The 56010-nt window shown below is 69.9% G+C and carries 53 protein-coding genes (1 of these 53 only partly in view); 26 read left to right on the top strand and 27 right to left on the bottom strand.

Annotated elements, in window-relative coordinates; translation table 11 throughout:
• Window positions 1-410 precede the first annotated feature (410 nt).
• From plsX to MKL09_RS23000, 10 genes are all read left to right on the top strand, one after another.
• Window positions 411-1445, top strand: a complete 1035-nt coding sequence (gene plsX, locus MKL09_RS22955) for a phosphate acyltransferase PlsX (RefSeq protein ID WP_244024040.1) — start codon at window positions 411-413, stop codon at window positions 1443-1445.
• Window positions 1446-1824: 379 nt separating this feature from the next.
• On the top strand, window positions 1825-2817 hold the full coding sequence (locus tag MKL09_RS22960) for a beta-ketoacyl-ACP synthase III (RefSeq protein WP_244024042.1): 993 nt from the start codon (window positions 1825-1827) through the stop codon (window positions 2815-2817).
• A 155-nt stretch (window positions 2818-2972) separates the two neighbouring features.
• The gene (locus MKL09_RS22965) at window positions 2973-3302 is read left to right on the top strand and encodes an integration host factor subunit alpha (RefSeq protein WP_244024044.1); all 330 of its coding nucleotides are present in this window, start codon (window positions 2973-2975) and stop codon (window positions 3300-3302) included.
• A 191-nt stretch (window positions 3303-3493) separates the two neighbouring features.
• Complete coding sequence (locus tag MKL09_RS22970; RefSeq protein WP_244024046.1) at window positions 3494-3973, top strand: MerR family transcriptional regulator; 480 nt, start codon at window positions 3494-3496, stop codon at window positions 3971-3973.
• Between the two features lie 97 nt (window positions 3974-4070).
• Window positions 4071-4490: a hypothetical protein gene (locus tag MKL09_RS22975; protein WP_244024048.1), complete on the top strand. Its 420-nt coding sequence runs from the start codon at window positions 4071-4073 to the stop codon at window positions 4488-4490.
• 159 nt (window positions 4491-4649) lie between these two features.
• Window positions 4650-5105 (top strand): Ig-like domain-containing protein, encoded by a 456-nt coding sequence (locus tag MKL09_RS22980; protein WP_244024049.1) that lies wholly within the window; start codon window positions 4650-4652, stop codon window positions 5103-5105.
• A 228-nt stretch (window positions 5106-5333) separates the two neighbouring features.
• Window positions 5334-7286, top strand: a complete 1953-nt coding sequence (locus tag MKL09_RS22985; RefSeq protein WP_243969891.1) for a PrkA family serine protein kinase — start codon at window positions 5334-5336, stop codon at window positions 7284-7286.
• 255 nt (window positions 7287-7541) lie between these two features.
• Entirely contained in the window at window positions 7542-8843 is a 1302-nt protein-coding gene (locus tag MKL09_RS22990; RefSeq protein WP_244024051.1) for a YeaH/YhbH family protein, read from the top strand.
• Window positions 8844-9078: 235 nt separating this feature from the next.
• Window positions 9079-10650 carry a SpoVR family protein gene (locus tag MKL09_RS22995; RefSeq protein WP_244024053.1) on the top strand — a complete coding sequence of 524 codons (1572 nt, stop codon included), beginning with the start codon at window positions 9079-9081 and terminating at the stop codon, window positions 10648-10650.
• Between the two features lie 124 nt (window positions 10651-10774).
• Window positions 10775-11209 carry a PaaI family thioesterase gene (locus MKL09_RS23000; protein ID WP_244024055.1) on the top strand — a complete coding sequence of 145 codons (435 nt, stop codon included), beginning with the start codon at window positions 10775-10777 and terminating at the stop codon, window positions 11207-11209.
• Here MKL09_RS23000 and MKL09_RS23005 read toward each other — a convergent pair.
• The 5 genes from MKL09_RS23005 to glyA form a co-directional block, all read right to left on the bottom strand.
• The gene (locus tag MKL09_RS23005) at window positions 11206-11832 is read right to left on the bottom strand and encodes a riboflavin synthase (RefSeq protein ID WP_244024057.1); all 627 of its coding nucleotides are present in this window, start codon (window positions 11830-11832) and stop codon (window positions 11206-11208) included. The two genes, MKL09_RS23000 and MKL09_RS23005, sit on opposite strands and share 4 nt — an antisense overlap.
• Window positions 11833-11834: 2 nt before the next feature.
• Entirely contained in the window at window positions 11835-12944 is a 1110-nt protein-coding gene (ribD, locus tag MKL09_RS23010) for a bifunctional diaminohydroxyphosphoribosylaminopyrimidine deaminase/5-amino-6-(5-phosphoribosylamino)uracil reductase RibD (protein WP_244024059.1), read from the bottom strand.
• On the bottom strand, window positions 12941-13471 hold the full coding sequence (gene nrdR, locus MKL09_RS23015) for a transcriptional regulator NrdR (RefSeq protein WP_244024060.1): 531 nt from the start codon (window positions 13469-13471) through the stop codon (window positions 12941-12943). Before nrdR ends, ribD begins: the two co-directional genes overlap by 4 nt.
• 100 nt (window positions 13472-13571) lie before the next feature.
• Complete coding sequence (locus MKL09_RS23020; protein ID WP_244024062.1) at window positions 13572-14267, bottom strand: aspartate/glutamate racemase family protein; 696 nt, start codon at window positions 14265-14267, stop codon at window positions 13572-13574.
• 117 nt (window positions 14268-14384) lie between these two features.
• Entirely contained in the window at window positions 14385-15689 is a 1305-nt protein-coding gene (glyA, locus tag MKL09_RS23025) for a serine hydroxymethyltransferase (RefSeq protein ID WP_243969908.1), read from the bottom strand.
• Between the two features lie 401 nt (window positions 15690-16090).
• Here glyA and MKL09_RS23030 point away from each other — a divergent pair, with 401 nt between their 5' ends.
• The gene (locus MKL09_RS23030) at window positions 16091-16540 is read left to right on the top strand and encodes a hypothetical protein (RefSeq protein WP_244024064.1); all 450 of its coding nucleotides are present in this window, start codon (window positions 16091-16093) and stop codon (window positions 16538-16540) included.
• 28 nt (window positions 16541-16568) lie between these two features.
• Here MKL09_RS23030 and MKL09_RS23035 read toward each other — a convergent pair whose 3' ends face one another.
• From MKL09_RS23035 to MKL09_RS23055, 5 genes are all read right to left on the bottom strand, one after another.
• Window positions 16569-16880: a cupin domain-containing protein gene (locus MKL09_RS23035; protein ID WP_244024066.1), complete on the bottom strand. Its 312-nt coding sequence runs from the start codon at window positions 16878-16880 to the stop codon at window positions 16569-16571.
• Between the two features lie 74 nt (window positions 16881-16954).
• Window positions 16955-17698, bottom strand: a complete 744-nt coding sequence (locus tag MKL09_RS23040; RefSeq protein WP_244024068.1) for a DUF937 domain-containing protein — start codon at window positions 17696-17698, stop codon at window positions 16955-16957.
• Window positions 17699-17844: 146 nt separating this feature from the next.
• Entirely contained in the window at window positions 17845-19281 is a 1437-nt protein-coding gene (locus MKL09_RS23045; protein ID WP_244024070.1) for an MATE family efflux transporter, read from the bottom strand.
• A gap of 8 nt (window positions 19282-19289) precedes the next feature.
• The gene (locus MKL09_RS23050; RefSeq protein WP_244024072.1) at window positions 19290-21266 is read right to left on the bottom strand and encodes a monovalent cation:proton antiporter-2 (CPA2) family protein; all 1977 of its coding nucleotides are present in this window, start codon (window positions 21264-21266) and stop codon (window positions 19290-19292) included.
• Between the two features lie 124 nt (window positions 21267-21390).
• Window positions 21391-23085, bottom strand: a complete 1695-nt coding sequence (locus tag MKL09_RS23055) for a formyl transferase (protein ID WP_409566969.1) — start codon at window positions 23083-23085, stop codon at window positions 21391-21393.
• 291 nt (window positions 23086-23376) lie between these two features.
• Between MKL09_RS23055 and MKL09_RS23060 the strand changes: the two genes are divergently transcribed.
• Window positions 23377-23667 carry a hypothetical protein gene (locus tag MKL09_RS23060; protein WP_058193869.1) on the top strand — a complete coding sequence of 97 codons (291 nt, stop codon included), beginning with the start codon at window positions 23377-23379 and terminating at the stop codon, window positions 23665-23667.
• Between the two features lie 48 nt (window positions 23668-23715).
• Here the strand turns inward: MKL09_RS23060 and MKL09_RS23065 are convergent, their stop codons facing one another.
• Window positions 23716-24204, bottom strand: coding sequence for an RT0821/Lpp0805 family surface protein (locus MKL09_RS23065; RefSeq protein WP_409566970.1), 489 nt, complete (start codon window positions 24202-24204; stop codon window positions 23716-23718).
• A 92-nt stretch (window positions 24205-24296) separates the two neighbouring features.
• On the opposite strand from MKL09_RS23065, the gene pdxH reads away from it, so the two are divergent.
• Window positions 24297-24938, top strand: a complete 642-nt coding sequence (gene pdxH, locus MKL09_RS23070) for a pyridoxamine 5'-phosphate oxidase (RefSeq protein ID WP_244024076.1) — start codon at window positions 24297-24299, stop codon at window positions 24936-24938.
• Window positions 24939-25150: 212 nt separating this feature from the next.
• On the opposite strand, the gene MKL09_RS23075 is transcribed toward pdxH, so the two are convergent.
• Entirely contained in the window at window positions 25151-25837 is a 687-nt protein-coding gene (locus MKL09_RS23075) for a 50S ribosomal protein L25/general stress protein Ctc (protein ID WP_244024078.1), read from the bottom strand.
• Window positions 25838-26237: 400 nt separating this feature from the next.
• Between MKL09_RS23075 and MKL09_RS23080 the strand changes: the two genes are divergently transcribed.
• Window positions 26238-26501: a type II toxin-antitoxin system ParD family antitoxin gene (locus tag MKL09_RS23080; RefSeq protein WP_244024080.1), complete on the top strand. Its 264-nt coding sequence runs from the start codon at window positions 26238-26240 to the stop codon at window positions 26499-26501.
• A gap of 290 nt (window positions 26502-26791) precedes the next feature.
• Here the strand turns inward: MKL09_RS23080 and MKL09_RS23085 are convergent, their stop codons facing one another.
• The 7 genes from MKL09_RS23085 to MKL09_RS23115 form a co-directional block, all read right to left on the bottom strand.
• Complete coding sequence (locus MKL09_RS23085; protein ID WP_244024082.1) at window positions 26792-27685, bottom strand: ABC transporter permease; 894 nt, start codon at window positions 27683-27685, stop codon at window positions 26792-26794.
• A 1-nt stretch (window position 27686) separates the two neighbouring features.
• On the bottom strand, window positions 27687-28619 hold the full coding sequence (locus MKL09_RS23090; RefSeq protein WP_409566971.1) for an ABC transporter permease: 933 nt from the start codon (window positions 28617-28619) through the stop codon (window positions 27687-27689).
• A 250-nt stretch (window positions 28620-28869) separates the two neighbouring features.
• A complete protein-coding gene (locus MKL09_RS23095) occupies window positions 28870-30132 on the bottom strand; it encodes a PotD/PotF family extracellular solute-binding protein (RefSeq protein ID WP_244024084.1) in 1263 nt (420 codons plus the stop codon).
• A gap of 16 nt (window positions 30133-30148) precedes the next feature.
• The gene (locus MKL09_RS23100; RefSeq protein WP_244024086.1) at window positions 30149-31156 is read right to left on the bottom strand and encodes an ABC transporter ATP-binding protein; all 1008 of its coding nucleotides are present in this window, start codon (window positions 31154-31156) and stop codon (window positions 30149-30151) included.
• A 46-nt stretch (window positions 31157-31202) separates the two neighbouring features.
• Complete coding sequence (gene hydA, locus MKL09_RS23105; RefSeq protein ID WP_244024088.1) at window positions 31203-32630, bottom strand: dihydropyrimidinase; 1428 nt, start codon at window positions 32628-32630, stop codon at window positions 31203-31205.
• A gap of 206 nt (window positions 32631-32836) precedes the next feature.
• On the bottom strand, window positions 32837-33844 hold the full coding sequence (locus MKL09_RS23110) for a GlxA family transcriptional regulator (RefSeq protein WP_244024090.1): 1008 nt from the start codon (window positions 33842-33844) through the stop codon (window positions 32837-32839).
• On the bottom strand, window positions 33841-34401 hold the full coding sequence (locus tag MKL09_RS23115; RefSeq protein WP_244024092.1) for an isochorismatase family protein: 561 nt from the start codon (window positions 34399-34401) through the stop codon (window positions 33841-33843). Before MKL09_RS23115 ends, MKL09_RS23110 begins: the two co-directional genes overlap by 4 nt.
• A gap of 122 nt (window positions 34402-34523) precedes the next feature.
• On the opposite strand from MKL09_RS23115, the gene MKL09_RS23120 reads away from it, so the two are divergent.
• Both MKL09_RS23120 and MKL09_RS23125 read left to right on the top strand, forming a co-directional pair.
• Window positions 34524-35234, top strand: coding sequence for a Sir2 family NAD-dependent protein deacetylase (locus MKL09_RS23120; protein WP_244024094.1), 711 nt, complete (start codon window positions 34524-34526; stop codon window positions 35232-35234).
• Window positions 35235-35453: 219 nt separating this feature from the next.
• Complete coding sequence (locus MKL09_RS23125; protein ID WP_243945024.1) at window positions 35454-35678, top strand: hypothetical protein; 225 nt, start codon at window positions 35454-35456, stop codon at window positions 35676-35678.
• Window positions 35679-36121: 443 nt separating this feature from the next.
• Here MKL09_RS23125 and MKL09_RS23130 read toward each other — a convergent pair whose 3' ends face one another.
• The 4 genes from MKL09_RS23130 to MKL09_RS23145 all read right to left on the bottom strand — a co-directional run bounded on the left by MKL09_RS23130 (window position 36122) and on the right by MKL09_RS23145 (window position 40924).
• Window positions 36122-36520 carry a hypothetical protein gene (locus MKL09_RS23130; protein ID WP_244024096.1) on the bottom strand — a complete coding sequence of 133 codons (399 nt, stop codon included), beginning with the start codon at window positions 36518-36520 and terminating at the stop codon, window positions 36122-36124.
• 75 nt (window positions 36521-36595) lie between these two features.
• Window positions 36596-38941: a xanthine dehydrogenase family protein molybdopterin-binding subunit gene (locus MKL09_RS23135; protein ID WP_244024146.1), complete on the bottom strand. Its 2346-nt coding sequence runs from the start codon at window positions 38939-38941 to the stop codon at window positions 36596-36598.
• 11 nt (window positions 38942-38952) lie between these two features.
• Window positions 38953-39432 carry a (2Fe-2S)-binding protein gene (locus tag MKL09_RS23140; RefSeq protein ID WP_092042949.1) on the bottom strand — a complete coding sequence of 160 codons (480 nt, stop codon included), beginning with the start codon at window positions 39430-39432 and terminating at the stop codon, window positions 38953-38955.
• A 262-nt stretch (window positions 39433-39694) separates the two neighbouring features.
• Window positions 39695-40924, bottom strand: coding sequence for an MFS transporter (locus tag MKL09_RS23145; RefSeq protein ID WP_244024097.1), 1230 nt, complete (start codon window positions 40922-40924; stop codon window positions 39695-39697).
• Window positions 40925-41081: 157 nt separating this feature from the next.
• On the opposite strand from MKL09_RS23145, the gene MKL09_RS23150 reads away from it, so the two are divergent.
• A complete protein-coding gene (locus MKL09_RS23150; RefSeq protein ID WP_244024100.1) occupies window positions 41082-41963 on the top strand; it encodes a LysR family transcriptional regulator in 882 nt (293 codons plus the stop codon).
• A 141-nt stretch (window positions 41964-42104) separates the two neighbouring features.
• Here the strand turns inward: MKL09_RS23150 and MKL09_RS23155 are convergent, their stop codons facing one another.
• Together MKL09_RS23155 and ispG are read right to left on the bottom strand one after the other, a co-directional pair.
• Window positions 42105-44123: a potassium transporter Kup gene (locus MKL09_RS23155; protein WP_244024102.1), complete on the bottom strand. Its 2019-nt coding sequence runs from the start codon at window positions 44121-44123 to the stop codon at window positions 42105-42107.
• A gap of 420 nt (window positions 44124-44543) precedes the next feature.
• The gene (gene ispG, locus MKL09_RS23160) at window positions 44544-45878 is read right to left on the bottom strand and encodes a flavodoxin-dependent (E)-4-hydroxy-3-methylbut-2-enyl-diphosphate synthase (RefSeq protein WP_409566972.1); all 1335 of its coding nucleotides are present in this window, start codon (window positions 45876-45878) and stop codon (window positions 44544-44546) included.
• Window positions 45879-46231: 353 nt separating this feature from the next.
• Between ispG and MKL09_RS23165 the strand changes: the two genes are divergently transcribed.
• The 9 genes from MKL09_RS23165 (at window position 46232) to deoA (ending at window position 55349) form a co-directional block, all read left to right on the top strand.
• On the top strand, window positions 46232-47371 hold the full coding sequence (locus tag MKL09_RS23165; protein ID WP_244024106.1) for a patatin-like phospholipase family protein: 1140 nt from the start codon (window positions 46232-46234) through the stop codon (window positions 47369-47371).
• Between the two features lie 236 nt (window positions 47372-47607).
• Complete coding sequence (locus MKL09_RS23170; protein ID WP_244024108.1) at window positions 47608-49299, top strand: methyl-accepting chemotaxis protein; 1692 nt, start codon at window positions 47608-47610, stop codon at window positions 49297-49299.
• 205 nt (window positions 49300-49504) lie between these two features.
• On the top strand, window positions 49505-50059 hold the full coding sequence (locus MKL09_RS23175; protein ID WP_244024110.1) for a glutathione peroxidase: 555 nt from the start codon (window positions 49505-49507) through the stop codon (window positions 50057-50059).
• A 44-nt stretch (window positions 50060-50103) separates the two neighbouring features.
• Window positions 50104-50727 carry a sigma-70 family RNA polymerase sigma factor gene (locus MKL09_RS23180; protein WP_244024112.1) on the top strand — a complete coding sequence of 208 codons (624 nt, stop codon included), beginning with the start codon at window positions 50104-50106 and terminating at the stop codon, window positions 50725-50727.
• 97 nt (window positions 50728-50824) lie between these two features.
• Window positions 50825-51589 (top strand): anti-sigma factor family protein, encoded by a 765-nt coding sequence (locus MKL09_RS23185; RefSeq protein ID WP_244024114.1) that lies wholly within the window; start codon window positions 50825-50827, stop codon window positions 51587-51589.
• A 486-nt stretch (window positions 51590-52075) separates the two neighbouring features.
• The gene (locus MKL09_RS23190; RefSeq protein ID WP_244024116.1) at window positions 52076-52504 is read left to right on the top strand and encodes a cytidine deaminase; all 429 of its coding nucleotides are present in this window, start codon (window positions 52076-52078) and stop codon (window positions 52502-52504) included.
• On the top strand, window positions 52497-53321 hold the full coding sequence (locus tag MKL09_RS23195) for a purine-nucleoside phosphorylase (protein WP_244024118.1): 825 nt from the start codon (window positions 52497-52499) through the stop codon (window positions 53319-53321). The genes MKL09_RS23190 and MKL09_RS23195 overlap by 8 nt, the downstream gene beginning before the upstream one ends.
• Window positions 53314-54045: a deoxyribose-phosphate aldolase gene (gene deoC / locus MKL09_RS23200; protein WP_244024120.1), complete on the top strand. Its 732-nt coding sequence runs from the start codon at window positions 53314-53316 to the stop codon at window positions 54043-54045. Before MKL09_RS23195 ends, deoC begins: the two co-directional genes overlap by 8 nt.
• A 5-nt stretch (window positions 54046-54050) precedes the next feature.
• Entirely contained in the window at window positions 54051-55349 is a 1299-nt protein-coding gene (deoA, locus tag MKL09_RS23205; RefSeq protein WP_244024148.1) for a thymidine phosphorylase, read from the top strand.
• An 18-nt stretch (window positions 55350-55367) separates the two neighbouring features.
• Here deoA and MKL09_RS23210 read toward each other — a convergent pair whose 3' ends face one another.
• Window positions 55368-55679, bottom strand: a complete 312-nt coding sequence (locus MKL09_RS23210) for a hypothetical protein (RefSeq protein ID WP_244024122.1) — start codon at window positions 55677-55679, stop codon at window positions 55368-55370.
• A 288-nt stretch (window positions 55680-55967) separates the two neighbouring features.
• Window positions 55968-56010: the 3' end of a class I SAM-dependent methyltransferase gene (locus MKL09_RS23215; protein ID WP_243969976.1), read on the bottom strand. 596 nt of this gene lie beyond the right edge of the window; only the last 43 of its 639 coding nucleotides appear in the window; its start codon lies off the right edge, out of view; its stop codon occupies window positions 55968-55970.

Raw genomic sequence — 56010 nt, forward strand, 5'->3', positions numbered from 1 at the left:
GCCAAAGATGGTCGCCGTCATCGCCGTCGCCCGAAAGCTCCTCACCATCCTCAACGCCATGATCCGGGATCAGAAACCATGGCAAACCGCTTGACGCCCAACACAGTCGCTGAGGTGCGAGCGCAGCGAGCCTCGAAGGAGCCCTCCAGCCAGCCGCGCGATCCCTGGAGACCTCCTTCGAGGCTCGCTGCGCTCGCACCTCAGGATGAGGGGGTGGATGGGATCGCGCGCATAAGCATAAGCCCCCCGCAGAGCCCCATCCCCGCCCGCCCCGCAACAATTGCCCGCCCCCGCCGGCCCGATTTCATTTGCCCGCCGGGCCGGTATCGCTATGGTCCGCCGCGCTTGGCGGCTGGCCCTCGCCCGTCCCGCCGTCCTCCTGTCCAGATGAGACCGCGGCCCGCAACGATATGTCCCAACGCGTGTGCATCTCGCTCGACGCCATGGGTGGCGACCACGGGCCCACCACCGTCGTGCCCGGCGCCGCGCTGGCTCGTGAGCGCCATCCCGACATGACCTTCCTGCTGTTCGGCGACGAGGCGGTGATCGCCCCGCTCGTCGCCAAGGAGCCGCGCCTGAAAGGCTGCGTCGAGATCCGCCACACCACCATGGCGATCGCCATGGACGACAAGCCCAGCCAGGCGGTGCGCCAGGGACGGGGCAAGTCCTCGATGTGGCAGGCGATCCAGGCGGTGCGCGACGGCCAGGCCCAGGCCTGCGTCTCGGCCGGCAATACCGGCGCCCTGATGGCGATGTCCAAGATCTGCCTGAAGACCATGTCGGGCATCGAGCGCCCGGCCATCGCGTGCCTGTGGCCGACCGTGCGCGGCGAGAGCGTCGTGCTCGATGTCGGCGCCACCATCGGCACCGACGCGGAGCACTTGGTCGAGATGGCCGTGATGGGCTCGGCCATGGCCCGCATCGTGTTCGACCTCGACAAGCCGACCGTCGGCCTGCTCAACGTCGGCACCGAGGAGATGAAGGGCAACGAAGCGGTCAAGGAGGCCGCGCGGCTGCTGCGCGAGATGGAGAGCCCGGGGCTGGCCTATCACGGCTTCGTCGAGGGCACGGATCTCGGGCGCGGCACCGTCGACGTGGTGGTGACCGAAGGTTTCACGGGAAACATCGCGCTCAAGACCGCGGAGGGCACGGCCAAGCAGATCGGCAGCTATCTGCGCTCGGCCATGACCCGGACGCTTTCAGCCAAGATCGGCGCGCTGTTCGCCCGCCAGGCGTTCAAGGCCCTGAAGGACAAGATGAACCCGAGCCGCGCCAATGGCGGCGTGTTCCTCGGCCTGGAGGGCATCGTCATCAAAAGCCACGGCTCGGAGAACGCCCAAGGGTTCGCCGCGGCGATCGACCTGGCCCACGACATGGCCCGCCAGGACATGATCCGCACGATCCGCGAGATGCTCGACCAGACGGCGGTGCTGGCGCCGGCTTGAGAATCCGCAGAAGAACGGGATGGAAACGGGCCACCTTCGAGCGCACCTGACGGAGCTTGTCGTTCAGAAGACGCGCAGCGCCGTCACCGTCATTGCGAGCGCAGCGAAGCGACCCAATGCAGCGCGCGATCTCCGGATGTAGCGTTTCCCTAGGTTGCTTCGCTGCGCTCGCAATGACGGATTGGATCGTCGGTCGGGCGATCCGACCGGAAACCAAACGGTACAGGGGTGGACCCGCCATCCGGTCTGGGGCGTTCAAACGAAACACGACCGCGTGCGCTTCCCCGGTCCGTAAGGGGATGACGATTCGCCCAACAGATCAAAAGCGTTGACGGCCGGCGGGGATGTCCAGGGTCCCCCGCGTCCGGGAAGGAAAGCGATGTCAGCCCTCCGCACAGACTCTCCCCAGGCGCTGCGCTCGGTGGTGGTCGGGACCGGGTCGAGCCTGCCCGCGCAGGTCGTGACCAACGCCGCGCTCACCGAGCGGGTCGACACCTCGGACGCATGGATCGTCCAGCGCACGGGCATCCGCCAGCGTCACATCGCCGATGCGAGCGAGACCACCTCGGTGCTCGGCACCCGGGCCGCCCGGGCCGCCCTCGACGATGCCGGCCTGACCGGGGACGACATCGATCTCGTGATCTGCGCGACCTCGACCCCCGATCACACCTTCCCGGCCACCGCGACCCAGATCCAGGCGGCGCTCGGCATCCATCAGGGCGCGGCCTTCGACCTGCAGGCGGTCTGCGCCGGCTTCGTGTTCGCGGTCTCCACCGCCGACAAGTTCCTCACCACCGGCTCGGCGCGCCGGGCCCTGGTGATCGGCGCGGAGACCTTCTCGCGCATCGTCGACTGGGAGGACCGCACCACCTGCGTGCTGTTCGGCGACGGCGCCGGGGCGGTGGTGCTGGAGGCGCGCGCCGATGCGGGCGACCGAGGCGTCCTCTGCGCCAGCCTGCGCTCGGACGGACGGCACCGCGAGAAACTCTATGTCGATGGCGGTCCGGGCTCCACCGGCACCACCGGGCGGCTGCGCATGGAGGGCCGCGAGGTGTTCCGGTTCGCGGTCGGGCAGGTCACCGACGTGATCGCGGACGCCTTCGCGCAGGCCGGGCTCACGGCGGACGACCTCGACTGGTTCGTGCCGCATCAGGCCAACCGCCGGATCATCGAGGCCTCGGCCGACAAGCTCGGCATCCCCCGCGAAAAAATCGTGCTGACCGTGGACCGCCACGGCAACACCTCGGCGGCCTCGATTCCCCTGGCGCTCGACGTCGCCCGGCGGGACGGCCGGATCCAGCCCGGCCACCTCGTGATGATCGAGGCGATCGGCGGCGGCTTCAGTTGGGGTGCCGCGCTGATCCGCTGGTGAGCGGCTGGAGCGATTCCACGCCTCCCCGCGGTTGACCGGGCGGCGGGCGCCGATTAGCGTGCCGGATCATAGGGATACACCTTCAGATCACGGTGCGGCGGGGTTCGCCGCGCCCGTGGGCTGTCGGATGAGAAGAGTGGGCGAGGGGACACGGCATGGCAGGCAAGACGGTGACGCGCGCCGACTTGAGCGAGGCCGTCTACCATCAGGTGGGCCTGTCCCGGACCGAGTCTTCCGCCCTGGTCGAGACCGTGCTGTCGGAGATCTGCGCCTGTTTGGCGGGGGGCGAGACGGTCAAGCTGTCCTCGTTCGGCTCCTTCGTGGTGCGCAGCAAGGGCAAGCGCGTCGGCCGCAACCCCAAGACCGGCGTCGAGGTCGCGATCGAGCCCCGTCAGGTGATGGTGTTCAAGCCCTCCAACGTGCTCAAGGCCAAGATCAACGGCCAGGCGATCAACGGCCTGGACAGGCACGACGAGGACGAGTGAGCGGCCCGATAGAGGCCTCTTACTTATCGAGGTGACGCGCTCCCTCCCCCGCGGAGAGGGGGAGGAAGAACGCGGATCGGGCTGGTGTCGCGCCAGGACGACAAACAATATTTCTTCCCCCCACGGTATGGCTTGAGCCCGGCCGCGCGGGCCGGCAAGATCGTCCCGTCCCAGCCGATCGTCAGACAGCCATGCCTCCAGCCCTCGCCGCCGAAGACGCGATCGAACCGATCGGGGAGAAGAGCGCGGGCGCGTTCCGGACGATCAGCGAGGTCGCCGACGAACTCGACGTGCCCCAGCACGTTCTGCGGTTCTGGGAGACCCGGTTCGGCCAGATCCGCCCGGTGAAGCGGGCCGGCGGGCGGCGCTATTACCGGCCGCAGGACGTCGAACTCGTGGCCGGCATCCGGCAGCTCCTCTACGTGCAGCGCTACACCATCGCGGGGGCGCAACGGGTGCTGAAGGAGAACGGCATCCGGTTCGTCCAGGCGGTCGGCCGGGGCGAAGCCAGGGCCGCCGAACCCCTGGTCCAGGAGGTTGAGGGCGGTACCGCGGCCGCGCTCCGGGCCGACACGCCCGACCGGGCGGCGCTGATGGGCGTGCTGGAGGATCTGCACGCCTGCCGCGTCCTGCTCGACGCCCTGCGCAGGCCCTACGACCGGGACGTGTGACGGTCGATAGAGATTCGCGCTTTTGGCGAGAGGCGCGGTGAGCACGCAACTTGCGGACCCGGCGAACTTTCCTGCCGGAACCCGCGTTGTCGCCCGCATGGCCGCGTCCAAACCCAAGCTGTCACCCAGCCAGGAACTGATGGCCCGCCTCATGCGGATCGTCCGCTCCTGCCCGGACGCGGCCTCGGAAGTCCTCGAACTGATGTTCCTGGTCAGCCAGATCGAGGCCGCCACCAATGTCGACCGGGAGTACCGGGACGCCAAGCGGGTGATCAGCCGCCTGCGCAATCCCCTGTGGGAGATGGGGCCACCCGACCGGGAGAAGCTGCTCACCGCCGCCGAGACGATCCGCCGAGTCTGCCGCCTGCCCGAGGACCAGATTCCGCCGGTGCCGATCGCCGATGCCGGGGAACGGGCCCGGGTCGAGGCCCGGCTCGCCGCCGCGCTCGCCGGCGAGTTCGACGCCGCGCAGATCGCCCGGGTCACCGGGGTCGTGGCCGCGGTGCTGCAGGAATAGGATCGGTTCCGGAAAAAATTCGGCCAAGCGCCTCTGTCCGGGACGGGACATCGGCCCCGAAAACCCTCGACGGCCGCGCCCGCAATCCCCACATGCGCTCTCGACCGTTGGCAGGGGAGCCGGACATCCGGCCCCGGATCGGTACCGGAGAGACGCCGCATGACCGCCCTTCGTCCGCTCGCCGCGCTGCTCGTCAGCGGCCTGTTCCTCGCGGGGCCGGCCCAGCTTCCGGCCTTTGCCCAGACCACCGTGACCCGCTCCAAGACGGTCGCGCCCGGCAAGACCGTGCGGCTGGAGATCGCCCCGAACCTCAAGAAGGACTGCACCTCCGGCCCGATGCCGGAGTTCAAGGTGTCCGGCGCGCCCAAGAACGGCTCGGTGATCACCAAGGTCGGCAAGCTGAAGACGCCGGCGAGCTACCGCTGCCCCAACAAGGAAGCCGCGGTCCAGGCGCTGTTCTACCAGCCCAACAACGGCTTCACCGGTTCCGATGAGGTCACCTTCGAAGTCAGGGGCGCCGACGGCCAAGTGCAGACCCAGAACATCAAGATCACCGTCGGGGCCGCGGCGGCAAAATCCGGGGACGATGCCAAGAAAGAAGGCACCGATCTCTAAGCAGAGGCAGGAAACCCCGGTGCGTGCATAGTTTTTCATCCTAAATTGCGCGCACAAAGGAGGCCGAAATCAACGTTCGAACGCATCCAGGTCCGGTTTCGGCCCGATAAGTGTTGCAAGCAATCGACAGGCTGGCGGCGCGTTCGCCGCGCTGCGACAAAAGCGGGCCTGTCGGTTGCATCCGAGCCGAGACAGGATGAAGCTGTCAGGGTCTGAGAGGGTTATCGAATGTCGATGCATGCGACGAACGACCTTTTCCAGAGCTTCGCCCGAGGGTACGAGGCCCGCCGCGATACGGAGATGACGCTCTCCGAGTATCTCGAGGCCTGCCGCGACGAGCCGCTGATGTATGCCACGGCTGCCGAGCGCATCCTGGCGGCCATCGGCGAGCCGGAATTCGTGGACACCGCCAAGGATTCCCGCCTCGGCCGGATGTTCATGAACCGGACGATCCGGACTTACCCGGCGTTCCGCGAGTTCTACGGGATGGAGGAGACGATCGAGCGGATCGTTTCGTTCTTCCGCCATGCCGCGCAGGGGTTGGAGGAGCGCAAGCAGATCCTCTACCTGCTGGGCCCGGTCGGCGGCGGCAAGTCGTCGCTGGCCGAGCGGCTCAAGCTGCTGATGGAGGTCCACCCGATCTACGTGCTCAAGGCCGGGGACGAGGTCTCGCCGGTGTTCGAGAGCCCGCTCGGGCTGTTCGACCCCGACACGATGGGCGAGGAGATCCAGAAGCGCTACGGCGTGCCGCGCCGCCGGCTCACCGGGCTGATGAGCCCCTGGGCGCTCAAGCGCCTGGACGAGTTCAACGGCGACATCTCGCGCTTCAAGGTGATTAAGGTCCGTCCGTCGCGGCTGCGGCAGATCGGCATCGCCAAGACCGAGCCGGGCGACGAGAACAACCAGGACATCTCCTCGCTGGTCGGTAAGGTCGACATCCGCCGGCTGGAGACCCTGTCCCAGGCCGATCCCGATGCCTACTCCTACTCGGGCGGCCTGAACCGGGCGAACCAGGGCGTTCTCGAATTCGTCGAGATGTTCAAGGCGCCGATCAAGATGCTCCACCCGCTGCTCACCGCGACGCAGGAGGGCAACTACGTCGGCACCGAGAATATCGGCGCGATCCCGTTCACCGGGGTGATCCTGGCCCACTCGAACGAATCCGAGTGGCAGACCTTCAAGACCAACAAGAACAACGAGGCCTTCATCGATCGCATCTACGTGATCAAGGTCCCGTACTGCCTCCGGGTGACGGAGGAGCAGCACATCTACGAGAAGCTGATCTCCGGCTCCGAACTCTCGGACGCGGCCTGCGCGCCGGGCACGCTTGAGATGCTGGCCCGGTTCTCGGTTCTGTCGCGCCTGCGCGAGCACGCCAATTCCAACGCGTTCTCGAAGATGCGGGTCTATGACGGCGAATCGCTTCGCGAGGTCGATCCGCGCGCCCGCTCGATGCAGGAATACAAGGACGCCGCCGGGGTCGACGAGGGCATGGACGGGATCTCGACCCGCTTCGCCTTCAAGGTGCTGGCCGCGACCTTCAACCACGACACCACCGAGGTCTCGGCCGACCCGGTGCACCTGATGTACGTGCTGGAGCAGTCGCTCCGCCGCGAGCAGCTGCCCCCCGAGACCGAGAAGAAGTACCTGGAATTCATCAAGACCGAGCTGGCCCCGCGCTACGCGGAGTTCATCGGCCACGAGATCCAGAAGGCCTATCTCGAATCGTACCACGATTACGGCCAGAACCTGTTCGACCGCTACATCGACTACGCCGATGCCTGGATCGAGGACCAGGACTTCAAGGATGCCGAGACCGGCCAACTCCTCAACCGCGAATTGCTGAACCAGGAACTGACCAAGATCGAGAAGCCCGCCGGGATCGCCAACCCGAAGGATTTCCGCAACGAGGTGGTCAAGTTCGCCCTGCGGTCGCGGGCGCAGCATGGCGGCCGCAACCCGAGCTGGACCAGCTACGAGAAGCTGCGCGAGGTCATCGAGCGGCGCATGTTCAGCCAGGTCGAGGAATTGCTGCCGGTGATCTCCTTCGGCTCGAAGAAGGACGGCGACACCGAGAAGAAGCACGGCGAGTTCGTCGAGCGCATGGTCGCCCGGGGCTACACCGAGCGGCAGGTCCGCCGTCTGGTGGAATGGTACATGCGGGTGAAGCAGGCCGGCTGAGGGACGAAGACTCCGCCCGGGGCCAGCCCGGGCGGCCAAGTTTCGACCCTCCGCCGCCATAGTTTCGGACGACCGGCCGGCGAGGCTCGCAAGCATGATGTGGGAAAAGGGGATTCCGCTTTTCCGAACACATCATGCGGGAGCGGCGCGTTAAACCAGACTGTGCGAAAGAGGGAAGCCTCTTTCCGAAGGCAGCATGGTATAACGGGAGGCTAGAACCGGCCGGAGCACGCGGGACGAGGGTTTTCGCAGCGTATGCACATCGTCGACCGACGCCTGAATCCAGGGGGCAAGAGCCTCCCCAACCGCCAGCGCTTCCTGCGGCGCGTGAAGGATGTCGCCCAGCGCGCCGTGCGCGAATCCGCCCGCGAGAAGGACATCAAGGATCTCGGCAAGGACGGCCGGGTGACCGTGCCCGCCGACGGCGTGCGCGAGCCCCGGTTCTCCCGCCAGCCCGGCACCGGCCTGCAGGACCACATCCTGCCGGGCAACAAGACCTATGTGGAGGGCGACACGATCGAGCGGCCGCCGGGCGGCGGTGGCGGGCGCGGCTCCGGCGAGGGCGGGGACGGCGGCGAGAACAGCGAGGACGCGTTCCGCTTCGTGCTCACCCGCGAGGAGTTTTTGGAGCTTTTTCTCGAAGATCTCGAACTGCCGGATCTGGCCAAGCGCCGCCTGGCGGTGGTTGAGACCGAGGGGATGCGCCGGGCCGGCTACACGGTCACCGGCTCGCCCGCCAACCTCGCGCTCACCCGGACCCTGCGCAATTCGATGTCGCGGCGCATCGCCCTCAAGCGTCCGAAGCCCGAGGAGGTCGCGGCGCTGGAGGCGCAACTCGCCGAGATGCGCGAATCGGATCCGGGCCGGCCGGACCTCGAGCAGGCGCTCCTGCGCTTGCGCGAGCGCGCCAAGCGCATCCCGTATGTCGACCCGATCGACCTGCGCTTCCGCCGGTTCGAGCCCTATCCGCGCCCGATCGCGCAGGCCGTGATGTTCTGCCTGATGGACGTGTCCGGCTCGATGACCGAGCACATGAAGGACCTCGCCAAGCGGTTCTATATCCTGCTGCACATCTTCCTGACCCGCCGCTACCGGCACGTCGAGATCGTGTTCATCCGCCACACCGACCGGGCCACCGAGGTGGACGAGGAGACCTTCTTCGGCTCCCGGGAGACCGGCGGCACGCTGGTGTCGTCGGCGCTGGTGGAGATGAAGCGGATCATCGCCGAGCGCTACTCGCCCGACGACTGGAACATCTACGCCGCGCAGGCGTCGGACGGCGACAACGTCTCCTCGGACGGCCCGACCTCGACGGAGCTGCTGCGCGCGCACATCCTGCCGGCCTGCCAGCACTTCGCCTATCTGGAGGTCGGCGACGAGAACGGCCCCCGGGCCGGCTTCGTGGAGCACCGCACCACCCTGTGGCGGACCTACGAGGCCATCGCCAAGGCCGGCGGCCCGATCGCCATGCGCAAGGTCAACCACCGCCGGGAGATCTACCCGGTGTTCCGCGAGCTGTTCGGCCGCAAGGATGCGCGGGCCGAGGCGGAGGCGTGAGGATGGCCCGCGCCGCGTCTCCCTCCCCCCTCTGCGGGGGAGGGCGGCCCCCGAAGGGGGGCGGGAGAGGGGCAGCGCGACGGTGCGGATGTCAGCGCCCGGCACGACCTGTCCGGAAGCGTGGCTCCCCTCTCCCGACCCTCGCTGACGCGAGGCCCACCCTCCCCCGCAGAGGGGGGAGGGATTACCCGTCCCGCGCTGGTGCGGAAAAGGTCCGGAAGAAACGGGAGGCGGCATGACTCGCGTCAAGGCACGGACGCCCCAAACAATCTCCGGCGGCCAAAAGCCCCTGTTCACCGGCAACGACTGGGACTTCGACACGATCCGGCGCATCCACGATGCCTGCGAGGCCATCGCCGGGCCGGAGCTGGGGCTGTCCTGGTACCCGAACCAGATCGAGATCATCACGGCCGAGCAGATGCTCGACGCCTACGCGTCGATCGGCATGCCGCTGTTCTACAAGCACTGGTCGTTCGGCAAGCACTTCGCCCAGCACGAGGCCGGCTACCGGCGCGGCCTGATGGGGCTCGCCTACGAGATCGTCATCAACTCGGATCCGTGCATCTCCTATGTGATGGAGGAGAATACGGCGACGATGCAGACGCTGGTGATCGCGCACGCCGCCTTCGGCCACAACCACTTCTTCAAGAACAATTATTTGTTTCGACAGTGGACCGACGCAGAAGGCATTCTGGATTATCTGGATTTTGCGAAAAGCTTCATCGCCCGCTGCGAGGAGCGCTACGGCCACCAGGCGGTGGAGCAGGTGCTCGACGCCGCCCACGCGCTGATGAGCCAGGGCGTCCACCGCTACCCGCGCAAGAAGCGGCCGGACCTCGCCTCCGAGCAGCGGCGCGAGCGCGAGCGGATCGAGCACGGCGAGCAGATCTACAACGACCTGTGGCGGACCCTGCCGCAGAAGGTCGGCGCGGTGCGACCGGACCTGGCCGCCGAGCGGCGCAAGGCCCTGCTCGAACTGCCGCAGGAGAATATCCTCTACTTCCTGGAGAAGGTCGCGCCGCGGCTGCGCCCCTGGCAACGCGAGATCCTGCGGATCGTCCGGCTGGTCGCGCAGTATTTCTACCCGCAGCGCCAGACCAAGGTGATGAACGAGGGCTGCGCGACCTACAGCCACTACCGGATCATGAATTCCCTGTCCGAGAAGGGGCTGATCACGGAGGCCGCCTATCTCGAATTCCTGCAATCGCACACCAACGTCATCCGGCAGCCGAACTACGACGACCGCTCCTATGGCGGCCACAACCCCTACGCGATCGGCTTCGCGATGATGCAGGACATCGCCCGCATCGTGGAGCAGCCGACGCAAGAGGACCGCGCGTGGTTCCCGGACATCGCTGGCACCGGCGACGCCATGGCGGTGCTGCGCGATTGCTGGGAGAACTATCGCGACGAGAGCTTCATCCAGCAGTTCCTGTCGCCCAAGCTGATGCGCGACCTGCGCCTGTTCCACGTGGTCGACGATCCCGAGGAGTCGGAGCTGCGCGTCGAGGCGATCCACGACGAGCGCGGCTACCGCAAGATGCGCCGCTCCTTCGCCCGCCAGTACGACGTCGCCTGGCTCGACCCGGATATCGAGGTGGTGGATGTCGACCTCGAAGGCGACCGCCGGCTGATCCTGCACCACAAGGCGATCAACAAGATCACCCTGCAGAAGGAGGACGCCAAGCGGGTGCTCCAGCACCTCGCCGACCTGTGGGGCTACGACGTGGTGCTCAAGGAAGTGGAGCCCGCCACCGGCACGGTGCTGGGCGAGATCAGCGCCAGCGCGCGGCCGATCTTTTTTTGAGGGTTCTTTCTAGACTGACGCGAGAATCTCGTAAGACCGTTTTCCCGCTCTCCACCTCAGAATGAGGTGGTTGATAGGATCAGCTGCGGATTGCCCCATCCCCCAACCCATGCTGCAACTAGGCATGAGCGCTCCGATTCTCACCCTCGCCGAAACCAAAAACTTCCTCGACCGGGAGTTCCCGCAGATGCAGGCCGGCGGGCGGGCCTTCCATCTCGAGGCGGTGGGGCCGCTCACGGCGCGGATGCGGATGGAGGGGCAGGAGCGGTTCCTGCGGCCGGGAGGCACGGTGTCGGGGCCGGCCATGATGGCGCTGGCGGATTACGTTCTCTACGCCGCGATCCTGGCCCAGATCGGCCCGGTCGCCCTGGCGGTGACCACGAGCCTCACCTTCAACTTCCTGCGCAAGCCCGCCCCGGGTGACCTCCTGGCGGAATGCCGGCTGCTGAAGCTCGGGCGGCGGCTGGCGGTGGGGGAGGTGGGGATCACCGCCCCGGGCAGCGACGACCTCGTCTGCCACGCCACCGGCACCTACGCGATCCCGCCTGAGCGCGGTTAGGCGCCCGGCCGCGCCTCGGTGAGCCGGGCGGCGTAGCGGGCGATCAGGTCGACCTCCAGGTTCAGCCCGTCGCCGGCGCGCCGCTCGCCCCAGGTGGTGACCTGGAGGGTGTGGGGGATCAGCAGCACCGAGAAGACGTCGCCATCGACGGAGTTCACCGTCAGCGAGGTGCCGTCGAGGCAGACCGAGCCCTTCTCGGCGATGAACCGCGAGAGGCCCGCGGGCGCGCGCAGCGTGAAGCGGTCGCTCGGCCCCCAGGCGCCGGATGTGACGCTCTCCCGCTCCAGGATCTCGGCGACGCCGTCGACATGGCCGGTGACGAGATGGCCGCCGAGCTCGTCGCCGATCTTCAGGGACCGCTCCAGGTTGATGCGCGCGCCGGCCACCCAGCGACCCACCGTGGTCCGCGCCAGGGTCTCGGCGGCGGCGTCCACCGCGAAGACGCAGCCGCCCTCTTCCGGCTCCACCGAGACCGCCGTCAGGCACGGGCCCGAGCAGGCGATCGAGGCGCCCAGCGCGATGGTGGCCGGGTCGTAGGAGGCGCGGATCGTGATCCGGCGCAGGTCGCCCTCGCCCTCAATCGAGACGATGGTGCCGACGTCGCTGACCAGACCGGTGAACATCGCTAGGAAACCTTCTCGTAGGTGGCGGCCTCGTCGGGCCAGAGCTGCAGTCGCTCGGCCACCCGGAATCTTTTCGGGTCGGCCAGCGCCCCGGTCAAATCCGGGCCGAGTGCCTTCAGGCCGCCCGCCGCGCCGAGTTCCGCCGGTCCCGTGACCAGCGTGCAGGCCTCGATCAGATCGGCCCGCGCCAGGGCATCGGCAAGGCGCGGGCCGCCCTCGGTGCACAGGCGCGTCAAACCGCGCTCCCCGAGATGGGCGAGCGCCGTCGGCAGCTCGACGCGGCCGGCGACATCCGCCGGCAGGAGGGCGATCTCGACGCCGAGCGCCTCCAGGGCCCGGCGGGCATGCGCCGGGGCGGAGCGGGTGGTCAGGACCAAAGTGGCGGTGTCCCGGGCGGTCCGGGCGAGCACGCTGGCCGGCGAGAGCATCAGGTGCGAATCGAGCACGATCCGCAGGGGCGAGCGGGCGCCGAGGCCCGGCAGCCGCACGGTCAGGGACGGGTCGTCGGCCCGGGCGGTGCCGATGCCGATCAGGATCGCGTCGGCATGCGCCCGCCAGAGATGCACCGCCCCGTCGGCCACCGGGCCGGTGATCCGCAGACGCTCCGGGCCGGCGCCGGCGCAGAAGCCGTCGCGGGTGCGGGCGAGCTTGAGATGCACTGCCGGCCGGCCGCGAGTGACCCGGGTGATGTGGCCAATATGGTCGCGGGACGCCGCCTCCCGCATCAGCCCGGTCTCGACGATGACGCCGCCGGCCCGCAGGCGCGCGTGGCCGCGCCCGGCCACCCGCGAATCCGGATCCTCCACGGCGCTGACCACCCGGGCGATCCCGGCGGCCAGGATCGCGTCGGTGCAGGGCGGCGTGCGGCCATGGTGGGAACATGGTTCCAGGGTGACGTAGAGGGTCGCCCCCCGTGCGGCCGCACCGGCCTCGGCCAGCGCCAAGGGCTCCCCGTGCGGCCGGCCCCCCGGCGCCGTCGCCCCGGTTCCGAGGATCCGGCCGGTGCCGGGCTCGACCACGACCGCGCCCACCGAGGGGTTCGGCCAGGTGGTGCCGAGCCCGCGCCGGCCGAGCGCCAGGGCGAGGCGCATGAAGCTCGCGTCGTCGCTCATGAGCGCGCGGCCCGGCGGCGGGGCGGGGCGTCGGGCTCGTCGGGCGGGGATTCCGGTTCGGCCCCCACGGCGAGCAGGCCGTCGCCCAGGGTGCCGAGCAGGTCCTCGAAATCCTTGGCTTCCCGAAAATTCTTGTAGACCGAGGCGAAGCGCACGTAGGCGACATCGTCGAGGCCTTTCAGCCCGGCCATCACCAATTCGCCGATCGCCTCGGAGGTCACCTCCGGCTCGCCGGCGCTCTCCAGCTGGCGGGTGATGCCGCTGACCAGCCGCTCGATCCGCTCCGGGTCGACGGCGCGCTTGCGCAGGGCCACGTCGATCGAGCGCTGGAGCTTGTCCCGGTCGAACGGCACGCGCTTGCCCGAGCGCTTGAGCACCACGACCTCGCGCAGCTGCACCCGCTCGAAGGTGGTGAAGCGGCCGGCGCAATCCGGGCAGACCCGGCGGCGGCGGATCGCGGCGCCGTCCTCGGAGGGCCGCGAATCCTTCACCTGCGTCTCGGAGCCGCCGCAATAGGGACACCGCATGGGATCTGAGCCGCCTCGTTTCAGGGTCTCGCGGACCCGCAATCGGCTATCTGCCCCAGCCGCCTGCGGATTGCCAGGATACGGGCAAGCACTCCGACTGTCAGGAAGCAACCGCCTGGGCGAGGGCCGCGCGGGCGAGCAGCCGTGTCGAGTCCAGGGTCGGCAGCGACGCGTTGCCGTCATGGATGATCAGGGGGATTTCGGTGCAGCCGAGCACGACGGCGTCGCAGCGCTCGTCGTCTTTCAGGCGTGAAATGACCGTCTGGAACAGGGCGACGCTCGCCGGATCGAAGATCCCGTTGACCAGCTCGGACATGATGATCGTGCTGATCCGGGCTCGCTCGTCCGGTTGCGGGATCACGCAGGCGATGCCGTATCGGCGCAGCGCCGTCGAGTATACGTCGCTCTCAACCAGCCAGCGGGTTCCGGTCAGGCCGACCCGGCGGAAGCCGCGGGCCGAGGCTTGCGCCGCGACCACCTCGGCGATGTGCAGCCAAGGCAACGGCGAGCGCGGGCGGACCAGATCCATCGCCTGATGGATGGTGTTGTCCGGGCAGATCAGGAAATCGGCTCCGGCGGCCTGAAGCTTGGCCGCTGAGGACAGCATCAGGTCGCCGACCCCCGCCAGATCGCCGCGATCGAGGCAATCGACATAGGCCGCCAGCGAATGCGTATGCATCGACACCTCGGGGTGTCCATGCGGGCCCAGATGCGCCGCGCCTTCCGCGCAGATCGTCCGGTAGCAGAGCGCCGCCCCTTCGGCGGAGCATCCCACGATCCCGATATGCTTTGGCACGGCGTTGCCTCTCGGAGAGAACCTTGGCGCCGACAAGACGACGCCCGCGGATCCGAAGACCCGCGGGCGTCTATTCCTCTCTTGGGAACCCGGCGCAATCGGTCGGGCCAGCAGGCCTCAGCCGTAGATCGGGAACCGGTCGGTGAGCGCGTGGACGCGGCTCTTCACCGAGGCCTCGACCTCCGGATCGCCGGCCTCGCCCTTGGCCACCATGCCGTCCAGCACCTCGACGATGAAGCCGCCGATCTGCTTGAACTCGGCGACGCCGAAGCCGCGCGAGGTGCCGGCCGGGGTGCCGAGCCGGATGCCCGAGGTGATCGTCGGCTTCTGGGTGTCGAACGGCACGCCGTTCTTGTTGCAGGTGATGTCGGCCCGCGACAGGGCGGCCTCGGCGGCCTTGCCGGTGAGGCCCTTCCGCTGCAGGTCGACCAGCATCAGGTGGTTGTCGGTGCCGCCCGAGGTGATGTCGTAGCCGCCCGAGATCAGGGTGTCGGCGAGCGCCTTGGCGTTCTCCACCACCTGGCGGGCGTAGATCTTGAACTCGGGCTTGAGCGCCTCGCCGAAGGCCACGGCCTTGCCGGCGATGACGTGCATCAGCGGGCCGCCCTGGAGGCCGGGGAAGATCGCCGAGTTGAACTTTTTCGCGAGCGCTTCGTCGTTGGTGAGGATCATGCCGCCGCGCGGGCCGCGCAGGGTCTTGTGGGTCGTGGTGGTGACCACGTGGGCGTGCGGGAACGGCGACGGATGCACGCCGGCGGCGATCAGCCCGGCGAAGTGGGCCGCGTCGACCATGAAGTAGGCCCCGACCGAGTCGGCGATCTCGCGGAACTTGGCAAAATCCCAGTGACGCGGGTAGCCCGAGCCGCCGGCGATGATCACCTTCGGCTTGTGCTCCTCGGCGAGCGCGGCGACCTGCTCCATGTCGATGCGCTGGTCATCGCGGCGCACCGTGTAGGAGACCGGCTTGAACCACTTGCCCGAGACGTTGGGCGGGGCGCCGTGGGTGAGGTGACCGCCGGCCGCGAGGTCGAGGCCCAGGAAGGTGTCGCCGGGCTGCATCAGCGCCAGGAACACGCCCTGGTTGGCCTGCGAGCCGGAATTCGGCTGCACGTTGGCGAAGCCGCAATCGAACAGGCGCTTGGCGCGCTCGATGGCGAGGTTCTCGGCGATGTCCACGAACTGGCAGCCGCCGTAGTAGCGCCGGCCCGGATAGCCTTCCGCGTACTTGTTGGTCAGCACCGACCCTTGAGCTTCCAGCACGGCGCGGGAAACGATGTTCTCCGAGGCGATCAGTTCGATCTCGTGCTGCTGGCGGCCGAGTTCCTTCGACACCGCATCGGCGATCTCGGGATCGGCCTCGGTCAGCGGGGCGGCGAAGAAGCTGTTCGAGAAGTGCTTGTCGGCGGCGGTACCGGCGCTCATGGTCTGCCTCTGTTCTGATAGGGGCGGGGCCCGGCCTTTCGTCGGCGTGCACGGGCGGGCATTCGAGCGGGATTCCTACACGGGCCGGCCCGTGCCGCCAAGCACATGCATTTTAGGCGGGCACAAAGAATTATTTGCCGCAGGTGAGCGCAGCCCCGTCAGACTGATGCCTCACATGCCACCCTCTTGTCAGGCGGCAGAATCGCTTGACTCATCTAAGCTGCGATAGAATAGAATATAAGTCGATGGTGTATTTGATACTGTAATCTTGAGTATTTATCGGAAATTTTCTCACAATATCCTAGTTTTTGTTTATAATCTATATTTCATGCTGTCGTATGGTAATACATAGAAACAACATTCGAATTTTTTAGGCCTTTTATGATTGGATCGGTACACGCATGACTATGGAAGCCTATGCTCTATGCTCGCAACCCATTTCCAGCATCCTAGAATGGCAGGCCGCCATCGATGCGATAGGATTCGACTTGAAGCTCGAAGCGGATCAAATTCCGCCAGCCGTGTCCGGTCACCTTCCTGCCACATGGCAGGGGCGTGAGGCTGGCTTCGAGTGCTCGGTCATTCCGTTCTCCGACTTGGCGGAGACCTACCCCGAAACGGATTTCGGAGGACCATGGGCATGCGCGTACGCCTTCTACTTCGCGACGTTCCCGGCCTGCGCGGGGACCTGGATCGCGATTGCCGCCGGCCTCAAGCTGTCGGGTGGGATTGCCTTCGACCCACAGGAGGACAAGCTGCTGACCGCTGAGGCCGCAATCCGCTACGCCCACGACACGGTGGCAAGCATCGCAAGGCTCGAGGCGCAGTTCGGCAGAAACACGTCCCTTTGAGTCCGGATCGGGCACATGTCGCCCGCGTTCAGGAGACGAAATTCGTCTCGACCAGCACAGTCTCGGTCTCGAACGCGGCCGCATGCCATGTCCCGGGCGGGAAGTGGAACACGCTGCCGGCGGAGAACGGCTTGCGGCCCTGCTCGGTCTCGAGGAACCCGGAGCCGGAGATCACCTGCACGAACTGCTCGTGATCGTGGCTGTGGCGCCCCGCCGAGACGCCCGCGGGCACCACGACCCGCACAAGGCTCGCGCCGGCGCCCGGGATCGTGCGCTTGGCGACGCCGTTGCCGGCAACGGTTTCTTCGCAGGTGTCCCAGGCGGTGAGGTGGTCGGTCATCGGGTCTCTCCTTCGCCGCAGGAGATGCCGTCGCGCCGCGCCGGGTCAACGGCCCTGGCAACCCGGGCCGTGCGTCAACCGGTCCCGCCCTCGGGGCCGCGGCCGCGCCGGGGCTTCGGCGGGCTCGGCTCGGGCTTCGGCGGGGCCGGATCCGCGGGCTTTCCCGACGATGGCCAGAAGGTTTCGAACAGCTCCTGCATCGCCCGGATGTTGTTGCCCTGAACCTCCGCGCCCGTGCGCATCATCTGCTCGATCATCGCGGAGCCCGCTTCGCCGGCCGTCTCGCTCGGCGATTTCGGGATCGGCTTCGGCGGCACCGGGGCCGCGGCGGCGCCGGGCATGAACGCCTTGGCCATCTCGCCCCAGGCCGGGCCGAACGGGAACGGCACGGGGGGCGGGGGCGCCGTCGGCCGGGCCTGCGCCGGCTCGGCCTGCGGCTGGTTGAGCATGACGTGCACGATGCTCGCCACCACGGCGCCGGCCATCATCGGCAGCATCTGGCGCAGCACCTGCGCGCCGACGCCGCTGGTGGCCGAGGCCTGGCGCAGCACCGCCTGCATCAGCTGGGCCGAGCCGAACATCTGGGTGAGGGCCTCCAGGCCCTGGGGCGCGGCGGCGCGGGCGGCGTCCGGCATGCCGAACATCCGAGCGAAGCCGGTCGGATCGAGGCCGGCGCCGCGCTGCAATCCCAAGGTCAGGGCCGGCATCAGCGCCTCGAAGGCGCGGGTGGTCTGCTCGGGGGTCAGGCCGAATTGCTGGGCCATCGCCTGGATCCCGGCCTCGCCCTGGGCCTGGAACATCTCGAGCGGGTTGAACATGACGCCTCGTCCCTGTCCCGGTCGAACCGGCCGGGACGGGCCATCGTGACCGGTTGCGCGGCGAAATACCAGTTCCCACGAGAGGAACTTGTGCTCAGTCCGGTCCCGCCGGGCGATCGGACGGTATTGCGGACCGCACCCGGTTCTCAGCTCACCGGCCCGGGATGGGTCTGGCCGGCCGGCAGGGGCGCGGCGCGCTGCGATGCCTCGCGGGCGGCCTCCGGCTCGCGGACGCGCCGGCCCCGCGCCTCCAGCCGGTCGACGGTGCGGCGGGCGAGCAGGATGCCCATGACGCCGAAGATCAGCGAACCGAGGCCCATCCCGGCGATCACGCCGCGCGGCCCGTGGAGCGCCGCGCCGAGCATCGCGGGCGGCACGGTGCCGAGCGTCGCCCGGCCCCAGTTCAGCAGGGTCGAGCGGATCGGGAAGCCGAGATTGTTGAACGCGGCGTTGCCCAGGAACAGGAGCCCGTTGAAGAACCAGATCGCGCCACCGGCCAGGCAGAAGAACCCGAACAGGTCGCGCGCTACGCCGTGCAGCCCGAACAGGGACGCCAGGGGCTCGCGGGCCAGCGCCAGGATCAGCCAGACCACGGCCACGTAGGCCAGCGTCACCCGGACCGCCTCGCGCAGCACCCCGCGCATCCGGTCGAACCGCCCCGCGCCCCAGTTCTGCGCCAGGATCGGGCCGATCGCCCCCGACAGGGCGAACAGGCCCCCGAAGGCCACCGGCGTGAGGCGGTCGATCACGGCGGCGGCCGCCACCGCATCGGCGCCGTAGCCGGCAAAGAGCCGCGCCAGGAACGCGCTCGCCACCGAGGGCGCGAGGTTGGTGAGCACCGCCGGCCCTGCGACCGCCGCCAGCACGGGCGCATCGGCGACCATGTCGGCTACCCGCGGCAGGCCGAGCAGCTGGTGCTGCATGACCCCGCGCAGGCCTACCGCCACGAAGGTCGCCCGCGCCACGCAGACCGCGATCGCCGCGCCCTCGACGCCGAGGCCGGCGCCGAAGATCAGCAGCGGGTCGAGGAAGGCGGTGACGATCGCGCCGGCGAGCGTCACCATCATGGCCTGCCGCGCCGCGCCGACTGCGCGCAGCAGGCCGGCGAACAGCATGCCGGCGGCGAGCAGCAGGTTCGAGGGCAGGGTGATGTCCAGGAACAGCTGCGCGACCCGCAGCGTCTCGTCGCTGGCGCCGATCAGGCTCAGCAGCGGTTCGGACAGGGCGAAGATCAGCAGGGCGATGAGCGCGGCGGCGAGGCTCGCGAGCCCCAGCGCCGAGCTCGACAGCCGCCGCGCCTTGTCCCGGTCGCCCGCGCCCACCGCCTTGCCGACCAGCGCCCCGGCCGCGATCATCAGGCCGATATTCACCGCGGTGGCGAAGAACTGGACGATCGCCGCGAAGCCGATCGCCGCCGTGAGCTTCGGGTCGCCGAGCTTCGAGACGTAGAACAGCGACAGCAGGTCGACGACGAAGATCGCCATCAGCCCCACCGAGCCGGTGGCGGCCATCACGACCACGTGCCGGAGGATCGAGCCGCTGACGAACCGGCCCGCCTCGGCCGGGGGCGGAGTGTCAGGCATCGGGACCGTCACGCATCCCGGGCGCTGCCTTCCGATTCCAGTTCGGGCTCCGGCTCGATCTCGCTATTGGCCGTATCGGGCTCCTGCGGGGCGAGGGCGGGCTTGTCCAGGACCCGCTCGGCCGCCTCGCGCCGGTCGCTGCCGATCAGGTCGCGAGTCTCGGTGCTGAGCGCCCGGGCCGGCCGGACCGGCTCGGTCAGCGGCTCGGGCTTCAGCCCCGCCGCGGCGCCGCGCATCCAGCCGGCGCCCTCCGGCAGGGCGCCGGCCTGCTGCAGCACAAGCCGGGCGATGTCGCGCTTGCGCACGTCCTCGGCCCGGGCCGCGGCCACCTCCGGCGACAGGCCGAGGCCTTCCAGCGCCGCCCGCCCGAACGCGAGGGCCGATTCCGCGGTCTCGCGGATCTGGAAATCGACGTCCCGGTTCATCAGCTCGACGGCATGCAGACGGTCGTAGGCGCGCACGAAGGTGCGGACGCTGGAAAACTCCTCGTGCACGATGTCGACGATCTTGAGCGCGCCGGCGCGGTCGTCCACGCAGATGCAGACCAGCTCGACCCGGCCGATCCCTGCGGCGCGGAGCACGTCGAGCCGTGTGCCGTCGCCGTAATAGATCCGGAAGCCGAAGCGCGAGGCCGCGCGCAGCTGCTCCACGTCCTTGTCGATCACGGTGACCGGGATGCCCTCGGCGAGCAGCACCTGGGTCAGCACCTGCCCGAACCGGCCGAAGCCGATCACCAGCACCCTTGCCTCGCCGCTCTCGGCGAGTTCCGCGGAGGGCTCCGACACGTCGACCTGCTCGCGGGCGGTGCGGCGCTCGATCAGCTTGTCGAGGCCCTTGGCGGCGATCGGGCCGATCAGCATGGTCAGCGCCGCCAGCGCCACCGCGAAGCGCGTCGCCGTGGGACCGGTGAGCCCGAGATCCTCCGCCTGGGGCAGCAGCACGAAGGCGAACTCGCCCGCCGGCGCCAGCACGGCCGCGCCGCGGAGCGCCCCGAGGGTGTCGGACCCGAACAGCCGGAACAGGCCGGCGACCAGCGCGACCTTGAGCAGGATCGCCCCGAGCGTCGCCCCGAACAGGGCCGGCCAGACCTCCCGCACCAGGCCGCCGTCGATCGACATGCCGACGCTCATGAAGAACAGGCCGAGCAGCATGCCGCGGAACGGCTCGATCTCGGCCTCGAGCTGGTGGCGGAAGTTCGACTCGGCGAGCAGGATGCCGGCCAGGAACGCGCCCATCGCCATCGACAGGCCGACCTGCTCCATCAGCAGCGCCGTGCCGAGCACCACCAGGAGCGCCGCCGCGGTCAGCACCTCGCGGGCGCCGCTGGCCGCCAGCAGCCGGAAGAACGGGTTGAGGCCGTAGCGGCCGACCAGCACCACGGCCAGGATCGCCGCCACCGCCTTGCCGGTGGAGATCGCCGCCGCCCCGAGCCAGGGGCCGCCGGTCCCGCCGCCCGCCGTGGCCAGCAGCGGCATCAGCGCCAGGATGCCGACCACCGACAGGTCCTGGAACAGCAGCACCGCGAAGGCCCGGCCCCCGTAGGCGCTGCCGAGGTCGCCGCGCTCCTCCAGGAGCTGCAGCGCCACCGCGGTGGCCGACAGGGCGAGCGCGATGCCGATCACCGAGGCCGCCCCGAGGCTGAGCCCGGCGGCCAGCCCGACGCCGCCCAGCACCAGCGCGCAGGCGACCAGCTGCGCCGCGCCGAGGCCGAAGATGTCCCGCCGCATCGAGACGAGCTGCGACAGGTGCAATTCCAGCCCGACGATGAACAGCAGCAGCACCACGCCGATCTCGGCGACGCTCGCGGCGGTCTCGGGCTCGGCGATCAGCGACAGGCCGGACGGTCCGATCAGCACGCCGGCCACGAGGTAGCCGAGCACGGCGCTCTGGCCGATCAGCCGGAACACCGGCACGCCGATCACCGCCGCCGCCAGGAAGGTCAGGACCGGCGGCAGGAAGCTCGCATGTTCGACGGGGCTCGCCATGCAGATCTTCTCGGCGGATGGCTTCGGGTTCGTGGGCGCAGGTTCCGGCTTAGCGCGCGCGGCGCCGCGATGCGAGATGTGCGGGGGTGCCGTTCGGCACAAGCGGGGCCCGGATGGTGCCAGATCACCCCAGCAGCCGCGACCGCGCCCGGCGCGAGCCGTCGATGAACTCGAAGCCGCCGGCCGCGCTCAGCATGTGCAGGCGGGAGCCGGGCCAGGCCGCCCCGGGGCCGAGGCGGGTCTCGACCCGCTGCTCGTAGCCGTCGGCGTCGAGCCGCAGGATCCGGGCGAGGCCGAGCGCCGCGCCGTAGCCCCGGCGGCAATCCTGCACCGGCCGGATCAGGGCGCCGTCGCGCGCCACGATCGGCCCGGCCGCCCGGGCCGAGCCGACATCGATCAGCACGGGGTTGCGCGGGTGCGGCGTCCAGGGGCCGCGGAAATCCGGTGCGTGCCAGAGGTGGAGGGTATCGGAATAGCTGCCCCCGCCCGACCGGACCGTGGCGAACATCCACCAGCACCCGTCGTGGCGGAGCAACGTGGCGTCACCCGCGACCACGTGATCGACCAGCACGGCCTCGTGCACCCAACCCCCCGGGAAGGCCGTGGCCCGATAGAGGTCGATCGTGCCCGAGGCGTGGGATTCCGGGATCATCCAGACCGCTCCGTCCGCCTCGAACACGAACGGGTAGGACAGGTGGGTCTCGAGTTCCAGCACCGGCTCCGGGCGGCCGCGCGGCCCGGATTCGTCGAAGCGCAGGGCGGAAATCACGCCCTTGCCGCGGCGATAATCGAATTCCTCGACGAACAGGGTGACGGACCCGCCATGCGCGATGGCGAACGGGTCGGCGTAGAAGCGCCGCCCGTCATCGGGCAGGTCCGTCCAGCCGCCCGCGGGGTGGCGGCGCAGATCGATCAGGTCGGGGCCGACCACCCGCCGCCAGCCGACCCGCCATTGTGGGCTGTCGAAGCAGAGCGCGTAGAGCCTGCGGGCGATCTGCCGGGCCAGTCCGCTCGCCGCGCGCCGGCTGACGCCGAGACCGCCGAGGTCGAAGCGCGATCCCGGTTGCAGCGGCGCCTCGGTCCCGTCCGGCAGGTGCGTCGAGGCGGCGCCGTCGAGGGCGGCGGCGATCAGCGTGATGATCCGGGCGAGGTAATCCTCGAAGGCGACCAGCATCACCGTGTGGGATTCGGCGCCGAGGCGCCCGACCGCCACCGGAGCGCCCTCTGAGCCCCGCAGGGCGGCGACTGGCGCGCGCCCGGCGAACAGGGCGGCGAGGAGGCCGGCCTCGCCCGGCATCCCGTCGAAATCGAGCCTCCAGACCGGCTGCGCCGCGTCGGCGGTCGCGTCGGACCCGGCCTGGGCGCCCGAGAGATCGAGGACGAGGTCGGGATTGTCCGCCGCGACCTCGGTGCCGTAGGCCGCGAACGCCATCGGCTCGGCCGCGGTGGCGAGGCCCGGGCGGGGCAGGCCGTGGATCGCCGCTTCCAGGCGAAACAGCAGCTCGGCATTGGGTGGCAGGTCGTGCGCACCGGCGACCCAAACGACCCGCAGCCGCCGATCGGGTCGCTGGCCGAGCTGGTCGAGGAGGCGGATGTGCCAGCCGCGCAGGGTCCGGCGGTCGAGCCGCACGGTGATCTGCCGCGCCACAGGTCGCAGCGCGATCGTCCCGCGTCCCGGGTGGTCCGCGCCCCCGATCGACCGCTCCATCAGGCGGACGACGCTGTCGGGCTTCGCGCGGGCTGCGTCCCGAAGGCCGGCCGCCCCCGTCTCGAACGAGGCTGTCTCCTGCGGCGTGTCGAATCCCGTAGCGACGCTCACCGCGAATCCAGACCCTGAAGACCCTCGAGGACAACCAACGATACGGTTGTCGTCTGAACGAATGCTATCGCTCCGTGGCACGATCCAACAAGTCCGGCGGCCTCGTCACTGTTCCGGTCGGTTGATTCTGATCGGACTCTGTTGAGGAACAAAATGACCCGCGTTTCGCACGCCGCGATAACCCGCCGTTACGCGGCCGTGATACCATGCCACGTGGCGATCCCGACCTCCCTCGGGAACCCGCGGATCGGCTTGGCGGTTCGCCCGTGAGATGTGATGCGGAGACACGACATGACACGCAAGATGATGCCGCTGGCCGCGATGCTGCTCATCGGCCTCCCGAGCGCCGCCTTCGCCTGGGGCGGCGGCGGTGGCGGCGGTGACAGCGGCAGCGGGCTCTCGCCCTACGCGGCGCTGAGCGGCAACGACCGTTCGGCCGGCGTCAACAACGGCAATTACCGCGACCCGGCCCTCGACCCGTATATCCGCGCCTACGATCCCGAGGCCGCGGCCCGCGCCGCGACGCCGCCGGCCGCCCAGCCGCGCCTGCGCATGCGGCCGTATTACGGCTATCCGTACTGAGGAACGTGCGTTCCGCCGGGCCCCGGATCGGGTGCCCCGGCGGTTGCGTCAGGACTTCTCTGCCGTGGCGCTCCGGACCCGCTTGAGCACCCAATGGCCGCCGGACGGCTTGCAGCCGGTGCCGCGCACGAAGCGGCTGCGGCCCGGGCCGATCACCGAAGCCAGAAAATTGCGGCAGATCAGATCGTCGGCCACGTAGGGCAGGCCGGTCGGGTTGACCGCGCCGTACAGGCCGGTCTCCGGGTTGTCCCACTTCACCGGACGGCCGTTGCCCTGTGGATCGAGGGCGACCGACAAGGCCGCGCGGGCGCGCCGCCAATCCTCCTCGCCGAGATCGCCGCCGAAGCTCGCCGGCCGCTTCTCGATGCTGCCGGTGACCACGGGCTCCTCGGCCACGGGGGGCGCCTCCGCGGGCTCGCCGCGGAACACGAGCAGCGGCTGGCTGCAGCCGCACAGGAGCACCGCCAGCGACGCGGCTGTCATCGCCACAGGGACGCGCAACCGTCGGCTTGGCTCTTTACACGCGCATCGCCGCATTACACCTGACTCACGACGGGCTATCCGCTCGACCGAACATGCCGATGTCGGTGCCCCCTCAGGCCCTTGACGCGGCGGGCAGGAGTCTTGCCGTGGATCAGTTAAGGACCGATGACCCGAAGGCCGGTGCGGCTGCCCCGACCTCGGACTTTACCCTGAGCGACGACCCCGTCGCGCTGTTCGACGCCTGGATGCGCGAGGCGCAGGCCGCCGAGCCTGAGGACCCGAACGCGATGGCGCTGGCCACCGCGGGGTCGGACGGGCTGCCCGACGTGCGCATGGTGCTGCTCAAGGGCTTCGACGCGCGCGGCTTCGTGTTCTACACCAACGTCCAGTCCGCCAAGGGCGAGGAGTTGGCCCAGAACCCGCAGGCCGCCCTGGTGCTGCACTGGAAGAGCCTGCGCCGGCAGATCCGCGCCCGCGGGCCGGTCTCGCCGGTGACGCCGGAGGAGGCGGACGCCTATTTCGAGAGCCGCCGCCGGGAGAGCCGGCTCGGCGCCATCGCCAGTCGCCAGTCCCGCCCGCTCACCGACCGCGCCACGCTGATGGCCGAGGTGACGGAGCTCGCCGCCCGCTACGAGGACGGCCCGATCCCCCGGCCGGAGCACTGGACCGGCTTCCGCATCGCCCCGGTGTCGCTGGAATTCTGGCAGAACGGCGATTACCGCCTGCACGACCGGGTCCGCTTCACCCGCGCCGGCGACGGCTGGAGCCGGTCGCGGCTGTATCCGTAGCAAAGTCCCGGTTTCAAAAGGTCCGAGACCGTTTGCGGGTGGAGGGCAGCGCCCTGCTGTCGGGCTTCGCCCGATACATCGGGGGCTCCGCCCCCGAACCCCGCCAAAGGGCTGAGCCCTTTGGGAGCCCATAGACCTGGCGGTGCCCCCTGAAACGAAGAGAGCCCCGGCGGGGGCCGGGGCTCTCGACGCGACGTGAAGTGCGACGAGGCTCAGGCCTCCTCGCCGTCCTTCTTCTCTTCGTCCTCGGACGCCTCTTCGGCCTTCTCCTCGGCGGCCTCGGCCGACTGCGCCTCGGCGATCGCGGCCTCCTCGGCCTCGACCTCGGCGCCCAGCACGGTCGGCGGCACGATGTTGGCGACCGGATCGTGGGGCTCGCCGGTGTGCGTGCCGGCCGGGATCTTGACGTCGGAGACGTGGATCACGTCGCCGATCTGGCGGCCGGTCAGGTCGACCTCGATCGCGTCCGGGATCTGGTCCGGGGCGACCTCGAGGGTCAGGGTATGGGCGACGATGTTGAGGGTGCCGCCGAGCTTCTTGATGCCGGGGGCCGCGTCCTCGTTGATGAAGTGCACCGGCACCTCGACGGTCACGGTCTGACCGGAGACGACGCGCAGGAAGTCGACATGCAGCGGCACGCCGCTGACCGGGTCGAGCTGGAAGTCGCGCGGGATCGCCCGAACGGTCTTGCCGCCGGCCTTGATCTCGAACAGCGTGGTCTTGAACCCGCCGGCGTAGATCAGGGTGCGGGCGCGGACGAGATCGATGGCGATGGCTTGCGGCGGCTGGCCGCCTCCGTACACGACGGCGGGAACTTGACCCTGGCGACGAACGGCCCGGGCGGCCCCCTTGCCGACCCGGTCGCGTGCCACGGCCTCAAGCGTCTTGACTGCGCTCATGGCGTGATCCTTCAAAATGATGTTGGGACCCGGAAAACGAAAAAGCCGCCCGACGCGGACGGCTGTGACCTTTCCGGTGCGCCCCTGCCTCCAAGGGTGTCGGAGGGCGCGCGGTGCGCATACACGGATGGGGGCGGATTGGCAATGTTCGGGTGGGGCCGCCGATCACGCCGCAGTCGCTTTGCGTGCGGGCATGCTCGAGGCCGAATGGCGCTCTCACAGTGATCCGGCTGGATCGGTTGCTGCTCGTTCCGCGCCGTCATCGCGAGCGTAGCGAAGCGACCCAGGGACACGCTACGATCTGGAAGCGCGCGCTGCACTGGGTTGCTTCGCCGCGCTCGCAATGACGGTGAGGGGCGCCGCGACCCCTCGATCAGTACGACTCAAGGGGAGGCGATTGATGCGTACGAGCAAGCCCATCGCCGCTAACCTCCGCGATTCACAGGCGAGCGCCGAGGCCCGCACAAAATCCGGTCGCTGTGCCAGCGGCGATGCGGTGCTGCAGGTGCTCGACCGCGGGGATGGGGCGTTGGATGCCGTCCTCCGGTGGAAGGTGCATGAGGCGCTGGACGATCCCCGGCCAGCGATTCCTGCCGATGAGGTATTCGCCGAGTTGCGTGTTCACCACGTCAACCGGATGAAAGCCGTCAAGGGTGGTGCGTGACAGTCGCAGATATCGGCTCCATGAAAACTGACTTGCAGAGCGTCGCCATGCGCGCGCCACCCCTTTTCCCAGGCGCATGCAGCGTCAGCGGCATGCGACCCGGGATCCAGCACAGGACGACGCAAAGCGTCCGCTCGTAGCAACGCCGCTTCTTGATGGTGCCGCTACGCGGCGCATTGCCTACTAGGTCCCGGATCGCCTTCCACTGGCGTTCCAGGCGTCTGGGAAAGGGTCGCGTTTCATCCGGCAACAGACTTGCGCGGGTCTCACCGCACGCCGGACCGCCCCCCTTACGGCCGCAGCCCCGCCAGCGCCCGCCGCGCCCGGCGCTTCTGCAGCCACACGGTCAGGCCGAGGGCGGTGCCGATCACCAGGGCGGAGAACGCCGTCGTGGTGGTGCCGAGCGCGTAGATCTCCGGCGTCGTCACCGTGGTGGTCAGGCCCTGCAGCTCCAGCGGCAGGGTGTTGCGGCCGCCGATCGCCTGGCTGGTGCGGGCGAGCTCGTCGAAGGACAGGGTGAAGCCGAACAGGGCGACGCCGACCAGGGCCGGGGCCAGGATCGGCACCACCACGTGCCGCAGCGTCTGCGCGCCGGTGGCGCCGAGGTCGCGGGCCGCCTCCTCGTAGGCGGGGCTGAACCGGTTGAACACCGCGAACATGATCAGCAGGCCGAAGGGCAGCGTCCAGGTGAGATGCGCCCCCAGCGCCGAGCTGTAGAGGCCCATGAGGGTGGCGTGGTCCTGCAGGAATCCCCAGCCGGTGGCCTCTGCCAGCGCCTTGATCCCGTCGTCGAGCAGCCGGAATTCCAGCCCGATCCCGAGCGAAACCACGATCGAGGGCACGATCAGGCTCGACACCGCCAGGGCGAAGACGAGGCCCGCCCCCCGGAACCCCTTGCGGAAGGCGAGGCCGGCATAGAACGCGAGGGTGACGGTGAGCGCCATCACCACCAGCCCGAGCATCAGCGAGCGCCGCAGCGCCGCCCAGATGTCGACGACGCCGACCCCCTCCCACAGCTTGGCGAACCAGTGGGTCGAGACCCCGTTCATCGGGAAGGTCAGGCCGCCGGACGGGCCCTGGAAGCTCAAGGCGAGGATCGTCAGGGTCGGCCCGTACAGGAACAGGACGTAGAGGCAGAAAATCCCGGCGAGCCCGTAGAAGGCGAAGCCGCGCGGCCGGTCCATCCTACAGCTCCCTGCGCAGATCGATCATCCGGGTGAGCCCCAGGATCATCAGCAGCACGGCGGCCAGCAGCACAACCGCGTTGGCGGCGGCGGCCGGAAATTGCAGATAGGCCATCTGCACCTGGATCACTTTGCCGACGCTGGCGATCTGCTGCCCGCCCATCATGCCGACGGTGACGAAGTCGCCCATCACCAGGGTCACCACGAAGATCGAGCCGATGGCGATGCCGGGCTTGGCCAGCGGCAGCACCACGTTCCACAGGGTCTGGAACCCGGAGGCGCCGCAATCGCGCGCCGCCTCGATCAGCGACCGGTCGATCCGGGCCAGGCTGTTGAAGATCGGCACGATCATGAACACCGTGTCGAGGTGCACGAAGGCCAGCACCACCGCGAAGTCGGAATAGAGCAGCCCCTCGATCGGCGCCTTGATCAGGCCGAGGCTGCGGAGCGTGTCGTTGATCAGGCCGTTGCGGCCGAGCAGCGGGATCCACGAGATCATGCGGATCACGTTCGAGGTCCAGAACGGGATCGTGCAGAGCAGGAACAGGCCCATCCGCACCGTGTCCGAGCGGATATGGAAGGCCAGGAAGTAGGCGATGGCAAAGCCCAGCGGCAGGGTGATCGCCAGGGTGAGGGCGACGAATTTCAGGGTCGAGAGATAGGTGCGCACGGTGGTGCAGAGATCGGCGGAGAGGCAGCCGTCGAACACGTCGGTGTAGTTCTGCAGGGTCAGCGCCGGGGTGATCGCGTACTCGTTGTACTCCCAGAACGACACGATGCCGGTGAGCAGCAGCGGCACCACCAGGAAGACCAGGAACACCAGGGCCAGCGGGGCGGCCTGGAGATAGGCGAGGCTGCGGCGGCGGGGCCGGGGGGCGGTGGCGATCGACGCGGCGGCGGTCTCGCCGGTGCGGGGGAGGGCGAGGTCGTTCACTGGGGTGCCCTCGCCGGCGTGGCCGCATCCGGCTGCCTACGGCCGGCTCCGAGGCTTGCATCGGTCGCGACGCGCCCCCTCTCCCGTGCGGGAGAGGGTTGGGGTGAGGGATGCGCCCTATCCGGACAAACCTGTCCCCTCACCCTGTCCCTCTCCCACACGGGAGAGGGGACCCGCGCCTCATCCAGAACGGCGCGAGGCCGACAGTCTCCCTCACCGAGGGGGGAGGGGAGGGTATGCGCCAGCCCGCTCACGCGGCGATGAACTCGTTCCACTTGCGCACCATGTAGGTGTTCTCGTCCATCACGGCGTTCCAGCAGGCGACCGAGCCCATGCGCTGGTCGAAGGAGCCGCCGTCGCGGGTGGCGCCGGCCTTCTCGATCAGGGTGCCGTCGGGGCCCAGGATGTCCTTCTCGGCGGGCTTGCCCTCCATCCAGAACGCCCATTCGTCGGGCTGCATGTGCGCCTTCGCGGTCTCCAGCACCGCGGAATAATAGCCCTGGCGGTTGAGATAGGCCCCGGCCCAGCCGGACAGGAACCAGTTGATGAAGTCGTAGGCGGCGTCGAGCTTCCGGCCGGAGAGCGTCTTCGGGATGCCGAAGCCCTGGGCCCAGGCGCGGTAGCCCTCCTTGAGCGGCTGGTAGGTGCAGGGCACGCCCTGGGCGCGCACCTTGGTGACGGCGGGCGACCACATCGACTGGATCACCGTCTCGCCGGACGCCATCAGGTTCACGGATTCGTTGAAGTCCTGCCAGAAGGCCCGGAACTGCCCGGCGCGCTTGGCCTCGATCAGCACCTTGATGGTGCGGTCGATCTCGGGCTTCGTCATGTTGCCCTTGTCGCCGTAGGTGTAGTCGCCGGTGGCCTCCACCACCATGGCGGCGTCCATGATGCCGATGGACGGGATGTTCAGGATCGACGCCTTGCCCTTGAACTCGGGGTTGAGCAGATCCTTCCAGCTCTCCACCGGCCGCTTGATCAGGTCGGGTCGGATGCCGAGCGTGTCGGCGTTGTAGGTGGTCGGGATCAGGGTCAGCCACTCGGTCGGCGCGGACGCGAAGGTTTTGCCGGTCTGGCCCTCGAGGTAGAACACCTTCCGGGGCGCGGTGCCCTGGTCGCCGATCCGCTTCCCGCTCACCTCGCCCTTGGTGAACACCGAAGAGATCTGGTCGGCGAGCTTGATCCGCTTGGCGTCCAGGCCGCTCAGGTTGCCCGACGGGATGATCTTCTTGAGGCTGAAATACTCGGTGTCGACCAGATCGAACGAGTTCGGCTGGGTGACCACGCGCTTGGTCACCTCGTCGGTGACCACGGGAATGTATTCGAGGGTGATCCCGAGATCCTCCTTCACCTTCCGGGCGATGTCGGCGGACTGGCTCACCGCGGTACCGAGGTAGCGCAGGGTCACGGGCTCGGCCGCGTGCACGGCCGGGAAGCCGGTCACCGGCGTCGCCGCCAGGGCCGCGGCCCCTTTCAGCAGCGTGCGCCGGCTCGGCTTCGAGAACGGGTCCATGGTCGTCTCCAACAATCTACGCGTCGAGGCGGTGGGCGGCGGTGGCGTCCCAGCCGACCGGGATCGTGTCGCCCGGCCGGAGCGGGTGGGCCGCGAAGGCGGCATCGCTGAGCACGGCGGTGAGCGCGGCCGAGCTCTCGGCCAGGGCTTCGGGCGGCTGTTCCAGCCCGTCGGCATCGAGGCCGACATGGACGCTGGTGCCCTGGTACTCGACCGCGACCACCCGGGCCGCGAGCGCGCCCGGACCGGCCTCGTCGCCGAGCCGCATCCGGTCGGCCCGCACGGCAATCATCCCGTCGGGCAGGCGGATCACGTTGTGGCCGCCGATGAACCGGGCCACGAAGGCGGTGGCCGGCCGCTCGAACACGGTGCGCGGGTCGGCGGCCTGCTCGATCCGGCCGGCATTCATCACCACCACGAGGTCGGAGAGCGCCATCGCCTCCTCCTGGCTGTGGGTGACGTGGATGAAGGTGAGCCCGAGCTCGGTCTGGATCCGCTTCAGCTCCACCCGCATCCGCACCCGCAGGAACGGGTCCAGCGCCGAGAGCGGCTCATCGAGCAGCAGCACCTTCGGGCCGGTGACGAGGGCCCGGGCAAGCGCGACGCGCTGCTGCTGCCCGCCCGAGAGCTGGGCCGGCAGGCGCCCGGCGAGGTGGCCCATCTGCACGAGGTCGAGCATCGCCATCGCCTTGGCCCGGCGCTCGGCTTTGCCGATGCCGCGCATCCGCAGGCTGAAGGCGACGTTGTCCCGCGCGTCGAGATGCGGGAACAGGGCGTAGCTCTGGAACATCATGGCGGTGCCGCGCTCGGCCGGCGTTGCGTCGCCTACCGCCTTCGGGCCGATCACCACGTCGCCCGCGCTGGCGCGCTCGTGGCCGCCGATCATCCGCAGCGTCGTGGTCTTGCCGCAGCCGGAGGGGCCGAGCAGGCAGCAATAGGCCCCGGACGGTACCTTCAGGTCGATGCCATCGACCGCGGTCGCCGCGCCATAGCGCTTGGTCAGGCCGATCAGCTCGACATTCATGCGAGGCTCCCCCACCGCCGCGGAGCAAGGGCCGGGCCAGGGGGCCTCATGCGCCCTGCCGATCCGCCGGATCGACCGCCCGGTCGAGCACCCGGCCACGGCCCGGCTCGGACAGGACCTTGCCGTCCTCGGCGATCACCTGACCGCCCGCGATGGTCATCACCGGCCAGCCGGTGACCGCAAAGCCCTCCCAGGGGGTGTAGTCGGAGCCGTGGTGGAGGATCTCTTGGCGGATCGTCTCGCGCTTGTTCGGGTCCCAGAGGGTCAGGTCGGCGTCGAAGCCCGGGGCGATCGAGCCTTTGCGCGGATAGAGGCCGTAGAGCTTCGCGTGGTTCGTCGCGGTCAGCGCGACGAACTGGTTAAGGCTGATCCGTCCCTTCGAGACGCCTTCGGAGAAGAACACCGGCAGCCTTGTCTCGACACCCGGGATGCCGTTCGGGATCCAGCGGAACGAGGATTTCCCGCGCGGGTTGAGCTTGCCCTGCGGGTCGTCGTAGCGGAACGGCGAATGGTCCGACGAGACCACGTCGAAGATGCCGCGCCGGATGCCGGACCAGACCGCCTCCTGACTGGCCTCGTCCCGGGGTGGCGGCGAGCAGACGTATTTCGCGCCCGCCATAGGATCGTCGAGGCCGAGCCCCTTCATGTGCTCGGCGGTCAGCGTCAGGTATTGCGGGCACGTCTCCGCCCGGATCTTCAGGCCGCGCGCTTGCGCCCAGGCGATCTGCTCCGTGGCCTCGCGGCCCGAGACGTGGACGATGACGATCGGCAAATCGATCAGCTCGGCATGGCTGATCGCCCGGTGGGCCGCCTCGCGCTCGACCACCTCGGGCCGGGACAGGGCGTGGCCGTAGGGCTTGGTCTCGCCGGCCCGCTCCAGCCGGTCGCTGAGATAGCGGATCGCGTCGTAGCCCTCGGCGTGGACCATCACCCGGGCGCCCTGCCGCCGCGCGACGTGGAACACGTCCAGCAGCTGGCGGTCGTTCAGCACCAGGTCGTCGTAGGTCATGAACACCTTGAACGAGGTGTAGCCGTCGGCGACCAGGGCCGGCAGCTCCTGGCCGAGCACCGCCTCGCTCGGATCTGCGATGATCATGTGGATCGCCACGTCGACGTGGCACTGGCCCTCGGCCTTGGCGCGATAGGCGTCGACCGCGCCGCGCAGCGAGCCGCCCCGGGGCTGGACCGCGAACGGCATCACGCAGGTGTTGCCGCCGGCCGCCGCCGCCCGGGTGGCGCTGGCGAAATCGTCGGCCATGACGATGCCGGGGCCGGGATCCTGGGCGATGTGGACATGGCTGTCGATGCCGCCCGGCAGGACCAGCAGCCCGGAGGCGTCGATCACCCGGGCCGCGTCGGCGATGCCCTCGGCGACCGCCACGATCCGCCCGCCGCGCACGCCGACATCCGCCTGCACCGTGTCGCTCGCGGTGACCACCGTGCCGCCGCGGATGGCGAGGTCGAATTCGGGCATGATGCGCTCTCCTCCGCGCCCGCGGGCGCCTGTCGGGACGGGCGGATGCATCGTCCGCGCCGATTCGGACGACGCGAGGAGGGCACAGCCATCCGGCGGGGTCCAGAGTGCGCAAGTCATGGGTTCCCAAAGGGCTCAGCCCTATGGCGGGGTTCGGGGGCGGAGCCCCTGAGACACCCAGGGCTCTGCCCTGGACCCGCGAAAGGTCACGGACCTTTCGAAACCGGGACTTCGGCGCGAAGGCTCGAGGGGGCTGCTTCGTGGAACTGCCGCCAGACGCGGCGCATATGCCGGGCGGAACCGAAGCCCGCGCGGTCGGCGACCTGCTCCAGGGCGAGGTCGGTCTGGGCGATCAGGTCCCGGGCCAGCGCGATCCGGGCGCGGTTGACCGCATCGGTCACGGTCATGCCGGCATGGCTGCGGAACAGCCGGGCGAGGTTGCGCGGGCTGGCCCCCGCAAGGCGGCCCAGGATTTCGGGCGACCAGTCGCGGGCGGGTTCGGCCGCGATCGCGTCCTGGGCACGATGCACCACCGGGTGGAGATGGCTGCGGCCTTCCAGCCAGGGCGAGAGCTGCGGGTCGTCGGCGCCGCGGCGCATGTAGACGACCAGGGTCCGGGCCGCCGCCAGCGCCGTGGCCGGGCCGGCCCATTCGGCGACGAGGTGGAGCATCAGGTCGACGCCCGCGGTCACGCCGGCGCTGCTGAACCGGTCGCGGTCCTGCACGAACAGCCGGTTCTCCAGCACCCGAGCCCTGGGCGCCAGGTCGGCGAGACGGGCGCAGCTGGCGTGATGGGTGGTGCAGGCATAGCCGTCGAACAGGCCGGCCCGGGCCGCCAGCAGCGTGCCCTCGCAGACCGTCACCAGGGTGTGGCCCGGCCGGACCGCGCCGCGCAGCCAATCGACGATCCGCGCTTCGGCCGCCGCGTCGTCCGGATCGGCCTCGAAGCCGAGCACCCGGGACGACGATCCGGGCAGGAGCACGACGGTGCCCGGCGCGATCGTGTCCGGCAGCGGCTCCGTGCCGCCGAGATCCAGCCCGATCGAGCAGCGGGTGCGCGGGGCCGGCGCCGCGTAGCGCACCGCGAACGCGACCCGGTCCTGGGCCGCCCCGGCGATGCGCAGGACCTCGACCGGGCCGGCGAGGTCGAGCAGCAGCGTGCGCGGCGGCAGGACCACCAGGACCGGGATGCTGCGCCGCGCCGCCTCGCTCATGCGGCGACCGGCAGGTCCCGGCCGGCGAGCGCCTGTTCCACCGTGGCGATGCGGGCGAAGCGGTCGACCAGCACCAGCTCGGTGCGGGCCTTGATGTCGTCCGCCTCGAACCGGCGGCCGGACGGATGGGTCATCGCGAAGGTCAGCGTCGCCTCGGTGACGTAATCCACCTGCCAGCCGCTGTCGGAGGCGTGGCGGGTGGTGGTCTCGCAGCATTGCTCGGTGCGGATCCCCGACACGATCAGGCGCCGGATGCCGTGCTGCGTCAGCCAGCCCGCCAGCCCGGTATCGACCAGCGCGCTGTGCTTACGCTTGTGGAAGATCGCGTCCGGCGCGATCACGATCGGCTCAAGGGTGCGGACATGACCCGACTCGAGGGAGAACGGCCCGGAATCGGCGAGGTGGAACACCTGCAGCACCGGAATCTTGCGCGCCACGGCGCCGTCGATGAGCGCTTGCAGGCGTTCGGTGAAGAGCGGGACATCCGCCTCGCTCCAGAACGGCCGGTGACGGAAGGAATCCTGGACATCGATGACCAGCAGCGCAACATCGGACATTTCGTGTCTCCCGCTTGGTGAAGCGAGCGGTAGGATCGCTCTCTCGATAGGCGCGCGAAAGAAACCGCACCGCCAACGAGCGGACATTTCCGGCCAATCAACCGACGGGCGGGGGATACCGCATGGATGATCCGAAAAACATCTTCGTGCTGACCGGGGCCGGCGTGTCGGCCGAGAGCGGGCTCGGCACGTTCCGGGACCGCGGCGGGATCTGGGCGCGGTTCGACCCGATGAAGCTCGCCACCCCGGAGGCCTATGCGGCCGATCCCGACACCGTGCTCGATTTCTACGACCATCGCCGCCGGGGCGTGGTCGCGGCCGCGCCCAACGCCGCGCATGCCGCCCTGGCCCGGGCCGAGGCGCGGCTAGCCGAACGGGGCGGCCGGCTGTTCCTGTGCACGCAGAACGTCGACGACCTGCACGAGCGGGCCGGCTCGCGCGCGGTCGTCCACATGCACGGCGAGTTGCTCAAGGCCCGCTGCACCGCCTGCGAGGCGGTCACGCCGTGGCGCGACGACCTGAACAGGGCCTCAGCTTGCCCGGCCTGCGGGATCGGGGGCCGGATGCGGCCGGACGTGGTCTGGTTCGGCGAGATGCCGATGCATCTCGCCGCGATCGAGGACGCGCTCGCCGCCGCCGACCTGTTCGTGGCGGTGGGGACCTCGGGAGCGGTCTATCCGGCGGCGGGCTATGTCCGGCAGGCCCGAGCCCTCGGAATTTCCACCTGCGAAATCAACCTGGAGCCCTCGGACAACGCCGACGCGTTCGACGATGCCCGCTACGGGCCGGCGAGCACGGCGCTGACAGGCTTTCTCGCCGACCTCGGCCTGTGACGCCCGAGCGGATCGCAACGCCTTGCCGGCGAAGGGCTTTTCGATTCGCGGCCGGGTTCCCCGGGGCAGGACCAAAATCTTAAATGACGCGAATCACATCCGCGCGAGCTGTCAAGAACTGGTCGGGCCGTTGCCCACCGGTTACAACGGTCAAGCTCGGGTTCGGCGTCGCGGCCCGCCCGGGCGTTCGTTGAAGCCACAAGGGGAAGACGAAGACCCATGCAGCACTTCACCGTAACCGACCGCGAGCGCGACACCGTCCTGGCGGCTCTGCGCTATTACCAGTTCTACCGGATGCAGGGTCATCCGTTCGACCCCCGCCAGGACCACCTGATCGACACCATCGCGGGAAGGGCCGGGGATGCCCTGGACCTCACCGAGATCGACGATCTCTGCGCCGGCCTGAACGGCAACCCCCACGCACTCGCCGCCGCGGCCGCCTGAGGCCGCAGCGCGGGGCGGGCTTCGCGCCGCCCCGACCGCCGGGGATAGACCCCTTCGAGACGAGCGAAACCGCCGCCGGAGGGAGCACGATCCCCGTCTGCGTTTTGCAGCTTCCGTCTGGGAGGCGACGCCCCGCCGGACGCCGATGCTCAGTTTTAGTCCCCTGGGCGGAAGAATGATCCGAGCCGCCCCGCCCAGTCATCCCGGGGCCGCGCAGCGGAGCCCGGGATCCAGAGCCGCCGACGCGCCAAACCTTTGCACCGACAATGGTTCTGGATTCCGGGCTCGCCTACGGCGCCCCGGAATGACGGTGCAGACTATCGCTTGGACGTGGCAGATCCCGAAACGATGGGTTTGCCGAAAGATGCAACTCAGAGCGATGTTTTAGCACGGTCACGGCGTCGGGCCCACGTGATCGACGGCCCGGTACCGCAACCGACGCCTCAGGGCGCCTTCTTCAGCTGACCCTCGGCGCGGGCCACGCCGGCCTCGCAAGCGGCGGCGTCACCCTTGGAATCGGCGGTCCGCGCCTCGTCCAGCGCGACCTTGGCCTGCTGGGCGGCGTCGGCGCCTTCGCCGGCCTGGGCCGACTTCTCCGGGGGCGCCTGGGGGGATTCGTTTGCGCGCTGGCCCTCGGTGCCGGTCACGCCCTCACCGCTGCGCTTGGCCGCGTTGCCCTGGCCGCTGGTCGAGGCCGAGATCGAGGCGGTCGCCTCCGAGGTCACCCGCTTCGACAGGGCGTCGATCTTGTCCGAGCACGGGGAGGCGAGGACCGGGGCCGCCGTCAGGATCAGGGCCAGGGGCACGGTGACGGAAACCGTGAAGGCGGCGGGACGCATCATCGGGTCGAACTCTTTCGTGGCGGGGGGCCGAGGATCAGGTCCCCGGTCCCCCAACGCGTCGCGATGCGGCGCGGTTCAGGCGCTGAGCTGGTCGCGGATCGGCAATTGCCGCACGCGCCGGCCGGTGGCGGCGAAGACCGCGTTGGCGATGGCGGGTGCCACCGGCGGCACGCCGGGCTCGCCGACGCCGCCGAGCGGCCCGTCATAGGAGCCGGTCGGCACCAGGTGCACGCGAACGACCTTCGGGGCGGCGTCGATCCGGATGATCTCGTAGCCGTCGAAGTTGTTCTGCACCGCCCGGCCCTGCTTGAAGGTGATCTCGGAGGTGAGGGCGAGCCCCATCCCCATGACCACGGCGCCTTCCATCTGCGACCGGATGCGCTCCGGGTTCACCTGCGGCCCGCAATCGACCGCGATGTCGATGGCGTGGACCTTCACCTGGCCCTTGTCGTCGACCTCCACCTCAGCCGCCACCGCCGTGTAGGTGACGAAGCTGTAATGGCCGGCGATGCCGAGGCCGCGGCCCTTGGGCATCTGCCGTCCCCAGCCGGCGCCCTGGGCGACGGCCTCGATCACGCCGCGCAGGCGGCCGGTATCGATCGGGTAGAGCTTCGGGTCCTCACCGTGGTTCCAGACGTCGCCGATCGAGGTCGGGTCGATCTTGCGGGCCGGGCCGATGAGATCCAGCAGGTACTCCTTCGGGTCGCGGCCGGCCGCGTGCGCCAGCTCCGACACGAAGGACTGGATCGCGAAGGCGTGCGGGATGTTCGAGACCGAGCGGAACCAGCCGATCCGGACATGGGCGGCGGCTTCCGGGTTCTCCATCCGGGCGTTGGGCAGGTTGAACGGCGTGTTCACCAGACCCATCCCGAGCTCGAACGGCAGCTCGTGCTTCGGATCGGGCGCGAAGATCGACCCGATCGTCGGCGCCACCGAGCGGTGCAGCCAGGCCACCGGCATCCCCTTCTCGTCGAGGCCGGCCTCCAGGTGCTCCACCGAGATCGTGTGGTAGTAGCCGTGGTGGATGTCGTCCTCGCGGGTCCAGGCGAGCTTGACGGGCGCGCCGTCCACCGCCTGCGAGCAGAGCGCGGCCTCGACCACGTAGTCGGGCTTGGACTTGCGCCCGAAGCCGCCGCCGAGCAGCGTGACGTTCACCTTGACCTTGTCGTCGGGCAGCTTGAGCGCCTTCATCAGGCGGTCGTTGGCCGCCTGGGGGCCTTGCGTGCAGGCCCAGGCCTCGCAGAACCCGTCCTTGACCCGGGCCACGGCGGCCGGGGGCTCCATCGGCGACTGGGACAGGTGCGGCACGAAGTATTCGGCCTCGACCTTGGTCTTGGCCTTGGCCATCGCGCCGTCGACGTCGCCCTGGTTGCGCACCACCTTGCCGGGCTTGCGCGCGGCGGCCTCCAGCTCCTTGCGGAACACGTCGGTGTCGTAGCCGGCGTTCGGGCCGTCATCCCAGGTGATCTTGAGCGCGTCGCGCGCCTTCAGGGCCGCCCAGGTATTTTTTGCGACGACCGCGACACCGCCGAGCGGCATGAACTCGCTCGGGATCTCGCCGCCGTCGATCTTGAAGATCTTGACGACGCCCGCGACCTTCCTGGCCTCGGTGTCGTCGTAGGACTTGACCTTGCCGCCGTAGACCGCCGGGCGGGCGACCACCGCGTACAGCATCCCGTCGAGCTTGGTGTCGAGGCCGTAGACGGCCCGGCCCGTGGTGATGTCGACGTTGTCGATCAGCCCGATCTTGCCGGTACCGATGTACCGGAAATCCTTCGGGTTCTTCAGCGTGACGTTCGTGGGCACCGGCAGCTCGGAGGCCGCCTGCGCCACGGCGCCGTAGCCGAGGCTGCGCTTCGACTTGGCGTGGGTGAGCGTGTGGTTGGAAGCCGTCACCTCGGAGGCCGGCACGCCCCATTGCTTGGCCGCAGCCTCGATCAGCATCAGCCGCGCGGCCGCGCCGGCATGGCGGAAATGCTGGAAGAAGTGGCGCAGCGAGCGCGAGCCGTCGGTGTCCTGATTGCCGAAGCGCTCCTCGTCGCCCCAGGCCTGGATCACCTTCACCTTCGGCCAGTCGGCCTCGAGTTCGTCGGCGACGGTGAGCGCCACGGAGGTGCGCACGCCCTGGCCCATGTCGGAGCGGTGGTTGGTCACCGTGACGGTGCCGTCCGGGGCGATCGACACGAAAATCTTCGGGTCGTCGCGCCAGCCGTGCGGCATGCCGTCGGCGCCGAACTTCTGGGCCTTCTGCTCGGCGGTCTGGCCCTCGTCGGCGCGGGCGTCGCGCAGGGACAGGGCGAGCACCAGGGCGCCGGCGCCGCCGAGGATGCCGCGGCGGCTGACATTGGCGAGCACCGGCCGAGTGGTCGTGTCGGCGGTCGGTTGAGCGGCCAGTTCGGCCATCATCTGGGCCGAGATCATTGGTTCTTGGATCACAGGCGCTCTCCCTTGCCGGCGGGCGCCGTCTGGCCGGCGGCCTGATGGATCGCCGCGCGGATGCGCGGATAGGTGCCGCAGCGGCAGATGTTGCCGCTCATCGTGTCGTCGATGTCCTGCTCGGACGGCTTCGGCGTGTCCTTGAGCAGCGCGGCGGCCTGCATGATCTGTCCGCACTGGCAGTAGCCGCACTGGGCGACGTTGAGGTCGCGCCACGCCACCTGCACCGGGTGGTTGCCGTCGGGCGACAGGCCCTCGATGGTCACGACCTCCTGGTCGGCGGCCGCCGAGATCGGCGTGATGCAGGCGCGGGTCGCCGCGCCGCCGAGATGGATCGTGCAGGCGCCGCACAGCGACACGCCGCAGCCGAACTTGGTTCCGGTGAGGCCCAGCTCGTCGCGCAGGTACCACAGCAGCGGCATGTCGGGATCGCCGTCGAAGCTGCGCGCAGCCCCGTTCACGGTGAGTTTGATCATCGGTGTATCCTGTCTGGCGACGCCGGAACGGCGTTCAATCGGGCCCGGGCCGCATCGGGGGCGCCGACCGGTCGTCTCGTCCACGCACCCGCTGATGGACGACAACCTGACGATCGGACCCTGGGGTTCAGAATGGGAGGATTCTAAGCTACGATTCCGGTCGTGCGCAACGCAAAGCGTCCGCGGCATGAGTCCGGAGGCCCGCGTCTGATACATGCTGCGTGTGGCGGCGCACATGTCGGCTTTTCGAACGACGGCCTCTTCAGGGTCGCGTGTGCGGAAAGCCATGCTGCCGCGCCGTCCCGATGACGATCAGGGTCGGCACGAGCAGGGCGAGCAGAGCGGGCGCGAAGGCCGCGGTACCGACCCTGTCGAGCAACAGGCCGCCGACGATTCCGCCGCCCGCGATCGCCACGTTCCAGACCGTGACCAGCATCGCCTGCGCGATATCGGCCGCGTCACCGGACGCCTTGGCCAGCGCTGCCTGGAACAGGGTCGGCACGCCACCATAGGCGAGCCCCCAGATCGCGGCGGCGGCACAGATCGCTGCCGGATCGTCATTCCGGAGGCCGAAGATCAGCGTCGCGAGCCCGAACAGGCCGGCGCTGAGCAGCGTCAGCGCCCGCGCATGCCGGTCGATCAGGACGCCCACGACCCAGAGGCCGATCAGCGAGGCGGCGCCGAAGATCAGCAGCACCAGATCCGTCCGCTCGCTCATGCCGCCGACGGCGAGGAACGGCGCGACGTAGGTGTAGAGGATGTTGTGGGCCAGCACGAAGGCCAGCGTCACGAACAGCACCGGGCGCACGCCGGCCAGGGCGAAGACAGTGCGCAGGGCGTAGCGTCGGCCGCCCGGCTGGCCGGGGAAATCCGGCACCGTGACCAGGACCCACGCGACGAGGATCAGCGTCAGCCCGCTCATCACGCCGAAACAGGCCCGCCAGCCGATCGCCGTGCCGAGGAAGGTGCCGGCGGGGATGCCCAGCGAGAGCGCCAGCGGGATGCCGACCATGGCGACCGCGATGGCGCGGCCCTTCTGGTGCTCCGGCACCATGCGGGCCGCGTACCCGACGAGCAGGGCCCAGAGCAGGCCGGCCGAGACGCCGGCGACGAGGCGCGCCGCCAGCGTCAGGGCGTAAGACGCCGATACCGCCGTGACGGTGTTGGCCACCGCGAAGCCGAGGATCGCGGCCAGCAGCAGCGTCCGGCGGCGCAGGCCCTGTGTCGCCGCCGTCAACGGGATCGCGGCGATCAGCGAGCCCAGTGCGTAGATCGTGACGAGCTGCCCGGCCAGGGATTCCGGCACCGCGAGGCCGGCGCCGATCTGCGGCAGCAGGCCGGCGGGCAGCGCCTCGGTCAGGATGGTGATGAAGCCGGCCAGGGCCAGCGCCAGCAGCCCGGCCAGGGGAAGGCTGTTCGATTCGGTCGGATCGCTACTTCTGCCGGCAATAGATTGGCCGGGAAGGGTTCGGGGTTCCGTGGTCGCCGTCATCGCACACCTGTCCGATCGAGGCGATGCCCCTTCCGGGCGCGGCGCCAGAAGGCCGGTCACCGGCTCTGGTGGTGACGATAGGATCGCTTGCCTGTCCCGATCATCAGGCTACAATTCTCGACATATCGGACAAATTCGTCCGCAATCGGCTCGCACGATGGATAGGCTCGGATCCCTGACCGCCTTCATGCAGGCCGCTGAGGCACGCAGCTTCACGGCGGCGGGCCGGCAGCTCGGCGTCTCCGCCTCGGCGGTCGGCAAGGCGGTGGCGCGCCTGGAGGAGCGGCTCGGCGTCCGGTTGTTCCACCGCTCGACCCGGGTGGTCACGCTGACCCCGGAAGGCGGGCAGTTCCTCGAACGCTGCCGGAAGATCCTCTGCGAGATCGAGCAGGCCGAGTTGGAATTGTCCCAGACGCGGGATGCGCCGCGCGGAAAACTGCGCGTGAGCCTGCCGATGGTCGGCCGCCTGATGGTGCCGACGCTCTCGGCCTTCATGGAAACCTGGCCGGAGATCGAGCTCGACCTCGATTTCACCGACCGGCTGGTCGACGTGATCGACGAGGGGTTCGATGCGGTGATCCGCACCGGCGAGGCGCGGGATTCGCGGCTGATGACCCGGGTGCTCGGCAGCTACGACCTCAAGCTGGTCGGCGCGCCCGCCTATTTCGCCGCGCACGGAATCCCGGGCTCGCTCGGCGACCTCGCCGGGCACCGGTGCCTGCGCCATCGCTTCCCGACCACGGGCCGCCTGGAGGATTGGCTGCTGGGGGCGGGCGACACGATCGACTTGCGGACCGCGGCGACCTCCAACACCATCGAGCCGCTGGTCTGCCTGGCCGAGCGCGGCCTCGGCATCGCCTGCCTGCCGGATTTCGCGGTCCGCGCGCAGATCGCGGCCGGGACGCTGATGAGCGTGATGGACGACGCGGTGCACCGCTGCGGCACCTTCCGCATTCTCTGGCCGTCGAGCCGTCAGCTCGCGCCGAAGATCCGCGTCTTCGTGGATTTCATGGCGGAGAACCTGTTCGCGCCGCCATGACAATTCGGGTTTCAAAAGGGCTCAGCCCTTTTGCGAGTGCAGGGCAGAGCCCTGCAAGCCTCCGGGCTCCGCCCCGGAACCCCGCCAAAGGGCTGAGCCCTTTGGAAACCCGTTGTTTCCTGTGTGCGATCAGGATCGCCCCTACACCGTCACCTGCGTCCCCACCTCGACCACCCGCCCGGTGGGGATCTGGAAGAAGTCGGTGGCGTCGTTCGCATTCTTGGCGAGCGTTATGAAAATCCGGTCCTGCCAGAGCGGCATGCCCGAATGGGTCGCCGGGCGGATCGAGCGGCGGGACAGGAAGAACGACGTCGCCATGATGTCGAACTTGAAGCCCTGGCGGCGCAGCAGCACCAGGGTCTTGGGGATGTTCGGCGTCTCCATGTAGCCGAACTTCATCACGACCTTGAAGAAATGCGGCCCCACCGGCTCGATCCGGACCTTGTCGGCCTCGTTCGAGCGCGGAGTGTCCACCGTCTCGACGGTGAGGATCACGTTCTTCTCGTGCAGCACCTTGTTGTGCTTGAGGTTGTGCAGGAGCGCCGCCGGGGCGATCTCGGGGTCGCTGGTCAGGAACACCGCGGTGCCGCGTACGTGGTGGGGCGGGCTCTTCTCCAGCATGCCGACCAGCTCGACCAGCGGCACGTCGGTCTTGCGGGTCTTGTTGAACAGGATCGTGACCCCGCGCACCCAGGTCCACATCAGCACGATGAGGGCGCCGGCCAGGATCAGGGGCACGTAGCCGCCCTCGACCACCTTGATCAGGTTCGAGAGCAGGAACAGGAACTCCAGCACGATGAACGGCAGCATCACCAGGGCGGCCGCCACCGGCGACCAGCCCCACATCCGCCAGATCACCAGGAAGGTCATTGAGGCGGTGAGCAGCATCGTGCCGGTCACCGCGATGCCGTAGGCCGAGGCCAGCGACGACGAGGTCTTGAACAGCACCGCCAGCAGCACGACGCCGACCATCAGGAGCCCGTTGATCTGCGGCAGGTAGATCTGGCCGGCATGCGATTCGGAGGTGTGCCGGATCTCGAGGCGCGGCAGCAGGCCGAGCTGGATCGCCTGCCGGGACAACGAGAAGGCGCCGGTGATCACCGCCTGGCTCGCCACCACCGTGGCGAGCGTCGCCAGCACCACCATCGGCAGCAGGCCCCAGGCCGGGACGAGCTGGAAGAACGGGTCTGCGGTGTCGGGCTTCTCCAGCACCAGGGCGGCCTGGCCGAGATAGTTCAGGGCGAGCGCCGGGAAGACCAGGCAGACCCAGGCCACCTGGATCGGCTTGCGGCCGAAATGCCCGAGATCGGCGAACAGGGCCTCGGCGCCGGTCACCGCCAGGAACACGGCGCCGAGCGCCACCAGGGCCCCGGTGCCGTGGCCGAGCAGGTAATGCACCGCGTACCAGGGGTTGGCGGCGCGAAAAACCTCCGGGTGCAGGCCGATATGCGGCAGGGCCGCGAGCGCCATGGCGACGAACCACACCACGGTCATCGGCCCGAAGAACGCCGCGACCTTGGCGGTGCCGCGGTTCTGCACGAGGAACAGGACAACGATGATCGCGACCGTGATCGGCAGCACGTAGTCGTTCAAGGCCGGGGTGACGAGCTTCAGCCCCTCCACGGCCGAGAGCACCGAGATCGCCGGGGTGATCACCGCGTCGCCGTAGAACAGCGAGGCGCCGAGCAGCCCGAGCATGAACACGATCCGCGAGCCGCCGAGCGCCTTGCGGGCCAACGCCATCAGCGAGAGGATGCCGCCCTCGCCGTTGTTGTCCATGCGCAGCAGGATCAGGACGTACTTGACCGTCACGATCAGGAACAGCGCCCAGAGGATCAGCGAAACGGTGCCGATCACCTCCTCGGGCAGCAGGATGCCGTCGGTGCGGGCCGGGACCAGGGCCTCGCGGAAGGCGTAGAGCGGGCTGGTGCCGATATCGCCGTAGACGACGCCGACCGAGCCGACCAGCAGCGTCCAGAAGCCGGCATGGCCGTGCCGGGCCTCGGCTTTCTCGGGGGAATCGTGGGCGGCGCCGGGCGTGGGCGCCTGCATCGGCCCGGCGCCGCCGGTCTCCCCGGCCGCCGGGGCGGAATCGGGCACGGCGTCAGAGGCCGCGGGCACGGGCTGGGCTGCTACGCCGGGTGCGAAGGTCTGGCTCATGCGGAATGTCGGAGGCTCGGGCGTGGCCGGCGTTTCGCGGGTCGGCTCAGGGGCCTGGTGGGGCCGGGCAGGAGGACGCGAAAACTCCGCCGAACCACGCGGGCCGGCCACCGGGCCGACCGCTCACGGGATCGTGCGGCCTTGCTATCACGGCCTCAAGCGGCCGGGAACCGGGTGCGACGCGAAGATCAGGGCTTGGGTGGGAGGGGGGAGCGCGGTGATGGGGGCCAACGTTCGCTTCGGGGGAGGCCCTACGCGTCCGATCACCCGCCTCGTCATTCCGGGGCGCCGCAGGCGAGCCCGGAACCCAGAGCCGCCAACGGTTCAAGATCCGGCACTGGTGCGGTTCTGGATCCCGGGCTCCGCTGCGCGGCCCCGGGATGACACGGTGATTCTTCCGGCGCTGTTCCGCTACCTAGCCTATTCGGCCGCGGTGCGCGTGCCGCCGCCCTGCTGGCCGAAGCGGCGCTCGATGTACTCGATCACCACCGTCTCGAAATCCTTGGCCAGCGTCGCGCCGCGCAGGGTCATGGCCCTCTTGCCGTCGATGAACACCGGCGCGGTCGGGGTCTCGCCGGTGCCGGGGAGCGAGATGCCGATATCGGCATGCTTCGATTCGCCCGGGCCGTTGACGATGCAGCCCATCACGGCGACGTTCAGTCCCTCGACCCCCGGATAGGTCTTCTTCCATTCCGGCATCGAGGTGACGATCCAGTTCTGGATGTCGCGGGCCAGCTCCTGGAAGGTCGTCGAGGTGGTGCGGCCGCAGCCGGGGCAGGCCGCGACCATCGGCACGAAGGTGCGGAAGCCCATGGTCTGCAGCAGTTCCTGGCTCGCCTTGACCTCGACGCTCCGGTCGCCGCCGGGCTCGGGGGTGAGCGAGTAGCGGATCGTGTCGCCGATCCCCTCCTGCAGCAGCACGCCGATCGCCGCCGAGGCGGCCACCAGGCCCTTGGAGCCCATGCCGGCCTCGGTGAGGCCCAGGTGGATGGCGTAATCCGAGCGGCGCGCCACCTCGCGGTAGACCGCGATCAGGTCCTGCACCGCCGAGACCTTGGCCGAGAGGATGATCTTGTTCTGCGGCAGGCCCAGAGCCACGGCGCGGTCGGCCGAGCCGATCGCCGAGCGCACCATCGCCTCGCGCATCACCGCGCGGGCATCGATCGGCCGCGGCAGCTTGGCGTTCTCGTCCATCAGGTGGGTGAGCAGCTCGCCGTCGAGCGAGCCCCAGTTGGCGCCGATCCGCACGGTCTTGCCGTACTTGATCGCCTGCTCGATGATCGAGGAGAACTGGGTGTCCTTCTTCTCCTTGAAGCCGACGTTGCCGGGGTTGATCCGGTACTTCGCCAGGGCCTCGGCGCAGGCCGGATGGTCGGCGAGCAGCTTGTGGCCGATATAGTGGAAGTCGCCGACCAGCGGCACGTGCACGCCGATCCGGTCGAGGCGTTCGCGGATCTTCGGCACCGCGGCTGCGGCCTCGTCCCGGTCGACCGTGATGCGGACCAGCTCCGAGCCGACCCGGGCGAGCTGGGCGACCTGCGCCACCGTGCCGTCGATGTCGGCGGTGTCGGTGTTGGTCATCGACTGCACGACGATCGGGGCGCCGCCGCCGACCATGACCGCGCCTTCGCCCTCGCCGACCGTGACGCCCACGGTGCGGTGGCGCGGCGACGGGCCGGCGACCTCCGGGCCCCCGTAGGCCAGGATGGTCTCGGGAGCGGGGTTTTCGGAGCGGATGGCTTCCATGACTTCCATCGTGGACCTTCGCGTGGGCGCGGTTCGCGAAAAAGCGCCGGGGCCCCGTTCGGACCGGTCGGACGTTTCGCGACGCGCGCCTCGCCGGAGCTTCGGGGCTGCGCGCCGACCGCGGCTTAGCTGCGGACGACGCCGCGCAGCGTCAAGCCGACGCCGCGTATGACAGCATCGCGGCTGTCATGTCGTATCCGGATGCGGATGTCGAGTTGGCCGGGTGCGCAACACCGGTTTTCGTCCGCCGCTGTTGCCGAATCGCGCGTCGTGACCGGCGCCTCGGATGCGCCGTAAGCCCGGCGCATGGTTGATGTTGCACTGCAACATCCCATCTAGGGGATCCTGATTTGGAGGCCGACATGAGCGCGCACCCCCACGGCGGTGAGCCGCACAATCCGGTGACCGTGGTTCCCGAGATCCCGCCCGAAGTCCCGGTCTCGGACGGGATCGAGCCCAATCCCGCCCACCCGCCGCACCAGATCCTGGCGGGCCCCGGGGCCGAGAAGCCGGTCGCGCTGGCCCTGCAGGGCGGCGGCGCGCACGGGGCCTTCACCTGGGGCGTGCTCGACGCCCTGATCGAGGATGGACGCCTGGCGTTCGAGGCGGTGACCGGGGCCAGCGCCGGGGCGATGAACGGCGTCGTGATGGTCGACGGCTGGCTCAAGGGCGGCCCGGACGGCGCGCGCGAGGGGCTGGAGCGGTTCTGGCGTGAGGTCAGCCTCGACGGCGATCTCGGGCCGGCGCAGCGCAACTTCGTCAGCGGGCTGTTCAGCCTGTGGAAGGGCAACCCGGTGGCCGAGTTCTGGTCCAAGATGCTCTCGCCCAGCCCCTACGTGTCGAATCCGCTCAACATCAACCCGCTGCGCAAGGCGCTGGCCGAGCAGGTCGATTTCGAGCGCCTGCGCGAGGCCGAGACCGCGGGCCTGTTCGTCTCGGCCACCAATGTCTGGACCGGCAAGCTCGCGGTGTTCGAGCGCGAGCGCCTCACCGTCGACCACCTGATGGCCTCGGCCTGCCTGCCCACGGTGTTCCAGGCTGTGGAGATCGACGGCGTGCCCTACTGGGACGGCGGCTATCTCGGCAATCCGCCGCTCTACCCGCTGCACCGGGCCGCCCGGACCCGCGACATCGTGCTGGTCCAGATCAACCCGGTCGAGCGGCGCGAGACGCCGCGCACGGAGCGCGAGATCCGCGACCGGCTCAACGAGATCACCTTCAACGCCAACCTGATGCGGGAATTGCGGGCGATCGACTTCCTCGACGGGTTGATCGAGGACGGCACCCTGGGCCAGGGCGGCTACCAGCGGGTCCTGGTGCACCGGATCGACGGCACCGACGCCCTGGAGGATTACAACGCCGCCTCCAAGCTCGACGCGCGCTGGACCGTGTTCAAGCGCCTGCGCGACAAGGGCCGTGCCGCCGCGCAGGTCTGGTTGTCCGAGACCTACGGGACGATCGGGCAGGCCTGTACCCTCAACTTGCGGGATGCGTATCAGTAAAACGGCGGACGGCAGAGATGACGCGCGTCTTGCGACAGGTCACGATTCGATCGGTATCAAGACGAGCTTCGGATTCGGTCCCGGGAAGCGTGCAACTTTCCGGCAAAATCGCCAGCTAATAAATACATCTAAGGTAGAAAATTTCGAGCGTAAGATATATTTCACGCGGCCAGCCTATACCGGTACATTGACCGAACGCCGATCGGGTTCGGCGATTCTTACCCCAAGGGCTGGCCATGAGATTTCGCCTGATCGACCTCAAGACCGGCGTGAAGATCGCGCTCATCATGGCGCTGATCCTGGCGATCACCGTCGGCGTCTCGGCGATCTCGCTGCGCAACATCGGGTTGATCGAGGACGCCGAAGAGTGGACGGTCCATACCCACGAGGTGCTGTCCGAGGTCGAGCGGATGCAGGCCGCCATGGTCGACCGGGAGACCGCCCTGCGCGGCTATCTCATCTCGGCCGATCCGCGCTTTCTCGAGCCCGAACAGGCCGGGCGGATGGCCTTCGCAGCATCCTGGGAGGCGGCGCGAAAACTCACCGCCAACAATTCCACGCAGTCGGCGCGTTTCGCCGCGGTGAAGGCTCTGGCCGAACGCTGGAGCACCGAAGTCGCGGATCGCGAACTCGCCTTGATGAAGGATCGTGCCACCCAGGACGAAGCGCGCCGGCTCGAAGGCTCCGGCGCCGGCAAGGCGACGATGGACGCCGTGCGCGCCAAGGCGACCGAGATCGCACAGGTCGAGCGAGATCTGCTGAAGGACAGGAGCGCTGCCTCGGCCACCGCCATCGCATCGTCGCGGGCGGCCAACCTGGTCGGGCTCGGATCGATCGTCGTCACCGCCCTGGTCGGGACGCTGCTTCTGCATAAGGGCATCGGCAAGCCGATCCACAGCATGACCCAGGCCATGACCCGGCTGGCCGCCAGCGACCTCTCGGTCGAGATTCCCGGGATCGGGCGTCGTGACGAGATCGGCGCCATGGCGGGCGCCGTGCAGGTGTTCCGGGACGGGCTCGCCCGCACCAAGGTCCTCGAGGCGGAGGCGGAGCAGGCCCGGATCGGCCAGGAGGCGCAGCGCAAGGCGGCGATGCGCGAGATGGCCGCCAGCTTCGAGGGCGCCGGCGGCGGCGTCATCCGCGCCGTCGCCACGGCCGCCACGAATCTGAAATCCACCGCCGAGACCATGAGCGCCGCAGCGGCCGAGACCGCCAGCCAGTCCACCACGGTGGCGTCGGCGGCCGAGGAGGCGGCCTCGAACGTCAACACCGTGGCGGCGGCGGCCGAGGAACTCGGCGTCTCCGTCAACGAGATCGGCCGCCAGGTGCAGGCCTCGGCCGACCTCGCCGACGCCGCGGTGTTGGAGGCCGGGAAATCCGCGGATCTCGTGCGCAACCTGCGCGATGGCGCCGTCAAGATCGGCGCCGTGGTCGATCTGATCAGCGGCATCGCCGGCCAGACCAACCTGTTGGCGCTCAATGCCACCATCGAGGCCGCCCGGGCCGGCGAGGCGGGCCGCGGCTTCGCGGTCGTGGCGACGGAGGTGAAGGAACTGGCCGGCCAGACCGCGAAGGCCACCGGCGAGATCGCCCGGCAGATCGGCGAGATCCAGTCCTGGACCGGGGAGACGGTGGACGCGATCGGCATCATCGTCGGCCGCATCACCGAGATGAGCGGGCTGTCCACCGGAATCGCGGCGGCGATCGAGGAGCAGGGCTCGGCGACCCAGGAGATCGTCCGGAACGTCGGGCAGGCGGCGACCGGGGCCGGCGAGGTCACGGCCAACATTGCCGGGGTCGCCAGCGCCGCCGAGAGCACCGGGGCCGCCGCCGAGCTGGTGCTCGGCTCGGCCTCGGAACTCTCGGTCCAGGCCGAGCGGCTCGACGTCGAGGTCCACCGCTTCCTCGACACGGTGCGGGCCGCTTGAAGTGCTCGCCGCCGAAGGGGATGCCGGTGCGGCGTCGGCGAGCGCGTAACACCAAGGACAGGCTCTCGGCGACGCTCGGGGCTGCGCGCCGAACCCCGCCAAAGGGCCGCAGGCCCTTTGGGATCCCGGTGTTGGGATCTGTGCGGCGGGCGCGCTAGGTTCTTCTCGGGCGTGTGAGCGCCCGTGATCGTGCGAGGCCGCCGCCATGACGATGTTGCGCCGTGAGGCCCTGATCCTGCTGGGAGCCGGATTTGCCGGTGCCGCCCGTGCCGCCCCGTCCGGCCGGGCCACCGATTTCGCCTTCGAGCACCCGGAGGGCGGCGCGATGCCGCTCTCGGCCTATGCGGGGCGGCCGATCCTCATCGTCAACACCGCCACCGCCTGCGGCTATGCCGGGCAGCTCGCCGGGCTCCAGACCCTGTGGACCCGCTTCGGCGACCGGGGGCTCACGGTGATCGGCGTGCCGTCGCCCGATTTCGGCAACCAGGAGCCGCTCGACGGCCCCGCCATCGCGGAGGCCGCGCGCAAGAATCACGGCGTGACCTTCCCGCTGACCGCCAAGACCCGGGTGAAGATGCCGCGCGCCCATCCGTTCTACCAATGGGCGGCGGCGGAGCGGCCGAGTGAGACGCCGCGCTGGAACTTCCACAAGTACCTGATCGCCCGGGACGGCTCGCTCGCCGCCGCCTTCGCCACCCAGGTCGAGCCCACCGACCCGCGCCTGGTTTCGAGCATCGCCGCCACCCTCGATCAGGCGTGATCGGCGCCCGGGATTAAATCCCCCGGCGCCCGCGTTCACCTCCTATGGCGTCAGACAAGCTCAAGCATCCGGATATCGTCGACCTGCTGGCGCCCCTGAGGCGCTATGCCCGTTCGCTCACCCGCGACGCGCTGCGGGCGGACGATCTGGTGCACGACACCCTGGTCCGCGCCCTGGAGATGCAGGGGTCCCTGCGGCCGAACACCAACCTGCGCACCTGGATGATGACGGTGCTGCACAACGCCTTCATCGACGAGCAGCGCCGCCGTCAGGTCGAGGCGCGTCATGCCGACGCACTGGTGCGGATGAGCGAGGACATGGCGCCCCCCGCCCAGGAGGGCCGGGTGCGCCTCGCCCAGATCCGGCAGGCCTTCCTGACCCTGCCGGAGGAGCAGCGCGCCGCCCTCCACCTCGTGACCCTGGAAGGCATGGCCTATGCCGATGCCGCCGCGGTGCTGGGGATCCCGATCGGCACGCTGATGTCCCGCCTCGGCCGCGGCCGGGCGGCGTTGCGGGCCTTCGAGGACGGCGCCCGGGGCAAGACCGAGGCCGAGCCCGAGGCGAGCCGGCCGGATCCGCGGCGCGGCACCTTCACCGGCTTGCGCCTTGTCGCCTCCGACGAGACGCGGGACCGACCGCCGATGAAACGCGCCGCCGGAGATGCCTGAGGCATCCGCATCGGACCGGCCCGCGCAACGCCGGCACAGAAATGATGACGACCGGCGGAACCGCCCCGGCGGCACGCTGGAATCGAGGACTTCACCGATGATGGATCCGATCACAGACGACGATCTCATCGCTTTCGTCGACGGGCAGATCGACCCGATGCGCCGTCTCGACGTCGAGGCGCATCTGGCCGCCCATCCCGGGGCCGCCGCCCAGGTGATGGCCGACCTGCACGATCGCGACGCGCTCCGGGCCGCCTTCGAGCGCCTGCCCGGGCCGGGACCCGGCCGCACCCTCGTCCTGGCGCGCCGCTTCGACCGCAACCTGCGCTGGAGCCGCGTCGCTTCGCGGCTGAAGCGCGCCGCCGCCATCGCGGTGCTGGTCGGCGCGGGCTGGCTCGCCCATGACGAGATCGGCCGGTTCGGTGTGCCCGACACCCTCGCGGCGACTCCCGACCCCGCCCTGATCGCCGATGCCCGCCAGGCCCGCGCCGTGGCGCAGCTGCGCAAGAACATCGCCAACCAAGGCGACCACCCGGCCTACGACCGGGTCCGCCTCCAGTCGGTCACCGGCATCGACCTGCCGCCGCTCCCGGCCGGCTGGCAGGTGCGCGATATCCAGATCTTCCCCGGCCGCCACGGCACCGGCATCGAGATCGCCTTCGAGGCCGGCCCCCTTGGAGAGGCCTCCCTGTTCGCCACGCGCGGCCTGCGCGGCGGGCCCGCCGCGCTCACCGGCTCGGACGACGGCACCCTCCTCTCCTGGAATGCCGGCGACACCGCCTACGCGCTGAGCGGCCCGCAGGACGATGCGGTGCTGCGCCAGGCCGCGGGGATGCTGGGGGCGGGCGCGGCGACGCGCTGAGGGATTTTCGGGGACGGCCGAACATTCGCCACGTCTCCCAACGACGGCCCTACACAGGTTTGAGGCACAAGCGCTGTTACAGGTCGCTACGCGCACCCTCTTCCGTTCGGGCTACCGGATTCACACTTCGGGCCAGGGCCCTTGGACACAGGATGACGCGCGGGTCCCCTCTCCCGTGCGGGAGAGGGACAGGGTGAGGGGACAGGTTTGTCCGGATAGGGCGCATCCCTCACCCCAACCCTCTCCCGCACGGGAGAGGGGACTTGCGGCTTCTGCGGCCACGGTATGGATGCGGCTACGATCGGAACGTGTGGGCACCCGGCGTTCCGGGCTCGCCTGCGGCGCCCCGGAATAAGGGATCCGGATTTTCAACGCATCCGAGTAGCCCGCACACTTAAAACAGCGGCCCTCGCTGGCACCGCAGTATGCCCTCTGCCATTGCTCCGCCCCTCGACAGGCCGCCCCGGCGGGTGCCAAAGATCGGCCATGCAGGCCACCGATTCAGCGCGACGGGATGAGGGGCTGACCGCCCTGTTCGAGGCCGCGCGGGCAGTGCGCGAGCGGGCGCATGCGCCCTATTCCCGGTTCCGGGTCGGGGCGGCGCTCCGCGACGAGCGGGGCGGGATCCATGCCGGCTGCAACGTCGAGAACGCGGCCTATCCGGTCGGCACCTGCGCGGAGGCCGGGGCGATCGCCGCGATGATCGCGGGCGGCGGCCGGCGTATCGCGGAGATCCTGGTCTGCGGCGACGGCGCGGGCCTGGTGACGCCCTGCGGCGCCTGCCGCCAGCGCATCCGCGAATTCGCCGGGCCGGACACGCCGATCCACGCGGCCGGGCCGGATCGCGTCGCCAAAACCTTCACGTTGGCGGAGCTGCTACCCGAATCGTTCGGGCCGGAGACGCTGGGTGACTGAGGCCGCCGCCCTCGACACGCTGCGGGCTGCGGGCTTCGGCGGCGGCTACGCCTGCGCCCTCGTCACCGGCACCGGGCTCGGTGGGATCGCGGCCGGGCTCGAGGACGCGGGCACGCTGGATTACGCGGCGATCCCGGGTTTCGCGGGGGCCGGCGTCAGCGGCCATGGCGGCCGGCTGCATCGCGGGCGCCTGGCCGGGCGGCCCGTGCTGGTGTTCGAGGGCCGGGCCCATGCCTATGAGCGCGGCGACGCGGCGGCGATGCGGGTGCCGCTCGCCTGCGCGGCCGGCCTCGGCGCCAAGCGCCTGCTCCTCACCAACGCATCCGGGTCGCTGCGGCCGGAGACCGGCCCGGGCAGCCTGGTCCTGCTCGCCGACCACCTCAACCTGTCGGGCCTGAACCCGCTGATCGGCGAGGCCAGCGACGCCCGCTTCGTGCCGATGACGGAAGCCTACGATCCGGACCTGCGCCTCCGCCTCCGGGCGGCGGCCGGGAGCTGCGGGGTTCCGCTGGCGGAAGGCATCTATGCCTGGTTCTCCGGCCCGAGCTTCGAGACCCCCGCCGAGGTCCGGATGGCCGGCATCCTCGGGGCCGATCTGGTCGGCATGTCCACCGTGCCCGAGGTGATCCTGGCCCGCTTCCTCGGCCTGCCGGTGGCGGCCGTGTCGGTGGTGACCAATCTCGCCGCCGGGATCGCCGGGGGCGCCCCCCATCACGCCGAGACCAAGGCGGTGGCGGCCCGGGCCGCGGCGGATCTCGGCCGCCTGGTCCGGACCTTCGTCGCGGGCCTGCCGGACGAGGAGACCGACCATGGATGACCCGGATGCCGGTGCGGTCGCCCGCCGGGCGCTGCCGCTCCTCGATCTCACCGACCTGACCGAGACCTGCACCGAGCCGAAGATCGACGCGCTCTGCCGGGACGCACGCAGCGGCGGCGTCGCGGCAATCTGCGTCTGGCCGCGTTTCGTGACGCAGGGCGCCCGGGCGCTCGAAGGCAGCGGCATCCGGGTCGCCACGGTGATCAATTTTCCCGCCGGCGGCGAGGATTGCGCCCGCGCGCTCGACGACACCGCGGAGGCCCTGCGCGACGGCGCCGACGAGATCGACCTCGTCCTGCCCTATCGCGCGTTCCTGCGCGGCGACGCGGATCTGGCTCGCGACATGGTCGAGGCGGTGCGCGACACGAGCGGGTCCGCTGTCCTCAAGGTGATCCTGGAGACCGGCGAACTCGCCGATCCCGACGCCATCCGGCGCGCCGGCCGGCTGGCGCTGGAGGCGGGGGCCGACTTCCTCAAGACCTCCACGGGCAAGAGCCCGGTCTCGGCGACCCCTGAGGCCGCCGAGGCGATGCTGGCCGAGATCCGGGCGAGCGGTCGCCCTGCGGGCCTCAAGGTGTCGGGCGGCCTGCGCAGCGTCGCTGATGCCGGCGCCTATCTCGCGCTCGCCGACCGGATCATGGGGCCGGACTGGGTGAGCGCGAAAACATTCCGCCTCGGGGCGAGCAGCCTGTTCGGCGCCCTGATGCAGGCGCGGGACTCGTGAACACCATGCGCCTGCCGCAGGAAACCATCCGGGCCAAGCGCGACGGCCTGTCCCTCGACCCGGAGGAGATCGCGGCCTTCGTCCGTGGCCTCACCGACGGCGCGGTCGGGGAGGGGCAGGCGGCGGCCTTCGCCATGGCGGTGTTCTTCCGCGGCCTCGCGCTGCCCGAGCGGGTGGCGCTGACCCGGGCCATGGCGGAATCCGGCGCGGTGCTCGCCTGGGACCTGCCGGGTCCGGTGCTCGACAAGCACTCCACCGGCGGCATCGGCGACACGGTCAGCCTGCCCCTCGCCCCGATGGTGGCGGCCTGCGGCGGCTACGTGCCGATGATCTCCGGCCGCGGCCTCGGCCATACCGGCGGGACCCTCGACAAGCTCGCCAGCATCCCGGGCTACGACGCCACCCCGGGGCTCGACACCTTCCGCCGGGTGGTCGGGCGGGTCGGCTGCGCGATCATCGGCCAGACCGCCGAATTGGCCCCGGCCGACCGGCGGCTCTACGCGATCCGCGACGTGACCGGCACGGTCGAATCCCTCGACCTGATCACCGCCTCGATCCTGTCGAAGAAGCTCGCCGCCGGACTCCAGGGCCTGGTGATGGACGTCAAGCAGGGCTCCGGCGCCTTCATGGCCGGGCTCGACGCGGCGCGGGCGCTGGCCGAGAGCATCGTCACGGTGGCCGAGGGCGCCGGCCTGCGCACCGTCGCGCTGATCACCGACATGGACGCGCCGCTCGCCAGCGCCGCCGGCAACGCCGTCGAGGTGGCGTACGCGATCGATTACCTCACCGGCGCTCGCCGGGAGCCGCGCTTCCACGCCGTCACCCTGGCCCTCGGCGCCGAGATGCTGGTGGCCGGCGGCCTGGCGCCGGACCGGGACGCGGCGTCCGGGCGCCTGGAGGCGGCCCTCGCCTCCGGCCGGGCGGCGGAAAAGTTTTCCGAGATGGTCGCGGCGCTCGGCGGCCCGGGCGATCTTTTGAATGCGCCGGCGCGATACCTCCCCGCCGCGCCCGTGCGGCGGCCGATCCGGCAGGACGGCACGGTGGCGGAGATCGACACCCGGACGATCGGGCTGGCGGTGATCGGGCTCGGCGGCGGCCGGACCCGGCCGGAAGACGCGATCGACCCGCGGGTCGGCTTCACCGACCTCGCGGGTCCCGGGGATGCGTCCGGTCGGCTCGGGATCGTCCACGCGGCCGACGAGGCCGCCGCCGACCGGGCGGAGGCGGCCCTGCGGGCGGCCTACCGGATGGGCGACGCGCCCTCCGGCCGGCCGGCGATCATCGAGCGGTTGGGGGCCGGATAGGATCCGGCCCGGTCGGCCTTACCAGCGGCCGTAGCCGTGATGGTGGTGGCCGAAGCCGCGGTGATGACCCCAGCCGCGATGGTGGCCGCGGCCCCAGCCGTGGTGATGATGGTGGCCCCGGAAGCCCGGGCCGAAGCCGTGGCGCGGACCGAAGCCGTGATGCCGGTGGCCGTACCCGTAGCCGTACTGGACATCCACGATGTCGCCGGCGCCCTGGTGCAGGCCGGTGTCGAGGCCGAGCGGCGCCGCCATCGCGGGGGCGCTGAGGGTGAGCCCCCCGAGCGCCAGGGCGGCGGCCGCCAGGCGTAGGCGTGCGGTCTTGGTGAACATCGGCGTCCTCCTGTGCCTGTCCGGTCGCGGATGCCGCGACCGGCTGTGCCCCAGGTGTGACGCCTTCAAGTTGACGCGGACGTGACTTCGTCCCTCAGGCGCTGTTCAGGCTCGGGCGGCAGCGGAAAAGCCCTGGTTGGGATCCCTCCAGCCACGCCGTCATCGCGAGCACAGCGAAGCGACCCAGGGATCCGCCATGTTCGAGAAGCGCGCGCTGCCCTGGGTGGCTTCGCTGCGCTCGCAATGACGGGGAGGGCGTCACGCGATCGAGTATCGATAAGAGCTGCCCTACGGCCGCCGATACACCCACACCCGCGCCGGCGGCAGGTTC

This window comes from Methylobacterium sp. J-048 (assembly GCF_022829515.1).
Lineage (GTDB): Bacteria > Pseudomonadota > Alphaproteobacteria > Rhizobiales > Beijerinckiaceae > Methylobacterium.

What these genes read in the sequence shown, in the direction of transcription:
- plsX (WP_244024040.1), top strand. Translation starts at nt 411, where the DNA reads ATGTCCCAACGCGTGTGCATCTCGCTCGACGCCATGGGTGGCGACCAC.
- MKL09_RS22960 (WP_244024042.1), top strand. Translation starts at nt 1,825, where the DNA reads ATGTCAGCCCTCCGCACAGACTCTCCCCAGGCGCTGCGCTCGGTGGTG.
- MKL09_RS22965 (WP_244024044.1), top strand. Translation starts at nt 2,973, where the DNA reads ATGGCAGGCAAGACGGTGACGCGCGCCGACTTGAGCGAGGCCGTCTAC.
- MKL09_RS22970 (WP_244024046.1), top strand. Translation starts at nt 3,494, where the DNA reads ATGCCTCCAGCCCTCGCCGCCGAAGACGCGATCGAACCGATCGGGGAG.
- MKL09_RS22975 (WP_244024048.1), top strand. Translation starts at nt 4,071, where the DNA reads ATGGCCGCGTCCAAACCCAAGCTGTCACCCAGCCAGGAACTGATGGCC.
- MKL09_RS22980 (WP_244024049.1), top strand. Translation starts at nt 4,650, where the DNA reads ATGACCGCCCTTCGTCCGCTCGCCGCGCTGCTCGTCAGCGGCCTGTTC.
- MKL09_RS22985 (WP_243969891.1), top strand. Translation starts at nt 5,334, where the DNA reads ATGTCGATGCATGCGACGAACGACCTTTTCCAGAGCTTCGCCCGAGGG.
- MKL09_RS22990 (WP_244024051.1), top strand. Translation starts at nt 7,542, where the DNA reads ATGCACATCGTCGACCGACGCCTGAATCCAGGGGGCAAGAGCCTCCCC.
- MKL09_RS22995 (WP_244024053.1), top strand. Translation starts at nt 9,079, where the DNA reads ATGACTCGCGTCAAGGCACGGACGCCCCAAACAATCTCCGGCGGCCAA.
- MKL09_RS23000 (WP_244024055.1), top strand. Translation starts at nt 10,775, where the DNA reads ATGAGCGCTCCGATTCTCACCCTCGCCGAAACCAAAAACTTCCTCGAC.
- MKL09_RS23005 (WP_244024057.1), bottom strand. Translation starts at nt 11,832, where the DNA reads ATGTTCACCGGTCTGGTCAGCGACGTCGGCACCATCGTCTCGATTGAG.
- ribD (WP_244024059.1), bottom strand. Translation starts at nt 12,944, where the DNA reads ATGAGCGACGACGCGAGCTTCATGCGCCTCGCCCTGGCGCTCGGCCGG.
- nrdR (WP_244024060.1), bottom strand. Translation starts at nt 13,471, where the DNA reads ATGCGGTGTCCCTATTGCGGCGGCTCCGAGACGCAGGTGAAGGATTCG.
- glyA (WP_243969908.1), bottom strand. Translation starts at nt 15,689, where the DNA reads ATGAGCGCCGGTACCGCCGCCGACAAGCACTTCTCGAACAGCTTCTTC.
- MKL09_RS23030 (WP_244024064.1), top strand. Translation starts at nt 16,091, where the DNA reads ATGACTATGGAAGCCTATGCTCTATGCTCGCAACCCATTTCCAGCATC.
- MKL09_RS23035 (WP_244024066.1), bottom strand. Translation starts at nt 16,880, where the DNA reads ATGACCGACCACCTCACCGCCTGGGACACCTGCGAAGAAACCGTTGCC.
- MKL09_RS23040 (WP_244024068.1), bottom strand. Translation starts at nt 17,698, where the DNA reads ATGTTCAACCCGCTCGAGATGTTCCAGGCCCAGGGCGAGGCCGGGATC.
- MKL09_RS23045 (WP_244024070.1), bottom strand. Translation starts at nt 19,281, where the DNA reads ATGCCTGACACTCCGCCCCCGGCCGAGGCGGGCCGGTTCGTCAGCGGC.
- MKL09_RS23050 (WP_244024072.1), bottom strand. Translation starts at nt 21,266, where the DNA reads ATGGCGAGCCCCGTCGAACATGCGAGCTTCCTGCCGCCGGTCCTGACC.
- MKL09_RS23060 (WP_058193869.1), top strand. Translation starts at nt 23,377, where the DNA reads ATGACACGCAAGATGATGCCGCTGGCCGCGATGCTGCTCATCGGCCTC.
- MKL09_RS23065 (WP_409566970.1), bottom strand. Translation starts at nt 24,204, where the DNA reads ATGCGGCGATGCGCGTGTAAAGAGCCAAGCCGACGGTTGCGCGTCCCT.
- MKL09_RS23075 (WP_244024078.1), bottom strand. Translation starts at nt 25,837, where the DNA reads ATGAGCGCAGTCAAGACGCTTGAGGCCGTGGCACGCGACCGGGTCGGC.
- MKL09_RS23080 (WP_244024080.1), top strand. Translation starts at nt 26,238, where the DNA reads ATGCGTACGAGCAAGCCCATCGCCGCTAACCTCCGCGATTCACAGGCG.
- MKL09_RS23085 (WP_244024082.1), bottom strand. Translation starts at nt 27,685, where the DNA reads ATGGACCGGCCGCGCGGCTTCGCCTTCTACGGGCTCGCCGGGATTTTC.
- MKL09_RS23095 (WP_244024084.1), bottom strand. Translation starts at nt 30,132, where the DNA reads ATGGACCCGTTCTCGAAGCCGAGCCGGCGCACGCTGCTGAAAGGGGCC.
- MKL09_RS23100 (WP_244024086.1), bottom strand. Translation starts at nt 31,156, where the DNA reads ATGAATGTCGAGCTGATCGGCCTGACCAAGCGCTATGGCGCGGCGACC.
- hydA (WP_244024088.1), bottom strand. Translation starts at nt 32,630, where the DNA reads ATGCCCGAATTCGACCTCGCCATCCGCGGCGGCACGGTGGTCACCGCG.
- MKL09_RS23110 (WP_244024090.1), bottom strand. Translation starts at nt 33,844, where the DNA reads ATGAGCGAGGCGGCGCGGCGCAGCATCCCGGTCCTGGTGGTCCTGCCG.
- MKL09_RS23115 (WP_244024092.1), bottom strand. Translation starts at nt 34,401, where the DNA reads ATGTCCGATGTTGCGCTGCTGGTCATCGATGTCCAGGATTCCTTCCGT.
- MKL09_RS23120 (WP_244024094.1), top strand. Translation starts at nt 34,524, where the DNA reads ATGGATGATCCGAAAAACATCTTCGTGCTGACCGGGGCCGGCGTGTCG.
- MKL09_RS23125 (WP_243945024.1), top strand. Translation starts at nt 35,454, where the DNA reads ATGCAGCACTTCACCGTAACCGACCGCGAGCGCGACACCGTCCTGGCG.
- MKL09_RS23130 (WP_244024096.1), bottom strand. Translation starts at nt 36,520, where the DNA reads ATGATGCGTCCCGCCGCCTTCACGGTTTCCGTCACCGTGCCCCTGGCC.
- MKL09_RS23135 (WP_244024146.1), bottom strand. Translation starts at nt 38,941, where the DNA reads ATGATCTCGGCCCAGATGATGGCCGAACTGGCCGCTCAACCGACCGCC.
- MKL09_RS23140 (WP_092042949.1), bottom strand. Translation starts at nt 39,432, where the DNA reads ATGATCAAACTCACCGTGAACGGGGCTGCGCGCAGCTTCGACGGCGAT.
- MKL09_RS23145 (WP_244024097.1), bottom strand. Translation starts at nt 40,924, where the DNA reads ATGACGGCGACCACGGAACCCCGAACCCTTCCCGGCCAATCTATTGCC.
- MKL09_RS23150 (WP_244024100.1), top strand. Translation starts at nt 41,082, where the DNA reads ATGGATAGGCTCGGATCCCTGACCGCCTTCATGCAGGCCGCTGAGGCA.
- MKL09_RS23155 (WP_244024102.1), bottom strand. Translation starts at nt 44,123, where the DNA reads ATGAGCCAGACCTTCGCACCCGGCGTAGCAGCCCAGCCCGTGCCCGCG.
- ispG (WP_409566972.1), bottom strand. Translation starts at nt 45,878, where the DNA reads ATGGAAGTCATGGAAGCCATCCGCTCCGAAAACCCCGCTCCCGAGACC.
- MKL09_RS23165 (WP_244024106.1), top strand. Translation starts at nt 46,232, where the DNA reads ATGAGCGCGCACCCCCACGGCGGTGAGCCGCACAATCCGGTGACCGTG.
- MKL09_RS23170 (WP_244024108.1), top strand. Translation starts at nt 47,608, where the DNA reads ATGAGATTTCGCCTGATCGACCTCAAGACCGGCGTGAAGATCGCGCTC.
- MKL09_RS23175 (WP_244024110.1), top strand. Translation starts at nt 49,505, where the DNA reads ATGACGATGTTGCGCCGTGAGGCCCTGATCCTGCTGGGAGCCGGATTT.
- MKL09_RS23180 (WP_244024112.1), top strand. Translation starts at nt 50,104, where the DNA reads ATGGCGTCAGACAAGCTCAAGCATCCGGATATCGTCGACCTGCTGGCG.
- MKL09_RS23185 (WP_244024114.1), top strand. Translation starts at nt 50,825, where the DNA reads ATGATGGATCCGATCACAGACGACGATCTCATCGCTTTCGTCGACGGG.
- MKL09_RS23190 (WP_244024116.1), top strand. Translation starts at nt 52,076, where the DNA reads ATGCAGGCCACCGATTCAGCGCGACGGGATGAGGGGCTGACCGCCCTG.
- deoC (WP_244024120.1), top strand. Translation starts at nt 53,314, where the DNA reads ATGGATGACCCGGATGCCGGTGCGGTCGCCCGCCGGGCGCTGCCGCTC.
- deoA (WP_244024148.1), top strand. Translation starts at nt 54,051, where the DNA reads ATGCGCCTGCCGCAGGAAACCATCCGGGCCAAGCGCGACGGCCTGTCC.
- MKL09_RS23210 (WP_244024122.1), bottom strand. Translation starts at nt 55,679, where the DNA reads ATGTTCACCAAGACCGCACGCCTACGCCTGGCGGCCGCCGCCCTGGCG.